Here is a 57,671-nt window from a genome sequence, read left to right as displayed (position 1 = left end):
CTAGATTTGTAATGTACTAAAACGATAACTAATAAAGCCATCAAAATAACCCATTGCGGTTCTAAAACCAGTGTCAACATAAAAAGTACTATGGTTATAAAACCAGTCCAAACATACCAAGACGGCAATCCCTCCCTAAACAAAACAATAATAAAGATACTGTAGATCATAGCACTCCCCGGATCGGGTTGTGGCAATATGAGCATGACCGGCAAAAAGACTATAGCCAATGCCTGTACTTGTCTATTAACATCTTTTAAATTTATCTGTGTGTCGCTTAAATATTTGGCCAATGCCAATGAAGTTGCCGCTTTTGCAAACTCGGAGGGCTGCAATGTAAAGCTCCCAATTGCATACCAACAACGCTGACCTGCAATTGTTTTACCGAAAGCAAACAAACCTACAAGGGACAGTAGAGAAATTACAAATATGATACTGGCATATTTTTCATAAAATTTGCCGTCAATATATAATAGAATAAAAATCAAAGGAACTGATAGAGCAATAAATATGGCTTGCTTTTCATATGTCCCATCCGTAGAAGACAATGAAGACGAGTATATATTTAACCAACCTAAAAATACAAGTACTGTATAGATAATGATACATACCCAATCAATATTGCTCGATAAACTTTGATTTTTCATTTAATATGAATAGATTATGTTTTGGCTTTGGTTGTGTCAATTTTTTTTGCTGCTGCTTTTGCTTTACTTTGTGTAATAGAATCCTTAATTCTTAATTCTTTTTTCACTTCTTCCGAAAGCCCACCCAATAATGCATAGCGGCTCTGCAAACTTATGTTTAATACTCTGGTTTCTAAATCAGTTCTTGTGATTTTTTTTCTCAAATATTTTTCAATCATCAAACTCGCGATTGGTCCTGCAATTGTGGCTCCATAACCTCCATTTTCAACTAAAACAGCTATGGCAATTTTCGGATTGTCTTTTGGAGCAAAAGCAACAAAAATAGAATGGTCTTTTAGTTGCACTCTTTTGCCGTCAATTTTGGCAAAATTTTCGGCAGTTCCTGTTTTTCCGCATATATCAATTCCTTCCACGCGCAATCCATAGGCAGTACCTCTATTGTACACATCAAATAATCCGCTAATCATGGGAGGGAAATATTTTTTGTCAATAGTAGTAACGTGTTTTGTTGTAAACTTGGTATCAATTTTCTCTCCTTTTATCTTTTTAATAATATGAGGAGTATAATAATATCCTTCATTAGCTACCGTTGCCATCATATTGGCCAATTGAATAGGTGTCATCAATACTTCCCCTTGACCGATGGCATTGGAAATAATTGTTTTTCCACTATAGCCCCAACCAGGGTACATTCTTTTATAAGTTTTGGAAGTAGGTATCTTTCCTTTTCTACCCGTTGGTAAATCATAACCCATAAATTGACCTAATCCAAAACTCTTAATATGATTGCTCCATACATCCACGGCATAAGGTGTCTTTTTGTATTTGCCAATAGTTCTCAAATACACATTCGAAAAATAAGCATTACAAGATTTATAAATCCCAACATGAAGATTCAAAACGCCGCCGCCGCAATGGCATTTTTGAAATCTACCTGGAGCATAATAAAAACCATGACTACAAACAAAAGTGGTTTCTTCATCCATAACTCCTTCTTGTAATCCAACCAGACCTGTCATAATTTTAAAGGGAGATCCAGGAGGATATTCAGCTAATAACCCTCTATCGTAAAGCGGTTTAGCAATAGAATCATGATATAATTTCGTGTAATTTTTAGATCGCTGTCTTCCTACCAAAATCCCAGGATCATAGGAAGGAGCAGTAACAAGCGCTAAAATCTCACCTGTTTTTGGCTCAATAGCAACAATTCCGCCTCGCTTATTGACCATTAATTGTTCTCCATACTTTTGAATCTCGGCATCAATAGTTAGGTTTATATCCTCTCCTTGAACAGCGATTGTATCAAATTTTCCCTCTTTATAGGAACCTATTTCACGATTGAATTTGTCCTTTTGAAAATATTTAACCCCTTTAACACCGCGAAGAATTTTTTCATAACTCTCCTCAACACCTTGCTTACCAATTAAGTCTCCACTTTTATAATAAGGATTTTTTTCAATTAACCCCTCATTTACTTCGACTATGGATCCAAAAACATTGGCCCCGAAATCAACTTCGTAATCACGTAAGGCACGTTTTTGAAAATAGAAACCTTCAAACTTTCTGATTTTTTCCTGAAAAGCGGCGAATTCATTTTTATTCAATTGAGCTAAAAACACTGAAGGTAATCTTGGACTGTAAACTTTGGCTTTTTCTATTTTTTTAATAAAATCTTCCTTTGTAATATTCAATAATTTACAAAACTCAAGCGTATCTGTTTTATTTAATTCCCTCGGAATCACCATGATATCATACGATGGCTGATTAGCCACTAACAACACCCCATTTCTATCATAAATATACCCTCTCTCTGGATAATCATATTTGATTTTAATTGCATTATTTTCAGATTTTAGCTTAAAAGAATCATCAATAATTTGTAAGTAAAAAACACGTATGATTAACAAAGATGCACCAATAATAATTAAAGCTGGTAACAAGACTTTTCTCATCGTTTATTTGGCTTTATTAGGTAAATAAGAATAATACAGATTAAAATAGTAAATAGTGTGCTTAAAAAAGTTCTTAGCAGAACGTCTAAGATGAAAGAAATTTGAAAAGATTCTAATAGAAACAAAGCAACATGATGTGTTGTTACTGCCAATAAAATAAACGTAAATCGTTCTGGAGTTAGAACATCATTTAGTTTGATTGTTTGATATTCATAACTGAGCCCAAATGAAAATTTAAAAAAATAAGGTCTTAAATATGCCAAAAGAACGCATGCAGTTGCATGAACACCTCCTGAATTAGAAAATAAATCCATAATCAACCCTAGAAAAAAACTAGCTATAAGCAGATTGGCTTTGTTCCCGTTTACAGGGTAAAGAATAATAAAAAGTATATAAGGGAATGCACTTACATAACCTCCGAAATTCATATTATTAAAAACTAGAATTTGTAAAGCTAATAAGAGCACAAAACGAAAAATATTCACTAATAACGTGCTATTCATCTTTTTTTCTTTGATTTTCTAAATTTTTAATTTCTTCGCTATTTTCAGATTTTATGATATAAACATGACCTAAATTGGTCATATCATTAAATAATTTCACATCAATTTTATAATAATGGGTTTTATCACCTGGAATCCATACTTTCTCAATTGTTCCAATTCCAATGTTTTCAGGAAATATAACCGATTGCCCACCTGTAACGATAGTATCCCCTTTTCGAATACTTGCTAATCTTGGCACATCTATCAATTGAACAAACCCTGCGTTTTTTCCATCCCAAGTCAGGGTTCCAAAATGATCTGAATGTTTAATCTTGGCGTTAATTTTGGATTCAATATTCAAGATACTAATTACAGTTGAGTAATTTGCTGATACATCATCGATAATACCTACAATTCCCAGACTATTAATAACTCCCATATCTGGCTGAACACCTGATTTTGAGCCAGAATTCAAAGTTAAAAAATTCTCGTAAACATTAAATGAGTTATGAATCACTTTGGAAACAACTATATCTTTAGGAAGAACACCTTTTATGCTGTCTAAATTAGGAATCTTGGCAGAATCTTGAGTTTTAAACAACAAACTTTTTAAATTAGCGTTTTCTCGTGCAAGTTCATCATTTTGTTCTTTTAAGTGTAGGTATTCTTCCACAGAATTTATTCTCTCATAAACACCACCACTCAGAAAATTAGCTGAACTGATAATTTTACTTCTATGAAAAGAATGAGACTGTATGGTAAGGGATAACGAAATACCCAAAAGCAGCAAAAACAGCAATCGATTACTGTTTTTTATAATAAATGAAAATATTTGCTGCATTGTATAAAATTAAAAATTTAAAAAATGAAATTTAAAAAAATCCAAATTCCAAATCATGTATTATTTCAATTGGAATTTGGGATTTCTTTTTATTATTTTATAAGGATATTTTTAAACTTTGTAATATTTTTAAGAGCCATTCCAGTTCCTCTTACTACTGCTCTCAATGGATCTTCGGCAATATAAACCGGCAAATCTGTTTTTTGGGAGATTCTTTTGTCAAGCCCTCTCAACATAGATCCACCACCTGCAAGATAGATACCCGTATTATAAATATCGGCTGCTAACTCTGGAGGAGTTTGTGATAATGTTTCCATAACCGCATCTTCAATTCGTTGAATCGATTTGTCTAAAGCTTTTGCAATTTCTCTATAAGAAACCTCAACCTGTTTTGGTTTACCCGTCAACAAATCTCTTCCTTGAACTGACATATCTTCAGGAGGAGTTTCTAAATCTTCAATAGCTGCACCAATTTGAATTTTTATTTTTTCAGCAGTACTTTCTCCAACAAATAAGTTGTGTTGTGTACGCATATAGTAAACAATATCATTGGTAAAAACATCACCTGCAATTTTTACAGATTTGTCACAAACAATTCCGCCTAATGCAATAACTGCAATTTCGGTTGTTCCACCACCTATGTCAACAATCATATTCCCTTTTGGCTGCATGATATCAATTCCGATACCAATTGCTGCTGCCATAGGCTCATGTATCAAATAAACTTCCTTACCGTTTACCCTTTCGCATGACTCTTTAACCGCTCTCATCTCCACTTCAGTAATTCCGGAAGGAATACATACCACCATTCTCAAAGCTGGGGTAAACATCTTTTTTTTCAATGCCGGTATGCTTTTGATAAACATACTGATCATTTTTTCGGAAGCATCGAAATCAGCAATTACACCATCTTTCAAAGGTCGAATCGTTTTGATATTTTCATGCGTCTTTCCTTGCATCATATTGGCTTCTTTACCAACTGCAATAATTTTGCCTGATATTCTATCACGCGCAACTATAGACGGGCTGTCAATTACGACTTTGTCATTGTGAATGATTAAAGTGTTTGCTGTACCAAGGTCAATTGCAATATCCTCGGTCATGAAATCAAAAAATCCCATATGCTTTTTAGGGGTTAAAAAGTTATAAATAAATTACGCACAAAGTTAAACAAATTAATGTTTAAAATGACGTGTTCCTGTAAATACCATCGCAAGATTATTTTCATTGCAATAATTAATGCTCAATTCGTCTTTAATTGATCCTCCTGGTTGAATCACGGCTGTTATTCCAGCTTTCTTTGCAATTTCAACACAATCTGGAAAAGGGAAAAAAGCATCACTTGCCATTGAAGCACCTTCCAAACTAAATCCAAAAACTTTTGCTTTTTCAATAGCTTGTAATAATGCATCTACTCTAGATGTTTGTCCTGTTCCAGAAGAAATCAAAGTTCCGTTTTTGGCAAAAACAATTGTATTTGATTTAGTATTCTTACACACTTTAGAGGCGAAAATCAAATCTTCAATTTCTTGCGCTGTTGGTGCTGTTGTTGTAACGGTTTTTAAATCAGCTTTAGTATCAGTAATGTTATTTCTTTCTTGAATCAACAACCCATTCAAACACGTTCTTACCTGTTTTTGAGGCAATTCGACATCATTTTGAATTAATATAATTCTGTTTTTCTTTTCCTGTAAAATAGCAATTGCTTCGGCATCATAAGATGGAGCGATAACTACCTCACAAAACAACTTGTTAATTTCATTGGCAGTAGCCACATCAATTGTTGTATTAGCAATCAAAACACCTCCAAAAGCAGAAGTAGGATCACAAGCCAAAGCCACATTGTAAGCCTCAGAAATAGTTTCTCTTGTAGCCAATCCACAAGCGTTGTTGTGTTTTAAAATTGCAAATGTTGGTCCGTCAGTTTTGAATTCGTGAATTAAATTCACAGCTGCATCAACATCTAATAAATTGTTATATGATAATTCTTTACCGTGAACTTTGGTAAACATAGCGTCGAAATCTCCGAAGAAAAATCCTTTCTGGTGTGGATTTTCACCATATCGCAATACTTGTCCGTTTTCTATACTTGCTTTATAGATTGTCTCGTCAGTATTGAAATAATTAAAAATAGCTCCATCATAATGAGACGAAACATGAAAAGCTTTGGTTGCCAATAATTTTCTGTCTGCCAATGTTGTAGCTCCATTTTGAGTAGTAATCATATCCAAAAACATGCTGTATTGATCCATTGACGAAACGATTACAGTGTCATTAAAGTTTTTTGCGGCAGCACGAATCAATGAAATACCACCAATATCAATTTTTTCGATAATATCTTCTTCGCTTGCTCCTGAAGCAACTGTTTTTTCAAATGGGTATAAATCAACAATTACCAAATCAATTTGTGGAATGTTATATTCCTGCATTTGTTGTACATCACTTTCATTGTCTTGACGGTTTAGAATTCCTCCAAAAACCTTTGGATGCAATGTTTTTACACGTCCTCCTAAAATAGAAGGATAAGAAGTAACATCTTCAACAGGGATTACAGGTATTCCTAAATTTTTAATGAATTCCTCGGTTCCTCCTGTAGAATAAAAAACCACATTTTGCTCATGCAATTTTCTTACAATTGGTTCAAGACCTTCTTTTGAAAAGACCGAAATTAATGCTGATTGGATTGTTTTTGTTGTGTTCATTGAGTAGTTATAATTTTAAAGTGCAAAAATAGTTTTTTTTAAGAATATAATTCAATAAAAAAATGTAACAATCTCTTAAAATAACACACCTATTGTTTAATGTATTAATTTTAGGTTTTCGAATTAATAATATAAATTTTTACAGTAACACAAATTTTAAAGAGATGCTAGTTTACCTACGATTATTAAAAGAGAGTTTTGGTTTTGCCATGAATGCTTTACGCAGTAATAAATTAAGAACATTACTTTCTTTATTGGGGGTTACTATTGGTATATTCTCAATTATAGCAGTACTTGCTGCTGTAGATTCTTTAGACAGAAAAATTTCAAAAGAATTAAGCAGTCTCGATAAAAACACTATTTATTTATTGAAATTTTCATTTGGCCCTTCAGATATCCCACAATGGAAAAGAGAACAATTCCCCAATGTAAAATACACTGAGTATGTTTACCTAAAAAACACAATGACCCATACGGAACAATTGGGATACCAAATATTCACCAAAAGTGAAAACATAAAATACGAAGCCAACACAGTAAGTGATGTAAACATTGTTCCTGTTTCCCATGAGTTTATTGATATCCAGGGGTTAGAATTTGAAAAAGGAAGATATTACAATGAATCAGAGGCCAACTCAGGATCTCCAGTAATTGTAATTGGAAACGATATCGCAAAATCTCTTTTTGAAGACTCAGAACCATTAGGAAAAAATGTTCGATTGTATGGACAAAAATTCACGGTAATAGGTGTTTTAAAAAAGGAAGGCTCTTCATTTGGTGACAGTAATGATAATGCAGCTTTTATTCCAGTAAATTTTGTTCGCAGATTGTATGGTGACAACAATCCAAACTTAACAAACGTAATCATATTCAAGCCCGAAAAAGGTGTTGATATGGAAGAATATAAAAGTGAAATCTCCCAAAAACTTAGAAATTTCAGAGGCTTGAAAGCTGGAGAAATCGATAATTTTTTCATTAACGTTTTTGGAGGTTTTCTAGAATTAATCGACAACATTATCGGCCAAATGAATATGGTAGGATGGATTATCAGTGGCTTTTCATTATTGGTAGGAGGATTCGGTATTGCCAATATTATGTTTGTATCCGTAAAAGAAAGAACCAACCTCATCGGAATCCAAAAATCATTGGGCGCCAAGAATCGTTTTATATTATTTCAATTTTTATTCGAAGCTATAATACTTTCTGTACTAGGAGGGATAATTGGATTATTTATGGTTTGGATAATCGCTATGATTCTGACCAATGCGTTAGAATTTGAATTTGTATTAGGACTTGGGAATATTATTTTAGGAACAGGTTTAGCGGCTCTAATTGGTCTGATTTCTGGAATTCTTCCAGCCATTAGCGCCTCCAAATTAGATCCTGTGGAAGCCATCAGAACCGGAATGTAGTCTGTTATGTTTTTGTTATTTAATTGTAAATTTTGAAGACTAGAAATAATTAGGTATTTTTGGTAAGCAGATCTATTTAATAAAAAAAAACAAATAAATGAGCTTTATCCTAAAACCTGTTGATACTGTTGAGTCTATTAGTAGAGAAGATTTTAAAAAAAACTATTTAGATAAAAGAAAGCCATTAATTATAAAAGGTTTAACCAAGGATTGGCCTGCAAGAGAAAAATGGTCAACCGATTATTTCAAGGAAATCGCGGGAGATATTGAAGTAAAACTAGTAGATAATTCCAAAGCTGATCCAACCAAAGTAATTAACGCCTCTATTGCCAGTATGAAATTTGGTGAATATTTGGATTTAATAAAAAGAGAACCTACTGAGTTGCGTATTTTTTTCTTAAACCTTTTCAAACACAAACCCGACTTACTTAATGATGTAAAAGTTCCCAAAGAATTGATGGGCGGATTTATCGAAAGCATGCCAGCAATGTTTTTTGGAGGGTCCAAGGCGATCACATTTTTACATTATGACATCGACTTACCTCATCTTTTCCACACTCATTTTGGAGGAAGAAAACACATCATATTATTTGACAATAAATGGAAAAAAAGACTCTATTGCATCCCGAACACCACTTATGCTTTAGAAGATTATGATGTTGCCAATCCAGATTTTGAAAAATTTCCTGCATTAAAAGGAGTAGAAGGGTATGAAGTTTTCCTAGAACACGGAGATACCTTATTTATGCCAACTGGAATGTGGCACTGGATGCGCTACATTGACGGTTCATTCTCCCTAACACTTCGTGCATGGGACAAATCCATAACCAGAAAAATGGCCAGCGTTTGGAGTTTATTCATGCATGGTGCTGTAGACAGTGCCATAAAAGTAACCTTCAAAGGCCGTTATGCAAAATGGAGAGAAAAACTAGTGTTTAAAATAGCCGAAAAAGAACTAAAAAGAGGCAGACCTAAAAATTAGTTATAAAAAAAGCTCATTTAAGCAAAATTACACAACCTTATAAAGAACGTTTTTTAACTTATATTTCCTTTTAATACAAATTGACAAACTACTTTCATTTATAACTTATAGGCTTATATGTTTAAAATAAAAAGCTGTTTATAATTTAGAATATAGCGTTATAAAATAAAAAAATCCCGATTGCTCGGGATTTTCATTTATCTAATATCATTGTTTTGAATCAAATCGATGTATAAGTTAATCTTATCCTTCAATTCTTTTCTAGGCGTAATAAAATCCAAGAAACCATGTTCGAGTAAGAACTCGGCAGTTTGAAATCCTTCCGGCAAATCTTTACCTGTTGTATCTCTTACCACACGTGGACCAGCAAAACCGATCAAGGCTCCTGGCTCAGAAATATTGATATCTCCCAACATTGCATAAGAAGCAGTTGTTCCTCCAGTAGTCGGATCTGTACAAAGTGAAATATAAGGTAATTTAGCTTCGGCTAGTTGAGCCAATTTCACTGATGTTTTTGCCAATTGCATTAAAGAATAAGCAGCTTCCATCATTCTGGCACCACCAGATTTGGATATCATTACAAAAGGCAATCTATTCTTGATCGCATGATCAATTCCTCTTGCAATTTTTTCTCCAACAACCGCTCCCATAGATCCACCGATAAAGGCAAAATCCATACAGCAAATTACAACTTCTTTCCCTTTGGATTTTCCAACTCCAGTACGAACCGCATCTTTAAGCTGGGTTTTGTCCATAACTTCTTTTAAGCGATCTGCATATTTTTTGGTGTCAACAAAATTCAGAGGATCTTTAGAAGTCATGTTTTTGTCTAATTCAACAAACTCATTATTGTCGAACAAAATATCAAAATAAGCTTCACTCCCAATTCTAACATGGAAACCATCTTCGGGACTTACAAATAAATTACGAGCCAATTCTTCAGCATCAATAATTTTTCCTGTAGGTGATTTGTACCAAAGTCCTTTTGGGATGTCCATTTTGTCTTCGGTAGCCGTAGTGATTCCTTTTTCTTTTCTTTTAAACCAAGCCATTTATATAGTATTCAGTGTTCAGTAATCAAGTATTCAGTGTTAGCAATCAGCTTTAGTGTTCAATTATCAGTGTTTGAAAACTGGACACTAAAACTGAAAACTGATCACTTTTTATAGTGTATTCACATTGTTTAAGTCAGCAAATGCTTGCTCCAGTCTTGAGATGAAAGTTACTTCACCTTCACGCAACCATTTTCTTGGATCATAGTATTTTTTGTTTGGAGCATCATCCCCTGTTGGGTTACCAATTTGAGTTTTAAGATACTCAATATTGTTCACCATAAAGTCACGAATACCTTCAGTAAATGCAAATTGTAAGTCAGTATCAATATTCATTTTTACAACTCCGTAGCTAATTCCCTCTCTGATTTCTTCCAATGTAGAACCTGATCCACCGTGGAAAACAAAATCAACAGGATTGTGTCCAGTTTTGAATTTTTCCTGAACGTAATCTTGAGAATTTTTTAAGATTTTTGGAGTCAATTTTACGTTTCCTGGTTTGTAAACACCGTGTACGTTTCCAAAAGAAGCAGCAATTGTGAATCTTGGGCTAACTTTTGATAATTCTTCGTAAGCATAAGACACTTCAGAAGGCTGAGTGTATAATTTTGAGCTATCTACATCAGAGTTGTCAACACCGTCTTCTTCTCCACCAGTGATTCCAAGTTCGATTTCCAGAGTCATCCCCATTTTGCTCATTCTCTCTAAATAACCTTTACAGATTTCGATGTTCTCTTCAATTGGTTCTTCAGACAAATCAATCATGTGAGAAGAAAACAAAGGCTTTCCAGTTGCTGCAAAATGCTCTTCTGATGCATCCAACAATCCGTCAATCCATGGTAATAATTTTTTAGCACAGTGGTCAGTGTGCAAAATAACTGTTGCACCGTAAGCTTCTGCTAATGTATGAATGTGTTTTGCTCCAGCAATACCACCTGCGATAGCGGCTTTTTCTCCAGCATTTGAAAGTCCTTTTCCTGCATTAAATTGTGCTCCACCATTTGAAAATTGGATAATAACTGGTGCGTTAAGCTTTGCAGCAGTTTCCAGTACTCCATTAATAGTATCAGATCCAATAACATTTACAGCAGGAAGTGCAAATCCTTTTTCTTTTGCATAGTTGAAAATCTCTTGTACTTGATCGCCTGTAGCCACTCCGGGTTTAATATTGTGTGCCATTGTAATTTTCTTTTAATTGTTTTTTTTAGTTTTTAGATTATAATTTGCAAAAATAAGAATTAATTAGCACTTAGAAAGGGTAATTGATACCAAAATTAAACACCGAATTCGCAAAATTATATTGAGTGAACCATCTTTCGTTAATTTCTAAAGCAGGATTGTATGTTTTGAATCCCATATCGACTCTAACTGCAAAAAAACCTAAATCATATCGTATACCAAATCCTGTTCCTAAAGCTATTTCTTTTAAATCTTCTATCGAGTCAAATTTTGCAGGTTCATAGGTTACAGCATCAAAAACATTCCAAATATTGCCGGCATCTGCAAAAAGAGCTCCATTCCATTTTCCCGCAATTAGAAATCGGTATTCCCCACTGATTGCTATTTTCATATTGGCTTCGTTAAAGTCACTAGAGAAAGTACTACTACCAGGCCCCAAATCATACGGTTGCCAAGCTCTGTTATCATTAGCTCCACCAGCATAATAACTCTTTGTAAATGGAATAGAATTAGAATTACCGTACGGAATAGCAATGCCAAAGAAAGCTCTCATCGCAAATACATTGGCCTTATTGACATTCCAATGTTTAATAAAATCAAATTCCGTTTTTATATATTCAGAATATTCCAAATTAAAAATTTCATAATTCCCATTTTCATTTTTAGGAGTGTTGCTTACATTTGAAATCAAAGACAGTATTGTTCCCGCAGATTCTATCTTGGTTCTAAAAGAATAAAAGGTATTATCTTGTAAATCTTTTTTACTTGTTTTGGTAAAATTAAAATTGGTTGCCAAAATAAAATCATTATCTGTAAGCCTTATTCTTTGCTGCTCAATATTACTTACATCTTGAAATTCTTGATCATCTGGCCTCAAAGCGGTTTGCAGCGTTAAAACGTCTTTTGTAAAACCAGTAGTTCCACTTTCGATAATCAAATTATTGTTTGTGTCTACATTGAGAGGATCGGTATTGTATATTTTTCCAATATCATTTAAAGCATCATAGGAACTATCATAGACGTTAAAATAATTCTCGGGATTCAGATTACGGACAAACTGAAAATTCAACAAATCAAACCTAGTTGTGGTGTTTTTTTTAGGTGTCCAATTATATGAAAAGGATCCTGTGAAATTTTCTTTATCCAATCCAATATTGGTTTGCTTGGAAAGACCTAAACTAAACACTGTGGAAGGAATCATACTTTTCGGAATTATTTTTTCTGTTTTAAAAGGAAATAGAATCCGAGGAAAATTTAGTTTGGCATCCACCCCATATTCTGATACATTAAAAAAACTATCATTTGAATCTGCAATATCATTTGAAGCACCAATATTTCCTCTGGCAGAAAGCTCAAGAGTCTCAGCCCCATTAAAAACATTTCTAACTGTTTCTGTTATACTACCCGTAATTCCAAAGTCTTCAATATTCGAATGAGTAACATCCAAAGTATATCCGAAACTGTATTTTTTTCGAGGCGTTAAATAAATTTTAGCAATCAAAGACTGCCCTAATGTATCTCTCTTATCAACCACATATTGTATAGTTGGATAATTGAATATCCTTAAATTATTCAAATACCGAGTAGTTAAAACCGTTTTATCATCATTAAAGAAGCTTCCTTTGGAAAGAAAAACAGCATCTGTTATAGCGTGAGGACTATACTTGATTTTTTCAAATCCATACAGATTTATGTTATTATGCGTCACACTGTCTTTAATTGCCAAATTTTGTCTTTCCGGCTTATAATCGGTATAGATTTTAATTTCGCTGATTTTGTATAGCTTAAACGGCTCTGTCTTGGTCGAATCATTCTCCTGATAGGAATAATTTCCAACGTTTAATACTACACTAGCCTTGTCTTTTTTATTTATCGTATCAATATCAAAAGTGACGTAATTAGCCTGAAAACGGTAGGCTCCATGATTTCTGAAAAGAGTCGTTATTCGATTTTTTTCATTTTCAAAATCTTCAGTTTTATACTGTTTTCCTGGGACAATAAGCGATTTAGAAGTTTTATAAATAGAATCCAAAACAGGAGTTTGAATTGCCGTTCTTAAAGAATCAATAATATAGGGATTCCCTGTTGTTAAATAATATTTTAATTGAGCATTTTTGGGAGCCAAAGAGTCTCGCTTATAAGTTGCTTCTACATCAAAATAACCATTTTTGAAATAATAATTTTTAAGTCGTGCCAGTGATTTTTTAGCCTTTATGGTATCCAAAATCACGGGGGCTTCCCCAGTTTCTTTTAAAAAATTATGAATCCCAAGATACCAAAAAGATTTACGGAGTCCTTCAATTTGTTTAGCCGAAAGCCATCTTACTTCCCTATCGTATTTCTTTTTATTGTTTAAATACTTTAAATTAAATGTAGAATCAGGGTTTGGGTTGGCCAAATTATACAAATTCAACAAAAAACGATACCCAACTATAGGCACTTTACTATTTGGCTGCTGATATAATTGATCATAAATAGATTGATTTCTCAGTATTTTTCCGTTTTCAAAAATTTCATTTTTGACAAGAAGTTGTTTTCTGGCTGGAACCCTCTTTTCCGAATTACAAGCATATAAAAAAATACTAATTAGGATAAATAATGATACTTTTGCACCATTCATTTTTTTCTTCAAAAGTATGGATTGCCCAAGATACCCAGCAAACCGCTTTTTTGTTTTAAAGGAAGAAAAAAATTTATTCATGAGGGGACTCGTATTATAGAATATTTAATTCAAAAGTACATTTTTTTATGCTTAGTAAAAATCAAATAAAGCTTATATCTAGTTTGCAACAAAAAAAACATCGTTTTGCAAATCGATTGTTTTTTGCCGAGGGTGTAAAAGTAATTCAAGAATTAGTAAAATCAAATTTTGAATTGGAACATCTTTACACAACCAATGATGACTTTCACGACGTAACGCCTGATAAAAGAAGCATTATTTCGGAAAATGAATTAAATAAAATTAGTGCTTTATCCACCCCAAATACTTGTTTGGCGGTATTCAAAATCCCTTCAGAAAGTAAAATAATTGAGTCTGGACTAATTCTTGCCCTTGACTCTATCCGTGATCCCGGTAATTTGGGCACAATCCTCAGACTTTGTGACTGGTTTGGAATCCAGCAACTGATTTGTTCAAAAGGGACTGTTGACATTTACAATCCTAAAGTCGTTCAGGCCACAATGGGTTCAATTGCCAGAGTAAATGTCAATTATATAGACCTCGATACCTTTATAGCAAAAACAAAATTACCTGTTTTTGGGACATTCATGGACAGTGAAAACATTTACAAAACAACTTTGCCTCAAGAAGGCATTATTGTTATGGGAAATGAAGCTAATGGAATTTCTCAAAACATAGAAAAATTGGTTACCAAAAGACTTACCATTCCACGTTTTGGAAATCTTCAAATCACTGAAAGTCTCAATGTGGCTACCGCTACTGCCATTATCCTAAGCGAATTCAGAAGGCAAAACTAAACCTTACTTTTCTCTAATGAAAGGTAAAGTTAATCAAAAAGCCTCTCGATTTCATAGCCTCAATGTTACTTGTCCATGGGCTGTTAGGATCTTTGTCACGTATCAATTCATCAGAGAATCCAAATTGTCCACGAATCGATGGAGAAAATATAAAGTATTCCGAGAAAATATCAATTCCAAAACCTAGCTCATAGTTGGTTGTCCAAGTTTTTACTCTAAACCGTTCTTCCAGATTGTCATCTAATGATTTTGCATTACTAGACAAATTTAAATTTGCAGAAACTCCTCCCAATAAATAAGGACGGACATTCCCTGTTCGAAGGGAAGAAAATTTCAACAATAATGGAAAATTGAGATAAGTGCTATTTACATCCCTAACAGCATCGCTTGGGCTATCAAAACCAACTGTTGGAGGATAACGCAGCGTTCTGTTGGCATAATAAAGTCCTGGCTCAAAACGCAAATCCAAATATTCCATCAATCTTAAATTGGTCACTAATCCAACATTAAACCCCATATTCGAGTCCGTTTGAATATCTGATGAATACCTAGGGTCGGTTTCCATTTCTTTGTAATCAATTTTAAAATCATAAGAGTTAAATCCTAAAAAAAAACCAAAATAGATTTTTTTCTTTTGCCAATTTTCTAGATTTATAATGGGATCCTTACTGAAAATACTCTTTGAATTTTGTGCACTCCCTTTTATAGCAATAGTCAATAGAATTAATACAATTATTTTTTTCATAGGGGCTAATATTTGTTTTTAAAGGAGTATAATGTCGCCATTCTTCTTTCCTTCTTTGCAATATGGAATCATGGCGATTTCATATTTCCGTTCAATATTCTCAGTATTATTTTTTAGAAGCCGAGTAAATAGTTGCAACTCCAAACGTTTGCGGCATTGCTTCCACATTTATAAACCCCGTTTTTCTTAAAATATTGTTTAATGCTTCCCCATAAGGAAAGGAAGCGGCAGATTCGGACAGATAGCCATACGCAACATTATCTTTTGAAAATAGTTTACCTATCAATGGTAAAATATTTTTGGAATAAAAATTATACCCTTGTTTATAAGGTGTTTTCTCAGGTACTGAAGTTTCCAAAATAACAAAAATCCCACCTGGCTTTAACACTCTTAAAATTTCAGCCAACCCTTTTTCGAGGTGTTCAAAATTCCGAACTCCGAATGCCACTGTTATGGCATCAAAAAAATGATCTTCAAAAGGCATATTCTCAGAATCTCCCAAGACCATTTCTATAGTTTGGGACAATTTTTTTTCTTCAATTTTTTTCACTCCTATCTCCAACATACCGGCAGAAATATCCAATCCGACAATTTTTTTTGCTCGAGTTTGTGCCATCAAGATAGCAAGATCCCCTGTTCCTGTTGCAATATCCAATATTTTTTCAGGATTGGTCTTGGCAACCAATTGCAATACTTTTTTCCTCCATTTAACATCGATACCAAACGATATAACTCGATTAAGGCTGTCATAGTTCCCCGAAATGGTATCAAACATTTTGGCAACTTGATCTTTTTTACTAAGCGAAGAGTCTTTATAGGGTGTGATTTCTTTTGGCATTTTTTTAATTTGTACAAATATAAACAAACTGTATAAACTATAAATGGGTTTTTTATTTTGGTTAAAATTTTATTTGGAGATTCATTTTTGTGCCAAATATCAGATTTAAAATAAAAATGAAAATAATTGAAATATCACCAAAAGTGGGTATTGTGGAAACTGTTTTTATTGTTGATGTTTGTACTTTAAAATTTAAATATTTTTTTTAAATGGTTAGACGGGAATTAATGACCCAAATCAAGTGGATGCTTCTTGCGCTATTTATCTCATTTGTTCTTGTATTATTTTTTGAAGGTACCGTCAGTAATGGCAGTATTATTTTAAAAGCGCAAAATACGTTCTTAGGATTAAATTTGTTTTTGGAAATTTTAATTTTCTTTGCCTTTAGTACCTTTGTGGTATTTGGTACTAAAGGCTTTTTTGAGTTGTACTCTCAAAGATTATCAAATTATATTGTCTTCGTATCGGGGGTAATATTGATATTTGTGATTTGTATATTATGTTATCAAATCTTAGTACAAGAATGAGTCATCCCGCTAATCATTAAAAAAAGCATCCTAAATATTTAGGATGCTTTTTTGATTTTAGGAAATATTATCTCAGAAACATAACAACAAAATTTTACACCTTGACAAACGTTTGGTAGGTATATGCGAATTGATGTTTCTCATCTGTTGGATTAAATTCTGTTTGAATTTCTTTCCAATCTTCGGAATTGATTTCCGGAAAAAAAGCATCCGCATCAAAGCTATGATGCACTCTTGTGATTTCAAGTTGATCTGCAAATGGGAGTCCCAAATTATATATTTCTCCTCCTCCTATAATAAATGAAGTTTCGTTTTCTGGGCAAATTGCAATTGCTTTTTCAATACTATCCACCACAATACAACCTTCCGGATTATAGTTTTTATTTCGCGTGATAACAACATGCGTCCTATTAGGGAGTGGCTTTGGAAAACTCTCAAACGTCTTTCTTCCCATTATTATATGATGCCCTGTAGTCAAGGATTTAAATCTTTTGAAATCATTGGGTAGATGCCAAACTAGCTCGTTATTTTTCCCAAGGGCATTATTTTCTGCCACAGCAGCAATCATAATAATCATACGTATTGGTCTTATTAAGAATTATTTTCTTCAATTTTTGATTTCAATTGCTCTATTTTCTTTTGCTGTAAAGCTACTAGTCGGTCAATTTGATCTCTCTCCCAATTTTTATTCATGAAGCGATCTGTTATAAAAACTTTTATAAAATGCAAAACAAAAAAGAACAACCACAAAGTAATCCCCCAAATACACCAATGTATATTTAATCCCGTTTCAAAAAAATAAGCTATTGCAATCAAAAAAATACTGAACAACATCAAGAAAACAAAATGATAATACAATCTTTTCTTTTGTTTTATTCGGTTTCGTGCATACTCATATTGTTCGTGTAATTCTTTTTCCATGACTTAAAATTTTGCTCATAAAGATAAAATTTATTTTCAAAAAGTCTCCATTATGATTATTGAATATTTAAAGAGAAAACGTTTTCTTTTTTTTAAATTAAAATTTAAACGATTCAATTTACTTTTAAAAGCAAAAAAGAGAATGGTTTTTTGCTTTTATGCTAAAAATAAGGTGGTTTGTGCAAACTTAAAAATATTTCATTTACTTTGTTATAACTTTAAAAATGAAATAGTTATGTCAATAAAAAAACAATTCGTAAAAACTAAGCCCGTTTGTAAGGTCACCTTTTCTGTAGATGCAAAAGAGGCTAATCAAGTATCTGTAATTGGTGATTTTAATGATTGGAAAGTAGATGAAGGAGCCTTGAGTAAATTAAAAAATGGAACTTTTAAAGGAACTTTTGACTTAAATAAAGATTCAGCATACGAGTTCAAATATGTGATTGACGGGGCTTATGTAAATGAGCCAGAAGCCGATTCATTCAAGTGGAATGATTTCGCAGGAACCGAAAATAGTGTATTAGTAGTATAACAATCAAAAAAAAATCCGCTTAAAGCGGATTTTTTAATTTTATACAGCTACACTTCCCTTGATTAGGGCATGTGGCTCATATCCTTCTAGTGTAAAATCATCAAAATCAAAATCGAAGATGTTTTTCACATTTGGATTCAAAATCATTTTCGGCAATGGTTTCGGGTCACGGGTAAGTTGTAACTCAAGTTGCTCAAAATGGTTATTGTATATGTGTGCATCACCAAATGTGTGAATAAATTCACCTACTTCAAGGTCACAAACTTGGGCGATCATCATAGTTAACAATGCATAAGAAGCTATATTAAAAGGAACTCCCAAAAAGACGTCAGCGCTACGTTGATACAATTGACAGGAAAGCTTTCCTTTTGTCTCTCCTTTGGATTCGTCTGGAGAAGCTACATAAAACTGAAAAAATGCATGACAAGGCGGCAATGCGGCTTTATTATTTGCTACATTTTCTTCAAATGACTTTGTTGTATCTGGCAAAACCGAAGGATTCCAAGCCGAAATTAACATTCTTCGGCTGTTTGGATTTGTTTTTAATTCAACTATAAGCTGGCTAATTTGGTCAATTTCCTCACTATTCCAATTACGCCATTGGTGACCATAAACAGGACCTAAATCACCATTACTATCCGCCCAGGCATCCCATATTTTGACTCCGTTCTCTTGAAGATATTTGACATTGGTATCCCCTTTAAGAAACCAAAGCAATTCATATATAATCGATTTTAAGTGTAACTTTTTGGTGGTTACCATTGGAAAACCTTCACTTAAATCAAATCGCATTTGATAACCAAATACGCTTTTTGTCCCTGTTCCGGTGCGATCTCCTTTTTGACAACCATTATGCATAATATGTTGTACTAAGTCTAAGTATTGCTTCATTTTTTTGTGGATTTGGTTAATCGTGGATTGCTTATTCGATTTACCGATAAACTAATTCACAGTTAAACATTACGATTCTCTCTTGGAAATTTCATCACGAATTTTGGCCGCTTTTTCATAATCTTCATGCTCCACAGCTTGTTCCAGCAATTCATTTAATTCCTGCAAAGTATGGTTAGAATAAGTACTGCCCGATTCATTGCTTTCTGTATTTCCGAAAGTTTCAGGATTAGAAAGAATATCGTCCATTTCATTAGGCGTATCCGTTTCAAGAGGATTTGCTTTCAAGAAAATACCAGCTTTATCCAAAATATTTTTATAGGTAAAAATAGGAGCATTAAATCGAATTGCCAAAGCAATGGCATCCGAAGTTCTTGCATCAATTATTTCTTCGATTTTGTCTCTTTCGCAAATAATGCTGGAATAAAAAACACCATCTACTAGTTTGTGGATAATCACTTGTTTTACCACAATATCAAATCGCTCTGCAAAATTCTTAAACAAATCATGAGTCAAAGGGCGTGGCGGCTTAATTTCTTTCTCCAAAGCAATTGCAATAGACTGAGCCTCGAATGCTCCAATAACGATAGGCAATTTTCTTTCCCCATCAACCTCATTTAAGATTAACGCGTAAGCGCCATTTTGAGTTTGACTGTATGAAATTCCTTTTATAGATAATTTAACTAAGCTCATGTTGGTATAATGGGAAGCACTAAGTACTCTAATTAATTATGTCTTTTTTCGTGTTTTAAATAATGTGCAATTTTAATCAAAATATATGGAACAAAAAAGCTACCTAAAGCAAAGATACGATTATCTTATTTTTAGGTAGCTAATTATAGTAGAAATTAAATATCTATGATTGTTGCTCTTTGAAAGCTTTGAATTTTGTTATTAATTGTGGTACAATTTCGAACGCATCTCCCACAATTCCATAGTCCGCAACTTTAAAGAAAGGTGCTTCTGGATCACTATTGATAACCACTTTTACTTTAGAAGAGTTGATACCCGCGATATGCTGAATAGCTCCAGAGATTCCAATAGCAATATATAAATTGGTAGCAACTGGTTTTCCTGTTTGACCAACGTGTTCTCCGTGAGGTCTCCACCCTAAATCAGATACTGGTTTTGAACAAGCAGTTGCAGCTCCAAGAACTGATGCTAATTCTTCAACCATTCCCCAGTTTTCTGGCCCTTTAAGACCACGTCCTGCAGAAACTACGATATCAGCATCGGCAATAGAAACTTTTCCTGAAACTTTTTCAACAGATGTTACTTTTACTCCAAAATCAGTATCTCCGATAGTTGGATTAAAATCTTCTTCGGTTAATGATGAAGCACTTTCAAAAATACCATAAGAATTCTTACCGATAGATAATACTTTTACATCAGTATTGATTTCTGTAATATTGAAAGCCTTGTTTGAAAAAGCATTTCTTTTTACTTGAAATGGCGAAGTGCTCACTGGCAAACCAACAACATTTGAAGCATAACCAGCCTCTAATGCTACAGCTACCAATGAAGCTAAGTAAATACTATCTGTTGTAGAAGACAATAAAACTACTTTTGTCGCTTCTTTCTGTGCCGCTTGTTTGATAACATCAGCATAAGCTTTGGCAGTAAAACCAGCTAATTTATCGTTGCTTACTTTTAAAACCTTGTCTACTCCGTATTTTGACAATTCAGAAACATCTCCTGCATTTACAGTAACCGCCGTAACGGTTGTTCCTAATGATTCGGCTACTTTTTTGGCATAAGAAGCCAATTCTAATGCTACTTTTTTAAATTTTCCTTCTGCAGATTCTGCATATATTAATATTGACATATTTTTTTGTTTAAAAGTTTAAAGTTTAAGGTTTAAAGTTTTGCAACTGAAAACTGCGACTGAAAACTGATTACTAGATTACTTTAGCTTCGTTGTGCAATAAATTAATTAATTCATCCAAATTATCAGCTGAAATTAATTTAACTGCCGATTTTGGAGCTGGTTTTTCAAATTTTACCGCTTTAGTATTTATTGCAGCGTCAACTGGTTCAAGAATTGTTAATGCTTTAGTTCTAGCAGTCATAATTCCTCTCATATTCGGGATACGTAAATCCTTCTCTTCTACTATTCCTTTTTGACCTCCAATGATAACAGGCAATGAAGTGCTTACTGTTTCTTTTCCTCCATCTATTTCACGAACAGCAGTTACATTAGAACCTTCAACAGTGATACCTGTACATGAGTTCAAAAAGTTATATCCTAAAATCCCAGCGATCATTCCAGGAACCATTCCGCCATTATAGTCCAATGATTCTTTTCCGGCAATCACAACATCATAACCTCCGTTTTTAATTACTTCAGCCAATTGTTTTGCCACAAAAAAACCATCTGTAGGGTTTGCATTAACACGAATGGCTTCATTAGCGCCTATCGCCAATGCTTTTCTTAAAGTAGGTTCTGTATCTGGTCCTCCAACATTCACTACGGTAACTGTAGCACCTTGTTGCTCTTGGAACCAAATAGCTCTGGTTAGACCAAATTCGTCATTTGGATTAATTACATATTGAACCCCATTGGTATCAAACTCAGCGTCTCCGTTAGTGAAGTTGATTTTTGAAGTAGTATCAGGAACGTGGCTGATGCAAACTAATATTTTCATAATAATATATATTAAATTTTTTTTTTTCTTTGACAAATTTAAAATAATAAATCGAATAATATACTATGCATGCATAATATTTTTTGCAACTATTACGATTTCGCAAATCACAATAGCGTAACAAAGGTTTTAATCAGAATTATTATAAATAACTGGGGTTATTTTGTGATTTAAGCAAACTATTTGGATCTTGGCATTCAACTACACCTTATCCTGATTCTACAAATTTCCAATTAAGCAACAATTCCCTAGCCCGGATAGTAGCGACATCCTTCTTGTGGCCTCGTCTCGTCCCTAAAGACGAGACGAGGCCACAAGAAGATAAAGCGAATAGCCGGAAACAGCTCCTAAAAAAAACAATAGTATAAAACCTTGTTATTTTAAAGTGATTTATGCTTTTAAGTAATTTAAAATAATTATTTTTGCGTTTCTAAAATTACACACAGACTATATAATATGAGAACTATACAATTTAGAGAGGCCATTTGTGAAGCGATGAGTGAAGAAATGCGTCGAGATGAGTCCATATACTTAATGGGTGAAGAGGTAGCAGAGTACAATGGTGCCTACAAAGCATCTAAAGGAATGCTTGCCGAATTTGGTGAAAAAAGAGTAATTGACACGCCAATCGCCGAGCTTGGTTTTACTGGAATTGCAGTTGGATCTGCGATGAATGGATGTCGCCCGATTGTTGAGTATATGACTTTCAACTTTTGTTTGGTTGGAATTGATCAAATTATAAATAATGCAGCCAAAATGCGTCAGATGACCGGCGGGCAATTTAATGTGCCAATCGTTTTTCGTGGGCCTACTGCTTCGGCAGGACAATTGGGAGCTACTCACTCTCAAGCAATCGAGAACTGGTTTGCCAATACTCCAGGACTTAAAGTTGTGGTTCCATCGAATGTTTATGACGCCAAAGGTTTATTGAAATCGGCTATTCGTGATAATGACCCAGTTATTTTCATGGAATCAGAACAAATGTACGGCGACAAAGGCGAAGTTCCAGATGGCGAATACACTATTCCAATTGGAGTTGCCGATATCAAACGTGAAGGAACAGATGTAACTATTGTTTCTTTCGGAAAAATCATCAAAGAAGCTTATATCGCTGCTGATGAATTGGCTAAAGAAGGTATTTCATGTGAAATTATTGACTTGAGAACTGTTCGTCCAATGGATAAGGATGCAATTTTAACTTCGGTTAAAAAAACAAACCGTTTGGTGATTCTTGAGGAAGCTTGGCCATTTGCAAGTGTATCTTCTGAGATCGCTTACTTGGTTCAAGAACAAGCTTTTGACTTCCTTGATGCTCCGATTCAACGTATTACAACTGCTGATACTCCAGCGCCATATTCTCCAGTATTATTGAAAGAATGGTTGCCAAATGCTTCAGACGTCGTAAAAGCGGTTAAGAAAGTATTATACAAATAATCGAATATAACTATTTGAAAAGCTTCATCAATACTCCAATTTGATGAAGCTTTTTTTTATATATCATGAAGAAAATCCTAACGGTTATTGTCTTGTTTTTATTTGCAGCCGCAATCCCAATTTTTGCTCAAACAAAAGTGAGCGGAATTGTTGTTGACAAATCCAAACAGCCTATTCCTTTCGCTAATGTTGTTTTCAAGCATACCAGCACTGGTACTGTGACCAACGAAGACGGAAGGTTTTATATGGAATCCCCAAATACCTACACTACCCTAGTAATAAGTTCCGTTGGTTATTCGGAAAAAGAAATTACCCTTACCAAATCGGTCAATTATAATTTTACAATTGTATTAAGCGAACAGGAAAGCTTGAAAGAAGTAGTTGTCTATACCGGTAAAACCTCCAAAAAGAACAATCCTGCACTTGATATTCTGAGAAAAATTTGGGAGAAGAAGCGAAAAAATGGCCTGTATCAATTTGACCAATACCAAATGGAGAAATATGAAAAAGTAGAATTTGATATTAATTCTATTGACAGTGCCTACAAAAAACAAAAAATTTTCAAAGGCATGGAATTCATTTTCAACCATGTTGACACTTCAAAGATAACTGGAAAAACCTATTTACCCATTTTCATAAACGAAGCATTGGTAGATGTATACGGTGATAACAAAATACCTAAAGTAAAAGAAATTACAAAAGCCAATAAAACATCGGGTTTTGAAGGAAACCAGCAAATTTTATCATTCATAAAGGACTTGTATTCAGATTATAATATCTACAATAATTACATTGCCTTATTTGACAAAACCTTTACCAGTCCTCTTTCCACAACTGGAATTGACGTTTATAATTATGTATTGAGAGACAGCGCCTATATTGACAAAAAATGGTGCTACAATATTGTTTTTTATCCAAGACGAAAAAACGAGCTGACTTTCAAAGGAGACTTTTGGGTTAATGACACCACATTTGCCATTAAAAAAATAAATATGGCCGTTACCAAAAGTGCCAATATTAACTGGGTAAAGGATATTTATGTCGAACAGGAATTTGAAGTCTTGAACGACTCCGTTTTTCTATTGACCAAAGACTATTTGATGTCTGATTTTGCCGTCAACAAAAAAGAGAAATCAAAAGGTGTCTACGGAAAAAGAACGACTTATTATCAAAACCACAAATTCAATATCGAGAAACCCGCAAAATTCTACAAAGAAGAAGTGAATTTTATCGACAATGAAGTGTATAAAAAGAGTAATGAATATTGGGAACAAAATCGTTTCGAAAAATTAACCAAAGACGAAGAAGGCGTTTATAAAATGCTCGATACACTGAAAACAGTCAAGGCATTTAAGCGACTCACTGACGTGGTAACAATACTCGCCAGTGGCTACATAAATTATGAAGGATTTGATTTTGGCCCTATTTTTTCCTCCGTTGGATACAATGAGGTCGAGGGTTTCAGAATCCAATTGGGAGGTCGAACCTATTTTGGCCCAAACGACCCTTGGCGAGTACAGGCCTTTACAGCCTATGGATTTGACGACAATAAGTTCAAATATGGATTTGCTGGAAAATGGATGATCGAAAAGAAAAACCGCATCATAATTTCTGGTGGAAACAGGCGTGATATTGAACAGCTTGGAGCCAGTCTGACCACCACCAATGATATTTTGGCAAGAAATTTTGGTTCTACTGCCTTTTTTACCACAGGATCCAATGGAAAATTAACCAATATAGGATTAACCAATGTCTACATTGCAATGGAACCTGTAAAGAACCTAACATTTCAGTCTGGGGTAACCTACAAAACACTAGAATCAGCCTCACCAGTTTTTAGTCTGGATTATTATACCACTTTGCCATCAGCTGCAAACCCAGCCGGTATTGTAAAAAGCACCACTACCCAATCGGAATTCAACATTCAAGCGGAGTACACGCCCAATCGAAGAACAATTGCCTATGGAGTCGAAAGAAGCATAGCCAACAGCCCGTACACCACGCTGTTTGCTAAATACAGCCAAGGATATAAAGGGATTTTTAACAGTGATTTTAATTATAAAAAAATCGAAATATACTATAAACAACCTATCATCATTGGCCCGCTTGGGCGCACAAATTTGATTTTGGAACTTGGAAAAACTTTTGGGACTATTCCTTTGGGACTGTTGAGCATAGTACCTGGTAACCAGACATTTTTTACTATTGAGAACACATTCAGCAATCTTAATTATTACGAATTTATCACTGATAAATATGCTACATTCCAATGGAATCACGATTTCAACGGAAGATTGTTTGCCAGAGTACCTTTTATGCGAAAACTCAACTGGAGGGAATTTGTAGGAATAAAAGCCGCTTACGGAACCGTTTCGGACGCCAATAGAGCCATAAATGCTTCGGGGCTAGAATATGTAGCCCCAGAGAATGTATATTGGGAATACAACGCTGGAATTGGAAACATCTTCAAAGTATTTCGCTTGGATTTTGCTTGGAGAGGTAGTTATCTCGACACCCCAAACACCAATAGATTTACCGTAAAAGGATCATTTGGTTTTTATTTTTAGGAGATTTAACCAGCACACGAGGCTGAAAGCCGAACTGGCGAAGCAATCCATTACAAGCTTACTCAAAAACTGCTATTTTTGTAAAAAAGTAAAAAGAAATTCCGTTGGGCGCTTTTCTACTTTCACAAAAATTAGCAGTTTTTTTCATAAGGCTTTTAATTTTCATCTGGACTAAAAAAACCAATCATGCAACAAGCAATCGACCATCTTTTTCAAAAAGATTCCATATTCAAACACATTATAGATACTTACGGATTACCTACAATCCCAAAGAGACCTCAAGGATTTGAGACTTTGGTATTGTTAATTCTAGAACAACAAGTTTCGATAGATTCGGCGAAAGCCACATTTACAAAAATCAAAGCACACACAACTTGTAATCCCGAAACGATGTCCGTTTTACCTGACGAAGAGTTTAGAACTTTGGGAGTTAGTCGCCAAAAAACGAATTATATAAAAATATTAGCACAAGCTGTCCTAAATAAAGAGCTGGATATTGAAGCTTTAGCTACAAAATCAGCGCAACAAGTTCGAGAAGAACTAATCAAATTAAAAGGAATCGGAAATTGGACTATCGATATTTACCTTATGTTTTGCCTTCAAGAACCTGATTTAATTCCATTAGGCGACATTGCGGTAGTGAATACAATTAAAGAATTGCTTGATATTCATGACAAACAAGAAATGGAAATTCACACGGAACAATGGAGTCCATACCGGTCTTATGCAACATTTTTACTTTGGCATTATTATCTAAAAAAGCGCAAACGGACAATAGTTTACTAAAAACACATTTTAACGAAAACGTTATAGTTATATATTGTGTTTTTTTATTGCTAAAAAGTATAGTTTGCTTACTTTTGCAGTCGTTAATAAATTAAGAAAAGATAAAAGAATAATGACTGCAGACAAATTAAAAACTTTTGATGTATTAATCGAGATACCAAGAGGAAGTAGAAATAAATACGAGTATGATTTTGCCATAAAAAGAATGCGTTTTGATAGAATGTTATTCTCTTCTATGATGTACCCAGCTGATTATGGTTTCATTCCTGAAACTTTAGCTTTGGATGGTGACCCATTAGACGTTTTGGTATTGGTAAACGAGCCTACTTTCCCTGGCTGTGTAATGGAAGTAAAACCTATTGGAGTATTCCACATGGCAGATGATAAAGGACCAGACGAAAAAGTAATCTGTGTACCAGTTTCAGATCCAATTTGGAATTCATTAGAAAACCTTTCTGATATCAATCCACACTTATTGAAAGAAATCGAGCATTTCTTCCAAGTATACAAAGACCTTGAAAACAAACAAGTAGACGTTGAAGGCTGGGGTGATGTGAACGAAGCGTATGCCATTATTAAAGAATGCACAGAGCGTTTTGATCAAATAGAGAATAAACCAGAAGGATTATTTAGTATTAAATAATTTTCACCCTCATATTTTATAAAAAAAGCAATACTCTTCAAAGAGTGTTGCTTTTTTTGTTTAAATTGCTATCGATTACATTTTTTTTATTAACAAACCAAAAAGAATATTTATGAATTCAATTATGATTTATGTGCCAATTATTATGGCAATAATAGGGCTTATTTTTATGGCTATCAAAAGATCTTGGGTTTTAAAACAGGATCCTGGAGACGGCAAAATGAAAGAGATATCAGATTACATATATGAGGGAGCTTTGGCCTTCTTAAAGGCAGAATACCGATTATTGGCTGTCTTTGTACTCATCGCAAGTGTTGTATTGGCAAGTATCACTTTTATTCCAGGAGTTAAAACAAATATATTAATAGTGGTTGCATTTGTGTTCGGAGCATTTTTCTCTGCATTAGCAGGAAATATGGGGATGAAAATCGCAACAAAAACCAATGTAAGAACTACACAAGCTGCTCGTACGAGCTTATCACAAGCTTTGAAAGTTTCTTTTGGCGGCGGAACTGTAATGGGATTAGGCGTAGCCGGTTTAGCTGTTTTAGGGTTGACCGGTTTTTTTATTCTTTTTTTTAGAATATTCATGAACGGAGAATGGACTTCTACTGAAGATATGACCGTTGTTTTAGAAACATTGGCTGGTTTCTCTCTTGGAGCTGAATCTATTGCTTTGTTCGCCCGTGTCGGCGGAGGAATCTATACCAAAGCAGCAGATGTAGGTGCCGATTTAGTTGGTAAAGTAGAAGCTGGAATTCCAGAAGATGACCCAAGAAATCCAGCTACAATTGCAGATAACGTTGGAGATAATGTTGGAGATGTTGCAGGAATGGGAGCCGATTTATTCGGATCGTATGTTGCAACCGTTCTAGCGGCAATGGTACTTGGAAATTATGTTATCAAAGATATGGGTGGAAACATTCAAGATGCTTTTGGCGGAATAGGTCCTATTTTATTACCTATGGCAATTGCAGGTTTTGGAATTTTGTTTTCAATCATTGGAACAATGCTAGTTAAAATTACTGATGAAAATGCCAAAGAAGCTCAAGTTCAAAAAGCATTAAACATTGGAAACTGGGTTTCTATTGTTTTAACCGCTATTTCTTGCTACTTCTTAGTACAATATATGTTACCCGAAACGATGAGTATGAGTTTCTTTGGTGAAGGATCAATGGATATTTCGTCGATGCGTGTATTTTATGCTACCCTTATTGGATTAGTTGTTGGTGGAGCTATTTCATCGGTAACTGAATATTATACAGGATTAGGAACAAAACCAGTTATGGCGATTGTTCAAAAATCAAGTACTGGCGCAGGAACCAACGTAATTGCAGGTCTTGCTACAGGAATGATTTCTACTTTCCCAACTGTATTATTGTTTGCGGCAGCAATTTGGTCTTCATACGCTTTAGCAGGATTTTATGGAGTAGCATTAGCGGCTTCAGCAATGATGGCAACTACAGCAATGCAATTAGCTATTGATGCCTTTGGACCTATATCTGACAATGCAGGTGGAATTGCCGAAATGAGCGAATTACCAAAAGAAGTTCGTACCAGAACCGATATTTTGGACTCAGTAGGAAATACAACTGCTGCAACTGGAAAAGGTTTTGCTATTGCTTCAGCAGCTTTAACTTCATTGGCATTATTTGCAGCCTATGTAACTTTTACCGGAATTGACGGAATTAATATTTTCAAAGCACCTGTTTTAGCTATGCTTTTTGTTGGTGGAATGATACCCGTGGTCTTCTCTGCTTTAGCGATGAATTCAGTAGGAAAAGCGGCGATGGACATGGTGTACGAAGTACGTCGTCAGTTCAAAGAAATACCGGGAATTATGGAAGGAACAGGAAAACCGGAATATGCAAAATGTGTTGACATTTCGACTAAAGCAGCTTTACGCGAAATGATGTTGCCAGGTATTTTAACGATTGGTTTCCCAATTGCAATTGTACTTTTAGGAAAATTAGTGTACGGTGACAACAATCAATTAATCGCTGAAATGTTAGGTGGTTATATGGCTGGAGTTACTGTTTCTGGAGTACTTTGGGCAGTTTTCCAAAACAATGCAGGAGGAGCTTGGGATAATGCCAAAAAATCATTTGAAGCAGGAGTCATGATTAATGGCGAAATGACGTACAAAGGTTCTGATGCACATAAAGCAGCCGTTACGGGAGATACTGTTGGAGATCCATTCAAAGATACTTCTGGACCATCAATGAACATCTTGATTAAATTAACTTGTTTGATTGGACTAGTAATGGCTCCAATTTTAGGAAACGGAAGCAGCACTATTGACGCAAAAGGAGCTTGTTGTGAAAAGAAAGAAATCATGATGGAAAAATGCGCTATGCATGAAGGGAAAATGATGATGGGAAAATGCGACATGTCCAAATGTGCTAAAATGACCAAAGAGGAATGTGCCAAAATGTGTGACAGTCTAAAATGCACTCCTGAGCAAAAAGAAATGTGTTTGTCTCATTATGACAAAGACGGAAAATTTGTTGAACCAAAAGGAAAAACATGTTGTGCCAAAAAAGTTCAAATCAAAAAAGAAGTCAAAGTTCAACTCATAAACAAAGACGGAAAAGCAAAAGCAACTGTAACAACTTCAGAAAATGGCGATGAAAATGTGCAAGTTTTTGAAGGTTCACTAGAAGAAGTTAAAGCAAAAGTAGAAGCTTTACAATAACAACATCTGACTATAATAAAAAATGCCTCGCAAATCGTGAGGCATTTTTTTATCTAAATAAATTAAAAGGCTTTTTTTAAAACAACCCATTCAACTCGGCATCAATTCTATTAATGATATTCCCCAAGTCTTCTGGATTATCCACAAAATTAATGTTATCTACATCGATAATCATAATTTTCCCTTTGCTGTATGTATGTACCCAAGCTTCATAACGTTCGTTAAGTCGGCTTAAATAATCAATAGAAATAGTATTTTCGTATTCACGACCACGTTTGTGAATTTGTCCCACTAAGTTGGGAATAGAACTTCTTAAATAGATTAACAAATCAGGTGGTTTGACTAGAGATTCCATTAATTCAAAAAGAGAAGAATAATTCTCAAAATCACGATTTGTCATCAATCCCATAGCATAAAGATTGGGCGCAAAAATATGAGCATCTTCATAAATGGTTCTGTCCTGAATTATTTTTTTACCGCTTTCTCGAATTTGCATCACTTGTCGAAAACGACTATTTAGGAAATAAATCTGCAAATTAAAAGACCAACGTTCCATTTGATGGTAAAAATCATCCAGATAAGGATTATCAACTACTTCCTCAAAATGGGGTTCCCATTTAAAATGTTTGGCTAACAAACGTGTTAATGTTGTTTTTCCTGAGCCTATGTTTCCTGCTATAGCTATGTGCATTATAGTGTTGAGATTTTAGATTTGGTAATTTTCAAAGTTGTAAAAATAGCTAAAATTAGTATTAGCAACTGTATCCGAACAATGATTTTTCAAAATAATAATCCTCATGTTAACAAAACTATGAATTCAGTAGAACCTCTTTTGTAAAGTCCTTTTATCCTAAAAGTAACAGCCCTTTTTTTGAACAAAAGACAACAAAAAATTTATGCACTAAACCCATAAAATTAAAAAGCAGGCTGTCTCAACTTATACAGCCTGCTTTTCATCTTAAAATTTTTAGTATTATGACTTAACTAGTTTTCCTTTTTTATCTATAGGAATGCCCGTTTTCACAATTGATTTTGGTTGCAAATCATCCAATACATTTAAAGCTTCTTCAACATAAATATCTTTTGACAAGCTTTCATGCCATCTTTCTCTCTTTTCTTTCAGTAATGAATCTTTACTTGCTCCCTCCAATTCATAAGGTAAAGAAGTGAATTTTAAATTATTTTTATAATCCGCAATTGGTTTAAACTTTTTAGCCGTTTCTTCTATTTGCTTTTGGGCTACTTTAAATTTATCAATATTTAAGCTGTAATCATTTTCGGCACTTCTGCTATCAATCCATTTAGCGTTCTCTTCAATTAATTTAAATTGAACATTATTTTCGATTCTCTTTTTACTATTGGCAATTGCCTGATCAAATTTTGAAGTATTATTCCAAACTGAATAAGGTGCCGAATCAATTCTATCCCACGGCAGTGCATGTGCTTCATCACGCTCTCCCATTTTTAAATAAGCATAACGATCTGGCATCACCACATCACTGCTTACTCCTTCTAATTGAGTTGAACCGCCATTAATTCTGTAAAATTTTTGAATAGTAGTTTTTAAAGCCCCAAAATCACCAAAGGCAGTATTCTTCACATATTGATTCAGGTCAATTACTCTTTGGACTGTTCCTTTTCCGTATGTTTGTTTACTTCCAATTATAATTCCACGTTTATAGTCCTGAATAGCAGCAGCCAATATCTCTGAAGCCGAAGCCGAAAATTCATTTACCATAATTACCAATGGACCGTCCCACTCTATTTTTTTATCGGTATCATATAAAATTTCTTTTTTCTCACTTGCCGTTTTTATTTGAACAATTGGTCCTTCTTCAATAAACAAACCTGCAATATCAACAACTGTAGACAAAGAGCCTCCTCCGTCATCACGTACATCAAGAACAATACCGTTAACTCCCGCTTTTTTCAAACGGTCGACCTCTAAAGCAACATCCTTACCAGCATCTCTTCTATCTTTATTTTCAAAATCGATATAAAATTTAGGCAAATAAATAACCCCGTATTTCAAACCGTTTTTTTCGACAACACTTGATTTTACATACGTTTCTTCAATCTCTATAACATCTCTTATGATTGAAATAATACGTATAGTTCCATCTGTTTTTTTAACAGTAAGTCGAACTTCAGATCCTTTAGCTCCTTTGATTTTTTTAACAACTTCAGACAAACGCATTCCTATTACATCAACAGCAACGCCATTTGACTGAGCAACTTTCATTATTAAGTCTCCTTTTTCCAATTGCTTTCCTCTCCAAGCCGGACCTCCGGAAATAAGTTCTGTAATCTCTATGTAATCATTTTTCTTTTGCAGTTGGGCACCAATTCCTTCGAATTTTCCACTCATGCTCGTATCAAAACGCTCTTTATCTTCGGGTGCAAAATAAGTTGTATGCGGGTCGAATTGAGACATAATAGAATTGATATACAACGTAAACCAATCGTCTCTTTTTAATTCATACATAAATCCAAAAGAATCATTTAATGATTTTAATGAACTGTCTCTCGTTTCTTTTTCCAATACTGCATATGACTTTATAACATAGGCAGGATTTTTTGTTTTTTTATCTTCTTCTAATTTTTGCTTATCCGTAAATGACGAAAGGGTAGATAATTTAATTTGTTTTCTCCATTTTTCTTTCAGCTCTTTTGTGTTTTTTGCAAACGGAACTTTATCATAATCTACATTAAAATTTTCTTCAATTTTATAATCAAAGGGACTACTTAATATCTCTTTGTATATTTTACTTCCTTCTTCCATACGAAGCATCAAACGGTCGTAAGTAAGATTAAAGAAAGTCAGATCTCTATTGGTCAACTGATCGTCCAACTCCAATTCATATTTCGAAAACTCATTGATATCCGACTGCAGAAAAAAACGTTTGGAGGGATCTAAAGCTTCTATATAATCTTTATAGACTCCTTTTGAAAAATCATTATCTATTGTTGCCGGATCGTAATGCCCTTTCTCAATTACAAACGTCAATAATTCTAATAACAGCTTATCTTTATCTGGATCTATTGATTTTTCCGAATTAGTTGTAAAGGCAAATAAAGTAACCGAAAGGCAAATTATCGCTATGAGTATTCTATATTTTTTTTTCATAAATACATATATTTTTTTAATCATCCGATAGCAAGTGTACTCATCACAAAAATTTAAATATTCCTCTAAACATTAAAATCTACACCAACTATTCCGATTCACAGATATTGTTTTGCTAAAGATATAAATTAGTTTTTTGAAGTTAAACAAATCAATGACCTGAAAGGCTGTTTATTCCATTATTTAACATTTACTATTTTAATTCATAAAAAAAACGCTTCAAAATTGAAGCGTTTCTAATTACTATGATATCTTTTAAAATTTATGATTTAACTAACTTTTTTTTATCTCCAGGAATACTGGTTTTCACAATTGACTTTGATTGTAAATCATCCAAAACATTCAAGGCTTCTTCAACGTAAATATCTTTTGCTAAACTCTCGTGCCATCTTTCTCTTTTTTCTTTTAGAACAGGATCTTTGCTCATTCCGTCTAATTCATGCGGTAATGAAGTGAACTTCAAATTGTTTTTATAATCAACAATTGGCTTGAACTTTTTGGCCGTTTCCTCAATTTGATTTTGAGCCACTTTAAATTTATCTATGTTCAAACTATATGTATTTTCATTACTTCTGCTGTCAATCCATTTGGCATTTTCCTCAATCAGTTTAAATTGAACATTATTCTCAATTCTCTTTTTACTGTTGGCAATAGCCTGATCAAATTTTGAAGTATTATTCCAAACTGTAAAAGGAGCTGGATCAATTTTATCCCACGGCATTGCATTTTCTTCATCACGCTCTCCCATTTTCAAATAAGCATAACGATCCGGCATAACCACATCACTACTTACTCCTTCTAATTGGGTCGAACCTCCATTAATTCTGTAAAATTTTTGGGTAGTCGTTTTCAACGCACCTAAATCCCCCGCAGAACTATTACGAACAAACTGATTCAAGTCAATTACATTTTGAACTGTTCCTTTACCATAAGTTTGTTTGCTTCCAATGATGATTCCTCTTTTATAATCCTGAATTGCTGCCGCCAAAATCTCTGAAGCAGAAGCTGAAAATTCATTCACCATAATTACCAATGGTCCGTCCCATTCAATTTTTTTATCGGTATCGTACAAAATTTCTTTTTTCTTACCCGCCGATTTTATTTGAACAATTGGCCCTTGCTCAATAAACAAACCTGCAATATCCACAACAGTTGACAAAGATCCACCACCATCATCACGAACATCAAGAACAATACCTTTCACTCCCGCTTTTTTCAAACGATCCACTTCTAGAGCAATATCTTTACCGGCATCTCTTCCGTCTTTGTTTTCAAAATCGATATAAAATTTAGGCAAATAAATAACACCGTATTTCAAACCGTTTTTATCAACTATACTTGATTTCGCATAGGTTTCTTCAATCTCTACAATATCTCTTATGATAGAAATCACCTGAATAGTTCCATCTACTTTTTTCACGGTAAGACGAACTTCAGAACCTTTTGGGCCTTTAATTTTCTTAACAACATCGTCCAAACGCATTCCTACAACATCAACCGGAACGCCATTCCCTTGAGCCACTTTCATCACTAAATCTCCAGCTTCCAATTGCTTTCCTCTCCAAGCCGGCCCACCAGATATTAATTCTGAAATTTCAGTGTAATCATTTTTCTTTTGCAATCTGGCACCAATTCCCTCAAGCTTACCACTCATACTCACATCAAATCTTTCTTTTTCTTCAGGAGCAAAATAAGTCGTGTGCGGGTCAAAACGGGACATAATTGAGTTAATATACAATGTAAACCAATCATCTCTTTTCAAATCATTCATAAATCCAAAAGATTCATTCAATGAATTCAAAGAACTTTCCCTTGTTTCTTTTTCTAATACTTCAGCCGATTTGGCAACATAGTTAGGGTCTTTTACTTTTTTAGCCTCTTCAGTTTTTTGCTTGTCCTCAATAGAAGTACCGGTAGAAAACGCCACTTGTGTCCCTCCTTTTTTCTCTATTTCCATTTTCTGCTTATCAGTAAAAGATGATAATGTAGACAGCTTTATTTGTTTTCTCCATCTTTCTTTCAATTCAGTAGTATTTTTGGCATAAGGAGCTTTGTCATAATCCACATTAAAATCCTCATCAATGCTGTAGTCAAAAGGTTTTGCTAAAATATCTTTATATATCTTTTTGCTTTCTTCCATACGAAGCATCAAACGATCATAAGTAAGATTGAAGAAAGTCAAATCTTTATTAATCAACTGATCATCCAATTCCAATTCGAATTTGGAAAACTCATTAATATCCGATTGCAGGAAGAAACGTTTAGACGGATCTAATGCAGCTATATAATCTTTGTAAACCCCTTTTGAGAAATTATCATCTACAACTGCAGGATTATAATGTCCTTTTTCAATTACAAATGACAACAACTCCAAAAGCAGTTTATCTCTTTCTGGATCAATCGCTTTTTTTGAATTAATATTAAAGGCAAATAAGGTCGCCGAAAGGCATACCACAGCTATGAGTATTTTATAATTCCTTTTCATAAAGCTAATAATAGAATTCATCAATTTTTTTAAACTAAGTTACATTAAAAACCATGCCACCTACCAATTCTGCTGCATAATTTTTTGTTAAAGATAAAAAACAGATTTTTTTTGAGTTATAAAAATACTCTCAAAAAAATATTTTATTTGTTCGCAATATAAGATTTTGTGTTAGTACATTTGTTTACAAATACAATTTTTATCAAAAAATTATTCTTTTTAACAGCAATTAAATGAAAAATGAAAGGCCTTTAATACTTATTACAAATGATGATGGCATATCTGCTCCTGGAATAAGAGCTTTAATTGAAGTCATGTCAACAATAGGCGACATTATTGTTGTTGCTCCAGACAAACCACAAAGCGCAATGGGTCATGCCATTACTATAAACAATACCTTACATCTGAATAAAATTTCTAAAGATACCGATGCAATCATCGAATACAGCTGTTCTGGAACACCTGTGGATTGTGTAAAAATAGGCGTGCACGAAATCCTGAAACGAAAACCGGATCTTTGTGTATCGGGCATTAATCATGGTTCCAACTCCTCTATAAATGTCATCTATTCCGGAACGATGAGTGCCGCCGTTGAGGCCGGAATCGAAGGCATACAAGCCATCGGTTTTTCCTTATTGGATTATGATTGGAATGCCGATTTTGAACAAGTCAAATCCTATATCAAAACAATTACCCTCGAAGTTTTGAAAAATAAACTTCCAGAAGGTGTTATTTTGAATGTAAACTTCCCAAAATTAAAAGAAAAAGAAATTAAAGGAATCAAAATTTGCCGTCAAGCGAATGCGCTTTGGATGGAAAAATTTGACAAACGACAAACCCCGCAAGGCAAAGATTATTACTGGCTTACTGGTGAATTTGTCAATCAAGACAAAGGCGAAGATACCGATGAATGGGCTTTGCAAAATGGGTTTATTTCTATAGTTCCTGTACAATTTGACCTTACAGCACATCACGCAATACAAAACTTAACCAAAAGAGATTGGAATGCATAAAACAGATTTACTCATCGGATTTATAATAGGAATTTTAGCTTCCCTCTTGGGAATGTTCCTCTACCTCACGCTTATCGTTCATACTGATTTTATTTCAGGAATTCAATCTATGAAAGCCGAAGGACATCTAGGAAAATTAGTAACTCTTGGCTCCATACTGGATTTAATCGCCTTCGGAGTTTTACTAAAAATGAATAAAGAAATTATGGCAAGAGGTGTCGTTTTGGTAGTTATAATGCTCACTATTGTTACTTTGTTTCTTTAAAAATAGCCTCTAAGTTACTGAGGTTCTAAGATTCTAAGTTTTTTTGAAAATCTCTGCTTTAATCTTAGAATCTTAGTACCTTAGAATCTCAGCAACTACTAAAAAATACACAAAAATGAAATACTATATTATTGCAGGAGAAGCTTCTGGAGACTTACACGGTTCCAATTTGATGAAAGCGCTCTATGAAGAAGACCCGAATGCCGACATCCGTTTTTGGGGTGGCGATTTGATGCATAATGTAGGCGGAACTTTGGTAAAACACTATCGCGAACTCGCTTTTATGGGGTTTATCGAGGTTGCGTTTAACTTGAAAACGATTTTAAATAATATCACCATTTGCAAAAATGACATTTCGCAATTCAAACCAGATGTAATTATTTACATCGATTATCCCGGTTTCAATATGCGAATTGCCAAATGGGCCAAACAAGTCGGCTATAAAAACCATTACTATATTTCTCCACAAATTTGGGCTTGGAAAGAAAACCGAATCACGGCCATCAAGCACGACATTGACAAAATGTACGTGATTTTGCCTTTCGAAAAAGATTTCTACGAAGTCAAACATAAATTCCCAGTTGAATTTGTTGGTCACCCACTGATTGATGCCATTCACAACCAATCGGGTGTTGACGCAAATACTTTCAGAACCGAAAACCAATTGTCCGAAAAACCAATTATCGCCATTTTACCCGGAAGCCGAAAACAGGAAATCAGTAAAATGCTGTCGGTAATGTTAAGCGTTGTCAAGGATTTTCCCGATTATCAATTTGTGATTGCAGGGGCGCCAAGCCAGGAACTATCATTTTACCAGCAATTCATTTCTGGCGAAAACATAAAATTTATTTCCAACAAAACCTATGCTTTATTACGCAACGCCACCGCAGCACTGGTAACCTCAGGAACGGCCACACTCGAAACCGCTCTTTTCAAAGTTCCCGAAGTCGTTTGCTACAAAGGCAGCTGGGCTTCCTATCAAATCGCAAAACGCATCATCACCCTAAAATACATTTCGCTCGTAAACCTAATCATGGACAGAGAAGTCGTAACCGAATTAATTCAGGACGATTGCTCAACCAAACGCATCCGAGAAGAATTAACTAAAATCCTAGAACCTAATTACCGCAAAACGCTGCTTGAAAACTATGATTTACTGGAAGAAAAACTAGGCGGAATAGGCGCCAGCAAGAAAACAGCTCACTTAATTGTTGATTCCATAAAGTAATTTTAAAATAAGTTGGGCGTGCCACCATAAAGAAAAAGAGCCAAATCATCGTTGCGGTGATTCGGCTCCTTTCCTTTATACTGTCGGGCTATCCGAGCTACTTCGGTAGCTTGCTCCTATCCCTCACGCAAGACAAGGGACTATCCTAAAAGAGCATTTTTACAAAAGAACACATTTCTTACAAAAAATTTGTACTTTGGTAATATGAAAGTATTACAATTCCCATTAGCAAGAATTTCATTAGCCTTTATTGCTGGAGTACTCGCAATCTATTTCCTAAAACCAATTCCTCCTGCAATATTTGCTTTTTTGACGATAACGGTTATTATTTTTTTCAGTGCGTATTATTCAAGCCAAAAAAACACCAAAATTCAAATACATTTCGGAATTGCTGTCTATCTCCTAGCCTTTTCTATTGGTGCCACCACACAAACCGTCCACACCGATTCCAATCGACCAGATAACTACACTCGTTACAAAAATATTTTTGAGAAGAACCATACTTTTACGCTGACATTAAGGGAAAAGTTAAAAAGTACGGCTTTCAATGAACGCTATATTGCTTTGCTAAATTCGGTTGATCAAGAAAAAGCATCGGGCCGAATTCTGCTCAATATCCGTAAAGACAGCTTGACACATCCTTTTATTATTGGAAATCAACTAAAAATCAATGCTCCTTTAATTAAAAACACTACTCAAAAAAATCCAAATCAATTTGATTATTCTAAATACCTCGAAAACAAACAAATCTATGGCCAGCTCTATGCTGACTCAAATGAAATTCAGCTCAATTCAGAAATAACAAAAGACATTTGGCATCATGCTTCGCAGTTCAGAACTCGGATCATTCAAAATTTAGAAAAAAATAAATTCAGCAATAAAGAACTAAACGTTGCCGTCGCATTAATTATGGGGCAACAACAAGAAATTGACCCCGAAATTATACAAGACTATCAATATGCGGGAGCTGTACATATTTTATCCGTTTCGGGATTACATATTGGGTTTATACTGTTGTTTATCACTTTTGTACTGAAACCTTTTCCTAACACAAAAAAAGGAGCTTTCATCAAATTACTGATTATACTTGCCAGTTTAATGCTTTTTGGGATTCTGGCCGGGCTTGCGCCGTCGGTAGTCCGCTCTGTAGTAATGTTTTCCTTTGTTGCGATTGGACAATATTTGAGAAGAAGTGTAAACATCTATCACACTTTATTGGTATCTATTTTGCTTATTTTACTGTTTCAGCCTTCCTTTTTATTCGATGTTGGTTTTCAGCTGAGTTATGCAGCGCTGTTTTTTATCGTTTGGCTGCAGCCTTTATTGGCAAATATCTGGAAACCAAAAAACAAAATCGGGAACTACTTTTGGGATATTTTAACCGTTTCATTTGCTGCACAGCTTGGCACGTTGCCACTAAGCATTTATTATTTTCATCAATTTCCGGGATTGTTCTTCATTACAAATATAATCGTGATTCCGTTTCTGGGTTTCATAATGAGCTTGGGTGTTTTGGTAATGCTTTTGGCAGCATTCGGCTGGGTTCCATATTATCTGGCAAAAATACTGGAATTAAGCATTTTTTATTTGAACAAAATAATTAGCTTCATCGCCTCATTGGAACAATTCATTATCAAAGACATTCCATTAAACACACCACTATTAATCAGCAGTTATTTTGTAATTATAACTGCTGCCATTGCACTTCAACAGAAACACTTTAAAAACTTAGTTTGGGTATTAATCGCCATTATAACCTTTCAAATATCAACTATTGCCACAAAATGGAAAGTCCAAAATCAAACCGAATTTATCGTACTGAACACTTCAAAAAACACAGGTATTATTGAACGAAATGGATACAATGTTAAACTATTTGCCAATGACAGTTTGATAAAAAACGCCAAAACCAATAAAGTTCTATCTTCCTATCTCACGGCCAACTTTAGTACACTGAAAGAAAAACATAAATTAACAAATCTTATCTATTTTAAAGGAAATAAAATACTGCTGATCGACAGCTCTAAGGCGTATCCCAAAAACGTACAACCTGATATTTTAATCCTTACGCAATCACCAAAAATCAATTTTGACAGATTACTGCAAGCCATGAAACCAAAAATTGTAATAGCCGATGCTTCCAATTATAAATCGTTTCAAAAAAAATGGGAAGCAAGTTGTAATCAACAAAAAATCCCTTTCCATGCAACTGCAGAAAAGGGATTCTTTAAAATTAATTAATGGAAAATTTATGCTTTTTTAGACTTAGTTTTTGATTTTGGCTCTGGTGTCATTTTGGCATTTTTCACAAAGGGCTCAGCAACGGCTAACCACGCAGTTGGACCACCAGCTACATAACCTGTATTACCCAAGCCTTCGAAATTAACTTTCCCTTCTTTATTTACAGATGCTTTTGCAAAATACACGGTTGGAAATCCCTGTATACCAAATGCTTGCTGCAACTCGTTGTTTTGTTTTTTTATCTCTTCGGTTTGAGCAGTTCTTCTTGGATAATCCAATTCCACAAGAATAACGCTTTCTTTGGCCCATTTGCTGAATTCAGGAGTTTTGAGCACTTCTTTTTGCAAACGAATACACCAGCCACACCAATCACTTCCGGTAAAAAATAACAACAATGGTTTTTTTTCTTTATTCGAAACTTTAATGGCTTCTTTTACATCTGTGTACCATTTTAACTCTTGAGCTTGAGTCGAAACAGCTCCAATTAAAAATAATGTTATCAAAAATACTTTTTTCATTTGTCGTGTTTATTAATTTTTGAGTAAAATAGAGTTGTACAAAAACTAAAATCTTCTTTCGCTTATTCTCTAAATTGATTTCTTATCTACAAATTTAAACAAAAATAATACCAAAAATTGTCGGCTACTTTACTTCTTGCATTAATTTTTTGACCAATGGAGAAATAAGAATCAAAACTACACCAGCAATCAAAGCATAAATGGCTAATTGTTGATATCCATCGGCATACACATTTAACTTTTCAAGATTACTGGCATTCTCTGAAGCCTCAGCAATATTGGCACCCAATAATCCAGCAAAATACTGGCCGTAAGCGCTTGCCAGAAACCACATACCCATTATTACCGCTTGCGTTTTCAAAGGTGAAAGTTTTGTCATGGCAGACATACCAATTGGTGACAAACAAAGTTCTCCAAAAGTAATGATAAACCAACCAAAAGTAAACAAACCTAATGATGTTCTACCACCGGCATCGGCAAAGAATTTAGTGTAATAAAATATCCAGAAACCACCTGCCAAAAACAAAAATGCCAAACCAAATTTAATAACCGTATTGGGTTCAATTTTTCTTTTGGCCATCCATAACCAAACCAATCCCACTAAAGCAGCAAACCCGATTACGAAAAAAGAATTCGCAGAATTGTTAACTCCATTTGGACTTAAAGGCACGTCAAGAATGGTATTGTTTAAATTATTTACCGCAAAAAGACTCAAAGAACCTCCACTCTGTTCAAAAAATGCCCAAAAGAAAATAGAGAATATGATAAAAATCAAAGCCGCAAACAACTTTTTATTTTCAGCTGCAGAAAAGTTTTTCATCTCATAAAGCAAATATAAAATCGAAGCTGGCCCAATGAACATCATGAAATAATCGGTATAAACGGTATTGGCTACCATAATGATAATTAAGGGAATAATTAACAAGGAACCTACATATGTCAATAACTCCATTTTTTTTCTCTTGGTTTTCTCAATTTCCAATAATGGCGAAATCCCAATATCCCCAAGCTTTTTTTGAGTTTGTGTGAATGTCAAAAGACTTATAATCATTACAATTGCGGCAAATCCGAAACCAACATTCCAACGTAAATGTTCTGGAATGAGTGATTGCCACATTGAACCCTCGGCAACTGCTATACAAATATATCCTCCAATTAATGCTCCCAGATTTACTCCCATATAAAAGAATGAAAAACCGGCATCTCTTCTCGGATCACCCTCTTGGTATAGTTGTCCAACCATAGATGAAATATTTGGCTTGAAAAATCCAGTTCCCACAATGGTAAATCCAATACCTATAAAAAAGAAGTTTTTGGGATCTATCGAAAGAATGACACTTCCAATTATCATTAAAATCCCCCCCCAAAATAAAGATTTCCGCAAACCTAGAATCTTGTCGGCAAATAAACCTCCAATAAATGTAAAAGCATAAACCCAGGCTTGTGTGGCGCCATACTGCAAATTGGCCACTCTCTCGTTCATACCCAACTGCCCTACCATAAATACAACCAACATTCCACGCATTCCGTAGAAACAAAAACGCTCCCACATCTCACTGAAGAACAAATACCACAACTGCTTAGGATACTTTCCCTTAAAATTTCGAATCTCCTCTATTGATAAATTTTCTGTCATTTTTATATATAATTTAATTCATTCCTTTTTCTTTCATCACCGCATTTAACCTCTTTAAAATTAATAATCCTAAAGCGGTTGCAAAAAGCAATAATAAAGCATTTACTATGAAAAAATTAGCTTTGTTTTCATAATCGTACCACATACTCGCCAAAACTCCGGAAAGCTTGTTTCCGATAGAAATCGACAAAAAGAAACCTCCCATCATTAAAGCCGTCAAACGGGGTGGACTTAATTTAGACACTATCGAAAGTCCCATCGGAGACAAACACAATTCGCCAATAGTAATAACACCATATGTCCCTACTAACCACCAAGGTGAAACTTTTACAGCTCCGTTACTGCCAAAATAAACGGCAAGCACCATGACTAAACACGACAAAGAAGAGATGAATAAACCTAAAACTATTTTAGAAGGCGTACTCGGTTCTTTGCCTTTTTTTCGCATAAAGGCAAAAAAGCCAACCACAAATGGCGTTAAAACAATAATCCAGCCCGGATTTATAGATTGAAATAATTCCGTGTTAATCAAAGATACTTTTTGATTGGAATTACTTTCAATCTCAGCTCTCTGTTTCTCGGAAATATTGGTAAAATAAACATCTTTCCCCTGAACTTTTACCGGCTCATTATTATCATCTTTCACCGCTTTAAATTGAGCATCGTATTTTTGGACTTCCTTAGTGGCAAAATCTTTTTCTTCTACTAAATAGATAGAAGCCAAAGTTTTTTCTGTCGTTCCGGTAACTTGTCTGTCCGTATAATAATTTGCCCAACGGGTTAATGCCGTTCCGTTCTGTTTAAAAACAGCCCAAAACAACATTCCCACAGCAAAAATTGCCAACAAAGCACCAAGTGGACGTTTGTCTTCCTTATTGGCTTTCACATACAAACTAATGTAAAAAATAATCACAGGAACACAGGCAAAAATAAAGGCATCTGTAGAATCGCTTTTAAAAATATTTCCAGGAATTAGCCACCCTATAGCTCCACAAACTATAGCCGGTAAAAACACTACGCCTAAAATTCGACCTAAGGAAATATCTCCTTCCTGAACAGGTTTCATCACATTAGCACTTTCCAGATGCTTACGCCCTATAGAAAAAATAACCAATCCCAGTAACATTCCAATCCCTGCAGTAAAGAAAGCGGCACCCCAACCATATTGGTTTCGCATAAAAGCGGCAATAATGTTGCAAGCAAAAGCACCAAGATTGATTCCCATATAGAAAATATTGTAGCCCGCATCTTTGTTCGCTTTATACTCTTCGGTCGAATATAAATTCCCGACCAGCGTAGAAATACTTGGCTTAAAAAATCCGTTACCAATGATGATAAGCGCCATGGAGATATAAAACATAGTCACATCATGAAAACTCAATCCGATGTAACCCAGCGCCATTAAAAATCCGCCCAGATAGATCGCTCTGAAATAGCCTAAAAATCGATCGGCAAGGTATCCTCCTAAAAATGGAGTTAGATACGTTAAGGCGATATAAGTTCCAAAAATATCATCGGCATTCTTATCCGAAAAAGCCAATCCACCAGTAGCGGCCGGGTCAATCATATAGAGAACGAAAATTCCAATAATGAGGTAATAACCAAAACGTTCCCACATTTCTGTAAAAAAGAGGAAGGCCAGTCCTTTAGGATGTTTGCTTTTCATATCTGTAAAATTTATTTGTTATTGGTCATAATGCCATCGACTTTTTATTTATTGATGCCTGCTTTCACAAACTTTCAGTTAATATCGATTTCATGTAGATACTATTTAAATTTTAAAAATCTAAACGATTTCATAGGAATAATGCTGAGACAACTTTCGATATAAATTTAAACTAAAAATACCTACTTGAAAACCAAGTAGGTATTTATAAATTGTTTAGGAAGACTATCGAATACCGTGCATCATTTTTTTCAAAAATGGAGTTAGTGCAAATAAAATAACTGCAGCAATACCAGTCAATACCACAAACACCATGAAGAATTCGAAAAGATTATGAATTTCAAAACCAGCAAAAATAGGGTTATGATCCATAATTTGATTGGTATCTAATAATTGAACTTGTTCTGGAGTAAGAGTTACTTTTTTATCTAATACTGCCTGCAAATCAATTCCAAGTTCTTTTGCTTTATTAAATTTATCTCCTGTAGCGGGTAATATAGAACCCAACGTTCCTGCTAGTGCATAACCAGATGCATTCGATAAGAAAAATACTCCATACAATAAAGAAGAGAATCGTTTTGGTGATAATTTACCTACCAATGATAAACCGATTGGAGATAAACACAACTCAGCACAAGTATTCAACAAATACAATAGAATTAACCATTTAATAGCTAACAATCCTGAAGTTCCAAGATCTTTTACTTGAGTAGCAATCATGAAGAAACTCACTGCGATTAACAATAATCCTAAAGCCAATTTCACAGGAGAAATAGGTTCTTTGTCATTTGCTCTTAATTTATCCCATAACATACTGAACGGAACGGCTAAAGCAACAACAAATAATCCGTTGAAAATTTGCACCATCGAAGCCGGCATTGGCCATCCAAAAAAGTTTCTGTCGGTTTGATTATCTGCAATAAAAGTCAATGATGAACCCGCTTGTTCAAAAGCCGCCCAAAAGAATATAATAAAGAATGAAATAATATAAATTACAATTATTCGATCTCTTTCTATTTTTGTCAACGAACTGTCAGACAAAATTAACCCTGCCAATGTAATACCACTAGCATAAATAATTGGGTAAATAATCGTTTTTACAACATTTGTTCCGTCAACTGAGAAATGGAATAATAAAAATAATCCAACAAAAGCAACTACTGAAAGCATTAACGCTTTAGAACTAAAAACAGCACTTTGAGCCTCTCCTTCTTCGTAATCTGAAGATTCATTTTTAGAAGGCAATCCTCCTAATGGTTTCCCTTCTGGAGTAACCACATATTTATTTTTCAAGAAATAGAATACCAGCGTTCCTATAAGCATAGCAATCGCAGCGGCAAGAAATCCCCATTTGAATGCGTGAATATCTCTTATTCCTCCGGTACTTTTTACATCTCCTAATAATGGGCAAATAAATTGGCCTAAGAATGCTCCCAGGTTGATTCCCATGTAGAAAATAGTAAAAGCGGTATCTAGTTTTGTTTTTTCCTGTTTAGGATACAAACTTCCCACCATACTGGAAATATTCGGTTTGAAAAATCCATTTCCGAAAATGATGATTCCTAATCCCGAATACATTATGGTGGTAGCCAAACCAAGATTTTCTCCAAAAACACTGGCACTGGTAAATAATAATAATTGTCCAACAGCCATCATCAATCCACCAAGCATAATGCAATTTCTATTTCCAAAAAAACGATCAGAAATAAAACCTCCAAGCATCGGAGTCAAATAACAAAGACCTAGAAAACCTCCATAAATTAAAGAAGCATCTTCTTCTTTCATCATTAAGGAATTTACAAGAAAAAGAACCAATAAAGTCCGCATTCCATAGAAATTGAAACGTTCCCACATTTCGGTTCCGAATAACACCCAAAGTCCTTTTGGATGTGCTGTTTTCGATTGAGTTTCTGTCATTTTTTTAGTTTTGGTTTGATTTGGTAATTATGATTTGGGTTATAGATTCTCTTTTATAAAGTTAGTCATTTTGTTATACAACTGGATTCTGGTTTTTCCTCCGTAAATTCCGTGGTTTTTATCCGGATATATTTGAGAGTCAAATTGTTTATTGGCTTGAATTAAAGCCTCCATCATTTGCATAGAATTTTGTACATGTACATTATCGTCTGCAGAACCATGAATTAAAAGGAACTTTCCTTTTAGTTTACTTACATGATTAATAGGTGAATTATTATCATATCCACTTGCATTTTCTTGTGGAGTTTGCATGTATCTTTCGGTATAAATGCTATCGTAAAAACGCCAGTTGGTTACCGGTGCCACTGCAATTGCCATTTTAAAGACATCGGCTCCTTGAAAAATACAATTAGACGCCATAAATCCACCATAAGACCAGCCAAAAATACCAATTCTTGAAGCATCTACATATGCATAAGAACCGATTACTTTAGCAGCATCAATTTGATCTTCTACTTCATATTTTCCTAATTCTTTTTGAGTTACTTTCTTAAAATCGGCACCTTTAAAACCAGTTCCTCTTCCGTCAACACAAGCAACAATGTATCCTTGTTGTGCTAACATCATAAACCAATAATCGTTACCATTTATCCATTGATTTGCTACTTGTTGTGAACCAGGTCCAGAGTATTGAAACATAAAAACAGGATACTTTTTGTTAGGATCAAAATCTTTTGGTTTAATCATCCAAGCATTAAGTTCGTTTCCTTTAGCCGTTTTTAAAACAAAAAACTCTTTAGACGGCAAGTTATACCCTCCTAATTTTGTTGCTAGAGCTTGATTGTTTTCGATAACCTGAATTTCTTTCCCGGTTTTTGACTCACTCAAAGTATAGGTAGTAGGTTGAGATGCGCTTGAGAAAGTATTAATGAAGAATTGGAAATTAGGGCTAAAAGTCCCTGCATTTGTTCCAGTATTTTTAGACAAACGCACTTTGTTTTTTCCGTCAAGTGCAATTCTATAAACATCACGATTGATTGACCCGTTTTCTGTGGACTGATAAAAAACAGTTTTTGTTTTTTCGTCAAAACCATAATATGAAGTAACCTCCCAGTTTCCTTTTGTAACCTGATTTTTTAATTTTCCGGTTTTGTCATAAAGATAAATGTGGTTGAAACCATCTTTTTCGCTTGTCCAAATAAAGCTGTTATCTTTTAGAAATGTCAAATTATCAGTTACATCAACATACGCTTTATCTTTTTCATTCAAAACCACTTTTGCAACAGCAGTTGTCCCATCTACAAATAACAAGTCCAAATTATCTTGGTGGCGATTCAAAACCTGAGCTGACAAAATATTATTATCATTTGTCCATTTCAATCTTGCAATATAAAAATCATTATAGTTACTTAAATCAACTTTTTTAACCGCATTGCTAGCTGCATCGTATATATGCAATGAAACTACAGAGTTTTTTTCTCCCGCTTTAGGATATTTAAAAGTTTCTACTGTTGGGTATAAACTTTTTTGAAAGACCGACATTGAGAATTCAGGAACCTGACTTTCGTCAAAACGTATATAAGCTAATTTTTTACTGTCTCCACTCCAATCGAAAGCACGAACAAAAGCAAATTCTTCTTCATAAACCCAATCCGTAATTCCATTAATTACAGCATTCTTTTTTCCATCAGTAGTAACTGCAGTTGATTTTTTTGAAGCTACATCATAAACATATAAATTGTTTTCTTTGGCGTAAGCAATCTTAGTCCCATCAGGAGAAAATGTTGGCTCTTGAACCTGAAAATCAAAAAGCTTAGTTAAGGTTTTGGCAGCAATATCATATAAAAAATAATCTGCTGTAAAAGAGTGGCGGAAAATTTTGTTTGAATGACAAGCAATTAATATCTTTTTTTCTGAAGCATCAAACTTATAACTATCAATTCCGTCTGCTAGTTCCTTAAAATTTTTAGTATCAATTAGGTTTGACACTTTCTTTAATGTTGCAAAATCATAAAGATCGATTTGCATACTTTTAGTAGCTTTATCAGAATTTAAAACTGTGTATTGATTGGTATTTTTCAATGACTCCAATGCATCCATCCCTTTGGCACGAAAAGCTCCTGTAAAAATTTCATCAATGGTTATTTTTTGTTGTCCAAAAACCGTAACACACAAAAAGAAAAGTAACGCAGTAATTTTATTCGAATTCATATAATAGGTAATATTTGTTTTCTTTTGGAATATGCAATTGCATATCATAATTTGTATTTGTCCCAATTTTATGCCATGCTCATTTCACGATATAGATAGAGTCATAAAAGCGACAATTTTAGTGAAAATTTTATAAATAAAACACTTTTAGCTTGTTAAATGTTATAAAAAAATATTTTTAACAATTTTAATGAATATTATTCCAATAATAAAACAAACCACAATAATTCTCCATCTTAATTTTGTAGTATTTAAAAATTTATGATAAAAACAAAACTTGTGATTATATTGCCCCCTTTCAATTTTAAATCTCAAAAGTTAATTCGCTAAATAAATGAATCGAATTCAAAATAGAGCTCCATTTTGAAAAAAGCAATAAAACGGAATGCTTATCTTTGCAGCAATAAAGCTATAATTTACACCTATGAACAACGCTATTGCTGGATTTTCTAAACTATCCAAAGAAGAAAAAATAAACTGGATTGCCAATCACTATTTTTCAACTCCAAGTGAAGCTATAGCACTTCTAAAAAATTACTGGAATTCGGATGAAAAAATCCAAAAACTGCACGATGAATTCATAGAAAATACAATTTCAAATTTTTACATTCCATTGGGCGTTGCACCCAATTTTCTGATTAATGGAAAATACAGCACGATTCCAATGGCTATTGAAGAAAGTTCCGTTGTTGCAGCGGCTTCCAAAGCGGCAAAATTCTGGTCAACACGAGGCGGATTCAAAACAACAGTTATCAGTACAGAGAAAATTGGTCAGGTTCATTTTATATATAAAGGAGACAAATCCAAATTAGCTTTATTTTTTGGACAATTAAAACCCAATTTGTTTGAAGTCACTGAACACTTAACCAAAAACATGCAAAAAAGAGGCGGTGGTATTTTGGACATCATTCTAAAAGACAAAACTGATTTACTCTCAAATTACCATCAACTCCATGCTACTTTTGAGACCGTAGACAGTATGGGAGCGAATTTCATCAACTCATGTTTGGAGCAATTCGCCCAAACATTGAAAGAAGAAGCACAAACTTTTGAAATGTTTACTGAAGAAGAGAAAAACATACAAATCGTTATGAGTATTCTTTCCAACTATGTTCCCGATTGTATCGTTCGTGCAGAAGTTTCATGTCCTATAGAAGATTTAGCTGAAAAACACATTGAACATCCAAACGAATTTGCCTCTAAATTTATTCAAGCTGTACAAATAGCTGAAGTGGAACCATATCGCGCCGTAACTCACAACAAAGGAATTATGAACGGAATTGACGCAGTTGTTCTCGCAACCGGAAATGACTTTAGAGCCGTCGAAGCAGGAATTCACGCTTACGCTTCCAAAAATGGACAATATTCCAGTTTGTCCCATGCCAAAATTGAAAATGGCATTTTTAGTTTTTGGCTGGAAATTCCGTTGGCCCTAGGAACCGTTGGCGGATTAACATCGCTTCATCCTTTGGTAAAATTATCTTTGGAAATGCTTGAAAAACCATCAGCCAAAGAATTAATGCAAATTGTCGCTGTAGCAGGATTGGCACAAAACTTTGCCGCATTACGATCACTAACCACAACAGGGATTCAGGAAGGACATATGAAAATGCATTTGAACAACATCTTGAATCAGTTTGAAGCCAATGATGAAGAACGTCATTTGATTAAAAAACACTTTAAGCATCACGTTGTATCCCATAGTGCAGTAGTTAATTTTATTGAAAATTTAAGAAAATAATTACCCTTAACCTTTGTCAAAGTTTTAAACTTTGACAAAGGTGTTTGAGTTAATAAAACAATGAAAAAAACATTTTACAGCAACGGAAAACTTTTGATAACAGGAGAATATTTGGTTCTTGATGGAGCAAAAGCATTGGCCTTACCTACAAAATTTGGACAAAACTTGATTGTGGAGAAAACTGACAACCAAGAAATCAAATGGAAAAGTTTTGATGCTGACGGAAGTGTTTGGTTTGAAGATACCATTCCATTTTCGGTAATTATTTCTACCACTCCTTTTGAAAAAGAATCTGTAAAAAACACTCTAATTACTATTTTAAGAGAAGCGTATAAGTTGAATTCAGATGCGATTTTAAACTCGGAAGGCTATACCGTTTCAACACAATTGAGTTTTTCAAAAAAATGGGGACTGGGAACCTCTTCAACTTTAATAAATAACATTGCCCAATGGTTTGAAATAAATGCCTTCACGTTACTTAAAAACAGTTTTGGAGGTAGTGGGTATGATATTGCCTGTGCGCAAAATGACTGTCCGATTCTATATCATCTCGAACAAGGACAGCCAATTATCGATAAAGTAAAATTCCAACCAACATTTACTCAAAATCTATACTTTGTTTATCTTAACCAAAAGCAAAACAGTAAAAATGCCATTGCTGCCTATAAAGAGAAAAAAAACAATTTAGAAGAAGCAAAAGAAATTATCAGCCAACTAACTGAAACGGTTACAAGTGCAAAAGACGAAAACACTTTTGCGAAAGCGTTAGAAAAACACGAAAAAGAACTAAGCTCAATTCTTAAAACAAAAACGGTTAAAGAATCCTTGTTTTCTGATTTTGACGGAACCGTAAAAAGTCTTGGAGCATGGGGTGGCGATTTTGTATTGGTCATTGCGAAAGAAAATCCTAGCCCTTACTTTAAATCCAAAGGATTTGAAACCATCATTCCTTATAGCGAAATGATATTATAAATTTTAATCAAAATCAGTTTTAGAAACCCAGTTCGGGATTCGAATTGAAAAGTCAAAAAAACAAAAAACCCGATACTTGCAGTTTATAAGTATCGGGTTTTTATGTTAGAAAATTACTGTTTAGTAATTAAAATCTTTTCTGTTATCTTTTATATCAGCATCATCTTTTAAAGCTGGCAATACTCTGTTTACTTCAGAAGCACTTTGCGCTTTTAATTTAGCAACATTATCAGTATAACTTTTTAAAGCTGGTGCTTTAACAGTGCTTATATTTTTTACTACATAAACTCCAGTAACACCTTCAATTGGAGCTGATAATTTATTTGCGGCCAAAGCAAATGCATTTCCTACCACTTTTGGCTCTTGACCAACACCACCTGTTAAAACTGGATTTTCCAAAGTAACATCAGTAGCTTGTTGTACAGTTGTACCTGTAGCTTTTGCGATAGCTTCCAATGAACTTCCGTTCATTTTAGCTTTTAATATTTCTGCTTTTTTCTTGTTTTTAAGAATTGACTCCACGTAAGGTCTAGCTTGATCAACAGGAATTAAACCTGAATTATCAATAGCTTTCACTTTAGCAATTACGTGCCCTATATTAGCTACTTCAAATCTTTTAACAGCTCCCTCTTTAGTGTCTTTTTCAAAAGCCCATCTAACGATAGTTCTTTGATTTCCTAAAGGACCAAAATTCTCGTCCATCGCTTTTACTGAAACCGCTGGTGAAACCGTAAGAGTCATATCTTTTGCCACTTTATTAAAATCTTTATCAGCAGCATCCATTTCGAATTTTGTAGCTTGCGTAAATGCTTTGTCAGAAGTAGCTTCTGAAGCTTCAATTTTTTGAGCTACAGTTGCCAAACGAATTCCATCTTGTTTATCAGTTACTTTAATAATATGGTAACCAAATTGAGTTTCTACCAATCCTACTTTCCCGATACCATTATTGAAAACAAAGTCATTAAACGGTTTTACCATTGCGTTTTGAGCAAAATAACCTAAATCTCCTCCTTGTTGAGCAGAAGAATCATCCGAACTAGTGAAAGCTAACATTAAGAAACTATCTGGATTTGCAGTTACTTGAGCTAAAATTTCTTCCGCTTTAGTTTTAGCTTCTTCTTTAGTTCTTTTCTCTCTTTTTGCAGGAACTTGAGTTCCTTCATAACTAATAAGAATATGACTTGCTTTTGCATTTACACTAGCTTTTCTACCTAAAGATTTTGAAATACAGTAGTATTTTCCAAAAACATAAGGTCCATAAACTTCTCCTGGAGCTAAGTTGTACAATTTGTCAGCATCAACTGCAGGCAAATCTTTTTTAGCAACATAAGAAGAATCATAAGGCACATCAGAATTTGAATTTACAAATTCAATCACATTTTTAGTGTTTTTAAAACCAGCTAAAGTATCATTTTTACCAGTTGCTTGATTGTAAACTACACTTCCTGACAATAATGAATTAACTTTAGTTTTAACTTCATTTACATCTGCTGCAGATGCTTTGTCTTCAATTAAAACATATTCTATTTTACGAGTCTCTTCAGATTTGAATTTTTTTGGACTCGCTTTCATGAACTCCAAAATCTCTGCATCAGTAACTTTTACGTCACTGTCTTTAATAGTAGAAAACAAACCAGCAACATAAGCGAAGCTTACTTTGTTAGCTCCCATTTCGTAATTGAATTTTCCTTCACTTTCGGTTGTGTAAATACCCGCTTTAATTAAGGTATTATAGATTTGAAATTTAGCATTCAATTCCGCATCTTTTTCTCTCTCTTTCAAAAATTGAGCTTGCTCAGGATTTGCTTTGAAATATTCTTTAAATTTAGCAATATCAAACATTCCTGCTCCATTCAAAAACATTGGATTTTTCCCGATGTTTTGATCAGCTTTAAGCACGTCAATAATATGTTTCTCACCAACTCTTAATCCTAATTTATCAAATTCGGCAGAAAGCAAAGCAATAGTCACTTCTTGATCCCACACTTGTCTAGACGCCTCTGTAGAAGAAACACCTTGTCCGCTTTTTTCAACATTACTAACTTTTATTCTAAAATCCTCAAATGAGATATCTTTCCCATTGATGCTTCCAACATCTTTTGAACTTGACCCAAAACTACCGTTTGAAAAAAGATCCTGTATGATAAATGAAAATAATGCTAGAGCGATAACTCCAATCATTATAGCGGAATGTTGTCTAATTTTTGATAAAACTGCCATTGTATATTATTGTTTATTTTAAAATTTTGTTTGCGAAAATACAATTATCTAATTAATAATTATAGAACTACTGTTTTTTTTTTGTTTTTTTTTAAATTAAAAAAAGAATCTCAGTCTTTGATAGTCATTTTAACCAATTCAATCTTCTTATTCGTGGCTTCATCGATGACAAAATGATAGTTCTCTATGGTAATCTCATCCCCTTTTTGAGGAATTCCCTTAGTAAAATTTACAATGAATCCTCCAAGTGTGCCATAAGAATCACTTTCAGGAATAGCCAATTTATAGGTATGATTCAAATACTCTACATCCAAACGGGCAGAGAATAAAAAAGCGCCATCCTCAAGCTCTTTTTCTACCAATTCTTCCTCCAAATCATGTTCGTCTTCTATTTCCCCAAAAAGCTCTTCCACTATATCTTCGATGGTTAGAATTCCAGATGTCCCTCCATATTCATCCAACACAACCGCCATGCTTTTTCTTTTTTTGGTCAGCAGACTCATAGCATCTTTTACATAAATAGCTTCTGGGATAAACTCAACCGGAATAACAATTTCTTTTATACTTGAAGGTTTTTTAAACAAATCAAAAGAATGAACATATCCAATGATATCGTCCAATGAATTTTGATAAATCACCATTTTAGAATAACCAGTATCAATAAACAATTCTTTTAGATTTTCCAAAGATTCCTTTATATCCACTGCCGCTATTTCTGTTCTTGGCGTCATTACATCACGGGCTTTTACTCCCGAAAAATCTAATGCATTACGAAACATCTGTATTTCTGAATCAACTTCTTCATGATCTTCAACCGTACTCATTTGCTCGTTGATATAGTTCCCCAATTCCACTTTACTAAAATAAAGTTGCACTTGATCACCTTCCGTTTTAAAAAATCTTTTCAAAACAAAATCTGAAATCCAAATTAAAAAAGTAGAAATAAAATAGAATAATTTATAAAAGAAAAAGGCTGGAATAGCCAAAAACTTAATCAATGAATTGGCATAAATCTGAAAAAAAACTTTCGGCAGAAACTCAGCTGTCATTACAACAACACTAGCTGAAATCACCGTTTGAATCAAAAGACCGGTAAAACCGGAGAAATGTAAATCAAAAAGTAGTAGCCTACTCATTAACATTTTCCCCATAAAAAAACCATATACCACAAATGCAACATTGTAACCAATAAGCATTGCAGCAATGAACTTTGAGGGTTTTTCAATAAGTTTGGTCAGAATTTTGGAAAGAAAACCATCTTGTTTTTTTTCTAATTCCAAATAAATTTTATTTGAAGAGACAAAGGCCGTCTCCATTCCTGAAAAAAAAGCACATAGTATTAAACACAATATTATGATACCTATTTCCATAAACACTTAAGGTTGTTTGTTTCTGTCTTCAAATTTTTTGGCAAATCTTCTTCTAAAGAAAAACATAAAAATGGCAAGTCCAGCAATAATAAAACTCAAAAAAGGAGTTTCGGCAGTATTCCATTTTGTATATCCATCGTAAAGAAAATAAATTCCAAAAGCTAAGTAAAGGTATGAAGTGTATTTTAAGAAATTCATGTTGTTTGTATTTTTTATTATTCAGAAGATTCAATTTCTCCTTCTATTCGTTGGGAATTCACTACTTTAAAATCTTTGCTAAAATCAATTCCCTGTCCAGTAGAACCTCCTTTGGCATCAGTCAATTTAAATTTTTTCTCTGTATAAAACCATTGGTTTTTTTGATCAAAATATAACTGTTCCGTTTCGAGCATTTGCCCCTCTTCTGAAGTGATTTTTACTTTTCCCTGTAAATCAATTATACTGGTTTGTTTATACGAAATTGCATAATTAGACTTAATAAAAGTTCTTTTGCCTTTATCATCAAAAATTGTCACATCAACTCCTTTTGGAAATTCTGTAAATGCAAAATCAACATTGGCATAATCATACATTTTTGGACTCACCAATATGGATTTTATTTTTCCGGAATCTGTGTATTTCAAATTCACAAAATCGGCATCACCACTGGGAACAAACTCCGAATAATCATTTTTCTGAACTTCTTTAAAATTACTTTCACACCCCAAAACCATACCAGCTACAATAATAAGCAGTAAAAGAAACAGGATATTTTTTTTAAAGGGAGCCATAAATTAGGATATCAATTAGGAAAACAGATTTCATTGACTACGAATTAGTCAATTTTTCTTTGTCCAAACCATTTGTCATTAAGCGAAAAACTCATTGCAAAAGTAAAATAATCTTCTTGAACCAATCCTTTTGCCGTTGTTCCTCTTTTTCCATATTCCAAACCGATATTGATATTGGAAACACCCCCAGGAACTGGCAAACCAAAACCTAGAGTCACACCTCTATCATCAATCTCTTCTGAATTGATAATAGTCCCAGTTTTTGTGTATTTCAAACCAGCTCTATAGACCACTTTCTGATAATACTTTGAAAAAACATTATAATTAGGAATATAATACCCCCCCAAACTATAACTGGAATATTTACCATACGTGGCATTGCTTGATGTATTGTAATCATTGGCAAGTTTTCCAATATTTTGAAAAACCATTTGCGTTCCTATCATCCATTTCTTGGTTTGACCAGCACCAAAACCAAAAGACATTTTTTCTGGAATTGTCAAATCTGTTCTAATCTCCCTTGCATCTACCGCATCGATAACACCAATATCATAATTAGAATTATAATTTACGGTAGAAATTGTTCTAGTATTGGTAGAGGACAATTTACTTTGTGGAGTATAGGTAAAACTACTGTATAAATTTGTTTTTTTATAAATTTTGTGTTTATACATAGCTCCAAAATTAGTGGTAAAGCCACTCAAATCTGCCTTGTTTTCCTCATAAGTCCCTATTAAAACTCCAGAAATATACTCTAAATTTGAGTTATTAATTCTTCCGAAATTATACTGCACATCCGCGCCTAACACTAAATTGGGAACAATTGTATATCCCAATGAAAAAAAAGCTTTATTTAAACCACCTGTTCCTTTCAAAACATTATTTACCCCATCAGGTTCTGAACTTGTCGATTGAATATTGTATCCTACCGAAGTATATGGCAGCAATCCAAATCCAACACCCATTTTTCCTAATGGCAAAGCAACCGCCAAATAATCTAATGTTGTTCTTTGTGCGCTTTCTTTATTAGAATCTGTTTTCAGACTGGTAGCGGTATAATTTCCTCCCATTGTGAAAGTGGTAAACTTTAAACTGGCAAAACTTGCCGGATTCAGAATATTAATATGGAGACTGTCCTGCTCTATATTCAAACCTCCCATGGAACGATTTTCAAGATTCCCTTTAAATCTGGATTCACCTATTCCGAAAAAAGAGTAAGGAGAAGCAGATCCACTTTGAGCATTAGACATTAGTGAAAAAAAGAAACATGCAATAACAATAATTTTTTTAATCATTTTCTATTTTATATTGAAAAATTTGGTTCAAACTCTCTAATAGAAAATTTGAATTGGCAAATATGGTATTTTTTAATCGTTTAGCCAAAAATTCTGTGTCTCCACCCGTTAAAATTATTATAAAATTTGGATATTTTGATTGATATTCATCGACAAAACCATTAATCTCATAGACCAATCCATTTACAACTCCAGAATGAATTGCCTCAGTAGTTGAATCTCCAACGAAATACCTCGGACTCTGTAGTGTCAACAAAGGTAATTTTTCGGTGAAGTTGTGCAAAGATTCGTATCGTAAACGTAACCCTGGAGAAATAGCTCCACCATGATACACATCATTTTCATCCACAAAATCGTAGGTCACACAAGTTCCAGCATCTATAATTAATCGATTTTGACCTTGAAACTGCAAAGTTGCACCGGCAGCCAATACCATCCTATCTATCCCTAAAGTTTTTGGAGTAGCATAATTATTGGCAAAAGGAAAATTATCTTCAGGGGAAACAAACCAGACATCAAGTTCATTTTGAAATCGCAAAAACGAATTTTTATCTACATCACCAACAGAAGCCACAACCAAATGCGTGACTTTTTTGTGTTTTTTTAAAACTTCCTCAATTTTTTCCTGAATTTCTTCTTTAGGAAAAACAAAAACCTCCTTCATCTTATCCCTCTCAAAAACAGCACCTTTAATTCTTGTATTCCCTACATCAATAGTTAAAACCATAGTCTCTTTTTTAAAAATGCTAAGGTACGAATAGATTTTTTTTAAAAAATGTATTGTTTAATTTAAAAAAGATTCTATATTTGCACCCGCAAACAAGTTCACTGAACTCCTATATAAATAGCGACAAAGTAAATTAATAAGCACGGTACCTTAGCTCAGATGGTAGAGCAATGGACTGAAAATCCATGTGTCCCTGGTTCGATCCCTGGAGGTACCACGAAACCCACTCTGCAGAGTGGGTTTTTTGTTTTTTACATCTTCCAAAAAAAGCAAAATTTTCATTTATTTAATTGATAATAAAAGAATTAACTTCAAA

46 protein-coding genes and 1 tRNA gene (1 of these 47 running past the window's edge) are annotated in these 57,671 nt (G+C 34.0%); 16 read left to right on the top strand and 31 right to left on the bottom strand.

Annotated features, from left to right (window positions below):
• The 6 genes from rodA to purH all read right to left on the bottom strand — a co-directional run.
• A protein-coding gene (gene rodA, locus B0E44_RS09420) for a rod shape-determining protein RodA (protein ID WP_077373527.1) crosses the window boundary here: on the bottom strand, positions 1 to 647 show its 5' portion. Its footprint begins 589 nt before the window's first position; the window shows 647 of its 1,236 coding nt (coding positions 1-647); its start codon is at positions 645 to 647; its stop codon lies beyond the left edge, outside the window.
• 14 nt (positions 648 to 661) lie between these two features.
• On the bottom strand, positions 662 to 2,599 hold the full coding sequence (mrdA, locus tag B0E44_RS09415) for a penicillin-binding protein 2 (RefSeq protein ID WP_077373524.1): 1,938 nt from the start codon (positions 2,597 to 2,599) through the stop codon (positions 662 to 664).
• Complete coding sequence (mreD, locus tag B0E44_RS09410; RefSeq protein WP_077373521.1) at positions 2,596 to 3,102, bottom strand: rod shape-determining protein MreD; 507 nt, start codon at positions 3,100 to 3,102, stop codon at positions 2,596 to 2,598. Before mreD ends, mrdA begins: the two co-directional genes overlap by 4 nt.
• Positions 3,095 to 3,925 (bottom strand): rod shape-determining protein MreC, encoded by an 831-nt coding sequence (gene mreC / locus B0E44_RS09405; protein ID WP_077373518.1) that lies wholly within the window; start codon positions 3,923 to 3,925, stop codon positions 3,095 to 3,097. Before mreC ends, mreD begins: the two co-directional genes overlap by 8 nt.
• Positions 3,926 to 4,017: 92 nt before the next feature.
• A complete protein-coding gene (locus tag B0E44_RS09400) occupies positions 4,018 to 5,046 on the bottom strand; it encodes a rod shape-determining protein (RefSeq protein ID WP_077373516.1) in 1,029 nt (342 codons plus the stop codon).
• Between the two features lie 54 nt (positions 5,047 to 5,100).
• The gene (purH, locus tag B0E44_RS09395; RefSeq protein ID WP_077373513.1) at positions 5,101 to 6,627 is read right to left on the bottom strand and encodes a bifunctional phosphoribosylaminoimidazolecarboxamide formyltransferase/IMP cyclohydrolase; all 1,527 of its coding nucleotides are present in this window, start codon (positions 6,625 to 6,627) and stop codon (positions 5,101 to 5,103) included.
• 164 nt (positions 6,628 to 6,791) lie between these two features.
• On the opposite strand from purH, the gene B0E44_RS09390 reads away from it, so the two are divergent.
• Complete coding sequence (locus B0E44_RS09390; RefSeq protein ID WP_077373510.1) at positions 6,792 to 8,039, top strand: ABC transporter permease; 1,248 nt, start codon at positions 6,792 to 6,794, stop codon at positions 8,037 to 8,039.
• A gap of 97 nt (positions 8,040 to 8,136) precedes the next feature.
• Entirely contained in the window at positions 8,137 to 9,021 is an 885-nt protein-coding gene (locus B0E44_RS09385; protein WP_077373507.1) for a cupin-like domain-containing protein, read from the top strand.
• 197 nt (positions 9,022 to 9,218) lie between these two features.
• Here B0E44_RS09385 and accD read toward each other — a convergent pair whose 3' ends face one another.
• The 3 genes from accD to B0E44_RS09370 all read right to left on the bottom strand — a co-directional run bounded on the left by accD (position 9,219) and on the right by B0E44_RS09370 (position 13,953).
• Positions 9,219 to 10,073 (bottom strand): acetyl-CoA carboxylase, carboxyltransferase subunit beta, encoded by an 855-nt coding sequence (accD, locus tag B0E44_RS09380; protein ID WP_077373504.1) that lies wholly within the window; start codon positions 10,071 to 10,073, stop codon positions 9,219 to 9,221.
• A gap of 111 nt (positions 10,074 to 10,184) precedes the next feature.
• On the bottom strand, positions 10,185 to 11,252 hold the full coding sequence (gene fbaA, locus B0E44_RS09375) for a class II fructose-bisphosphate aldolase (protein WP_077373502.1): 1,068 nt from the start codon (positions 11,250 to 11,252) through the stop codon (positions 10,185 to 10,187).
• A gap of 70 nt (positions 11,253 to 11,322) precedes the next feature.
• Complete coding sequence (locus B0E44_RS09370; RefSeq protein WP_371594752.1) at positions 11,323 to 13,953, bottom strand: BamA/TamA family outer membrane protein; 2,631 nt, start codon at positions 13,951 to 13,953, stop codon at positions 11,323 to 11,325.
• A 47-nt stretch (positions 13,954 to 14,000) separates the two neighbouring features.
• Here B0E44_RS09370 and B0E44_RS09365 point away from each other — a divergent pair, with 47 nt between their 5' ends.
• Complete coding sequence (locus B0E44_RS09365; RefSeq protein WP_077373499.1) at positions 14,001 to 14,729, top strand: RNA methyltransferase; 729 nt, start codon at positions 14,001 to 14,003, stop codon at positions 14,727 to 14,729.
• 13 nt (positions 14,730 to 14,742) lie between these two features.
• Here B0E44_RS09365 and B0E44_RS09360 read toward each other — a convergent pair whose 3' ends face one another.
• The 4 genes from B0E44_RS09360 to B0E44_RS09340 form a co-directional block, all read right to left on the bottom strand.
• On the bottom strand, positions 14,743 to 15,474 hold the full coding sequence (locus tag B0E44_RS09360) for a porin family protein (protein WP_077373496.1): 732 nt from the start codon (positions 15,472 to 15,474) through the stop codon (positions 14,743 to 14,745).
• 106 nt (positions 15,475 to 15,580) lie between these two features.
• Positions 15,581 to 16,312, bottom strand: a complete 732-nt coding sequence (gene ubiE / locus B0E44_RS09355; RefSeq protein WP_077373493.1) for a bifunctional demethylmenaquinone methyltransferase/2-methoxy-6-polyprenyl-1,4-benzoquinol methylase UbiE — start codon at positions 16,310 to 16,312, stop codon at positions 15,581 to 15,583.
• Between the two features lie 621 nt (positions 16,313 to 16,933).
• Positions 16,934 to 17,416 (bottom strand): dihydrofolate reductase, encoded by a 483-nt coding sequence (locus B0E44_RS09345; protein ID WP_077373490.1) that lies wholly within the window; start codon positions 17,414 to 17,416, stop codon positions 16,934 to 16,936.
• A 14-nt stretch (positions 17,417 to 17,430) separates the two neighbouring features.
• Positions 17,431 to 17,760, bottom strand: coding sequence for a 2TM domain-containing protein (locus tag B0E44_RS09340; protein ID WP_077373487.1), 330 nt, complete (start codon positions 17,758 to 17,760; stop codon positions 17,431 to 17,433).
• Between the two features lie 235 nt (positions 17,761 to 17,995).
• Between B0E44_RS09340 and B0E44_RS09335 the strand changes: the two genes are divergently transcribed.
• Positions 17,996 to 18,292, top strand: coding sequence for an isoamylase early set domain-containing protein (locus B0E44_RS09335; protein ID WP_077373649.1), 297 nt, complete (start codon positions 17,996 to 17,998; stop codon positions 18,290 to 18,292).
• A 39-nt stretch (positions 18,293 to 18,331) separates the two neighbouring features.
• On the opposite strand, the gene B0E44_RS09330 is transcribed toward B0E44_RS09335, so the two are convergent.
• From B0E44_RS09330 to B0E44_RS09315, 4 genes are all read right to left on the bottom strand, one after another.
• The gene (locus B0E44_RS09330; protein ID WP_077373484.1) at positions 18,332 to 19,183 is read right to left on the bottom strand and encodes a thymidylate synthase; all 852 of its coding nucleotides are present in this window, start codon (positions 19,181 to 19,183) and stop codon (positions 18,332 to 18,334) included.
• A 69-nt stretch (positions 19,184 to 19,252) separates the two neighbouring features.
• Positions 19,253 to 19,876, bottom strand: a complete 624-nt coding sequence (locus B0E44_RS09325; RefSeq protein ID WP_077373481.1) for a bifunctional nuclease family protein — start codon at positions 19,874 to 19,876, stop codon at positions 19,253 to 19,255.
• A 163-nt stretch (positions 19,877 to 20,039) separates the two neighbouring features.
• Entirely contained in the window at positions 20,040 to 21,008 is a 969-nt protein-coding gene (locus tag B0E44_RS09320) for an electron transfer flavoprotein subunit alpha/FixB family protein (protein WP_077373478.1), read from the bottom strand.
• Positions 21,009 to 21,081: 73 nt separating this feature from the next.
• Positions 21,082 to 21,828, bottom strand: coding sequence for an electron transfer flavoprotein subunit beta/FixA family protein (locus B0E44_RS09315; RefSeq protein WP_077373475.1), 747 nt, complete (start codon positions 21,826 to 21,828; stop codon positions 21,082 to 21,084).
• 456 nt (positions 21,829 to 22,284) lie between these two features.
• On the opposite strand from B0E44_RS09315, the gene B0E44_RS09310 reads away from it, so the two are divergent.
• The 5 genes from B0E44_RS09310 to B0E44_RS09290 all read left to right on the top strand — a co-directional run bounded on the left by B0E44_RS09310 (position 22,285) and on the right by B0E44_RS09290 (position 29,953).
• Entirely contained in the window at positions 22,285 to 23,262 is a 978-nt protein-coding gene (locus B0E44_RS09310; RefSeq protein ID WP_077373472.1) for a pyruvate dehydrogenase complex E1 component subunit beta, read from the top strand.
• A 65-nt stretch (positions 23,263 to 23,327) separates the two neighbouring features.
• Positions 23,328 to 25,829, top strand: a complete 2,502-nt coding sequence (locus tag B0E44_RS09305) for a DUF5686 and carboxypeptidase-like regulatory domain-containing protein (protein WP_077373469.1) — start codon at positions 23,328 to 23,330, stop codon at positions 25,827 to 25,829.
• A 186-nt stretch (positions 25,830 to 26,015) separates the two neighbouring features.
• Positions 26,016 to 26,615 carry a DNA-3-methyladenine glycosylase gene (locus B0E44_RS09300; RefSeq protein ID WP_077373466.1) on the top strand — a complete coding sequence of 200 codons (600 nt, stop codon included), beginning with the start codon at positions 26,016 to 26,018 and terminating at the stop codon, positions 26,613 to 26,615.
• Positions 26,616 to 26,727: 112 nt separating this feature from the next.
• A complete protein-coding gene (locus tag B0E44_RS09295; protein ID WP_077373463.1) occupies positions 26,728 to 27,258 on the top strand; it encodes an inorganic diphosphatase in 531 nt (176 codons plus the stop codon).
• A 112-nt stretch (positions 27,259 to 27,370) separates the two neighbouring features.
• Complete coding sequence (locus B0E44_RS09290; RefSeq protein ID WP_077373460.1) at positions 27,371 to 29,953, top strand: sodium-translocating pyrophosphatase; 2,583 nt, start codon at positions 27,371 to 27,373, stop codon at positions 29,951 to 29,953.
• Between the two features lie 76 nt (positions 29,954 to 30,029).
• Here B0E44_RS09290 and B0E44_RS09285 read toward each other — a convergent pair whose 3' ends face one another.
• The 3 genes from B0E44_RS09285 to B0E44_RS09275 form a co-directional block, all read right to left on the bottom strand.
• Positions 30,030 to 30,644, bottom strand: a complete 615-nt coding sequence (locus B0E44_RS09285; protein ID WP_077373457.1) for a deoxynucleoside kinase — start codon at positions 30,642 to 30,644, stop codon at positions 30,030 to 30,032.
• A 282-nt stretch (positions 30,645 to 30,926) separates the two neighbouring features.
• A complete protein-coding gene (locus B0E44_RS09280; RefSeq protein ID WP_077373646.1) occupies positions 30,927 to 33,080 on the bottom strand; it encodes a carboxy terminal-processing peptidase in 2,154 nt (717 codons plus the stop codon).
• A gap of 262 nt (positions 33,081 to 33,342) precedes the next feature.
• Positions 33,343 to 35,586, bottom strand: coding sequence for a carboxy terminal-processing peptidase (locus tag B0E44_RS09275; RefSeq protein ID WP_077373454.1), 2,244 nt, complete (start codon positions 35,584 to 35,586; stop codon positions 33,343 to 33,345).
• Between the two features lie 212 nt (positions 35,587 to 35,798).
• On the opposite strand from B0E44_RS09275, the gene surE reads away from it, so the two are divergent.
• The 4 genes from surE (at position 35,799) to B0E44_RS09255 (ending at position 40,312) form a co-directional block, all read left to right on the top strand.
• Positions 35,799 to 36,578, top strand: coding sequence for a 5'/3'-nucleotidase SurE (surE, locus tag B0E44_RS09270; RefSeq protein WP_077373451.1), 780 nt, complete (start codon positions 35,799 to 35,801; stop codon positions 36,576 to 36,578).
• Positions 36,571 to 36,843 (top strand): hypothetical protein, encoded by a 273-nt coding sequence (locus tag B0E44_RS09265; RefSeq protein WP_077373448.1) that lies wholly within the window; start codon positions 36,571 to 36,573, stop codon positions 36,841 to 36,843. Before surE ends, B0E44_RS09265 begins: the two co-directional genes overlap by 8 nt.
• A gap of 115 nt (positions 36,844 to 36,958) precedes the next feature.
• The gene (gene lpxB, locus B0E44_RS09260) at positions 36,959 to 38,071 is read left to right on the top strand and encodes a lipid-A-disaccharide synthase (RefSeq protein WP_077373445.1); all 1,113 of its coding nucleotides are present in this window, start codon (positions 36,959 to 36,961) and stop codon (positions 38,069 to 38,071) included.
• 204 nt (positions 38,072 to 38,275) lie between these two features.
• Complete coding sequence (locus tag B0E44_RS09255; protein WP_077373442.1) at positions 38,276 to 40,312, top strand: ComEC/Rec2 family competence protein; 2,037 nt, start codon at positions 38,276 to 38,278, stop codon at positions 40,310 to 40,312.
• Between the two features lie 8 nt (positions 40,313 to 40,320).
• On the opposite strand, the gene B0E44_RS09250 is transcribed toward B0E44_RS09255, so the two are convergent.
• The 5 genes from B0E44_RS09250 to B0E44_RS09230 form a co-directional block, all read right to left on the bottom strand.
• Positions 40,321 to 40,830 carry a thioredoxin fold domain-containing protein gene (locus tag B0E44_RS09250; protein ID WP_077373440.1) on the bottom strand — a complete coding sequence of 170 codons (510 nt, stop codon included), beginning with the start codon at positions 40,828 to 40,830 and terminating at the stop codon, positions 40,321 to 40,323.
• Between the two features lie 124 nt (positions 40,831 to 40,954).
• A complete protein-coding gene (locus B0E44_RS09245) occupies positions 40,955 to 42,466 on the bottom strand; it encodes a peptide MFS transporter (protein ID WP_077373437.1) in 1,512 nt (503 codons plus the stop codon).
• A 13-nt stretch (positions 42,467 to 42,479) separates the two neighbouring features.
• Positions 42,480 to 44,132: a peptide MFS transporter gene (locus tag B0E44_RS09240; RefSeq protein WP_077373434.1), complete on the bottom strand. Its 1,653-nt coding sequence runs from the start codon at positions 44,130 to 44,132 to the stop codon at positions 42,480 to 42,482.
• Between the two features lie 225 nt (positions 44,133 to 44,357).
• Positions 44,358 to 46,049 carry a peptide MFS transporter gene (locus B0E44_RS09235; RefSeq protein ID WP_077373431.1) on the bottom strand — a complete coding sequence of 564 codons (1,692 nt, stop codon included), beginning with the start codon at positions 46,047 to 46,049 and terminating at the stop codon, positions 44,358 to 44,360.
• 39 nt (positions 46,050 to 46,088) lie between these two features.
• Positions 46,089 to 48,260: a S9 family peptidase gene (locus B0E44_RS09230; protein ID WP_077373428.1), complete on the bottom strand. Its 2,172-nt coding sequence runs from the start codon at positions 48,258 to 48,260 to the stop codon at positions 46,089 to 46,091.
• Between the two features lie 424 nt (positions 48,261 to 48,684).
• Here B0E44_RS09230 and B0E44_RS09225 point away from each other — a divergent pair, with 424 nt between their 5' ends.
• Together B0E44_RS09225 and B0E44_RS09220 are read left to right on the top strand one after the other, a co-directional pair.
• Positions 48,685 to 50,001, top strand: a complete 1,317-nt coding sequence (locus tag B0E44_RS09225; protein ID WP_077373425.1) for a hydroxymethylglutaryl-CoA reductase, degradative — start codon at positions 48,685 to 48,687, stop codon at positions 49,999 to 50,001.
• Positions 50,002 to 50,061: 60 nt separating this feature from the next.
• A complete protein-coding gene (locus tag B0E44_RS09220; protein ID WP_077373422.1) occupies positions 50,062 to 50,973 on the top strand; it encodes a GYDIA family GHMP kinase in 912 nt (303 codons plus the stop codon).
• A gap of 120 nt (positions 50,974 to 51,093) precedes the next feature.
• On the opposite strand, the gene B0E44_RS09215 is transcribed toward B0E44_RS09220, so the two are convergent.
• The 6 genes from B0E44_RS09215 to B0E44_RS09190 all read right to left on the bottom strand — a co-directional run bounded on the left by B0E44_RS09215 (position 51,094) and on the right by B0E44_RS09190 (position 57,355).
• Positions 51,094 to 53,193 carry a peptidylprolyl isomerase gene (locus B0E44_RS09215; RefSeq protein WP_077373419.1) on the bottom strand — a complete coding sequence of 700 codons (2,100 nt, stop codon included), beginning with the start codon at positions 53,191 to 53,193 and terminating at the stop codon, positions 51,094 to 51,096.
• A gap of 110 nt (positions 53,194 to 53,303) precedes the next feature.
• Positions 53,304 to 54,563 (bottom strand): hemolysin family protein, encoded by a 1,260-nt coding sequence (locus tag B0E44_RS09210; RefSeq protein WP_077373416.1) that lies wholly within the window; start codon positions 54,561 to 54,563, stop codon positions 53,304 to 53,306.
• Between the two features lie 6 nt (positions 54,564 to 54,569).
• Positions 54,570 to 54,761 (bottom strand): hypothetical protein, encoded by a 192-nt coding sequence (locus B0E44_RS09205; protein ID WP_077373414.1) that lies wholly within the window; start codon positions 54,759 to 54,761, stop codon positions 54,570 to 54,572.
• 17 nt (positions 54,762 to 54,778) lie between these two features.
• Positions 54,779 to 55,333 carry an LPS export ABC transporter periplasmic protein LptC gene (gene lptC / locus B0E44_RS09200; protein WP_077373411.1) on the bottom strand — a complete coding sequence of 185 codons (555 nt, stop codon included), beginning with the start codon at positions 55,331 to 55,333 and terminating at the stop codon, positions 54,779 to 54,781.
• Positions 55,334 to 55,377: 44 nt separating this feature from the next.
• Entirely contained in the window at positions 55,378 to 56,628 is a 1,251-nt protein-coding gene (locus B0E44_RS09195) for a hypothetical protein (RefSeq protein WP_077373408.1), read from the bottom strand.
• Positions 56,621 to 57,355: a type III pantothenate kinase gene (locus tag B0E44_RS09190; protein ID WP_077373405.1), complete on the bottom strand. Its 735-nt coding sequence runs from the start codon at positions 57,353 to 57,355 to the stop codon at positions 56,621 to 56,623. The genes B0E44_RS09195 and B0E44_RS09190 overlap by 8 nt, the downstream gene beginning before the upstream one ends.
• A gap of 144 nt (positions 57,356 to 57,499) precedes the next feature.
• Here B0E44_RS09190 and B0E44_RS09185 point away from each other — a divergent pair.
• Positions 57,500 to 57,572: transfer RNA gene (locus B0E44_RS09185), tRNA-Phe, on the top strand.
• Positions 57,573 to 57,671: the final 99 nt, after the last annotated feature.

This window comes from Flavobacterium sp. A45 (assembly GCF_002001005.1).
Lineage (GTDB): Bacteria > Bacteroidota > Bacteroidia > Flavobacteriales > Flavobacteriaceae > Flavobacterium.
This window is presented reverse-complemented; position numbering and strand designations above follow the sequence as displayed.

Bases quoted from the DNA above. Each gene is read 5' to 3' on its own strand.
- fbaA (WP_077373502.1), bottom strand. From the start codon at position 11,252: ATGGCACACAATATTAAACCCGGAGTGGCTACAGGCGATCAAGTACAA.
- B0E44_RS09400 (WP_077373516.1), bottom strand. From the start codon at position 5,046: ATGGGATTTTTTGATTTCATGACCGAGGATATTGCAATTGACCTTGGT.
- B0E44_RS09280 (WP_077373646.1), bottom strand. From the start codon at position 33,080: ATGAAAAAAAAATATAGAATACTCATAGCGATAATTTGCCTTTCGGTT.
- B0E44_RS09335 (WP_077373649.1), top strand. From the start codon at position 17,996: ATGTCAATAAAAAAACAATTCGTAAAAACTAAGCCCGTTTGTAAGGTC.
- B0E44_RS09365 (WP_077373499.1), top strand. From the start codon at position 14,001: ATGCTTAGTAAAAATCAAATAAAGCTTATATCTAGTTTGCAACAAAAA.
- ubiE (WP_077373493.1), bottom strand. From the start codon at position 16,312: ATGCCAAAAGAAATCACACCCTATAAAGACTCTTCGCTTAGTAAAAAA.
- B0E44_RS09250 (WP_077373440.1), bottom strand. From the start codon at position 40,830: ATGAAAAAAGTATTTTTGATAACATTATTTTTAATTGGAGCTGTTTCG.
- B0E44_RS09305 (WP_077373469.1), top strand. From the start codon at position 23,328: ATGAAGAAAATCCTAACGGTTATTGTCTTGTTTTTATTTGCAGCCGCA.
- lptC (WP_077373411.1), bottom strand. From the start codon at position 55,333: ATGGCTCCCTTTAAAAAAAATATCCTGTTTCTTTTACTGCTTATTATT.
- B0E44_RS09190 (WP_077373405.1), bottom strand. From the start codon at position 57,355: ATGGTTTTAACTATTGATGTAGGGAATACAAGAATTAAAGGTGCTGTT.
- B0E44_RS09195 (WP_077373408.1), bottom strand. From the start codon at position 56,628: ATGATTAAAAAAATTATTGTTATTGCATGTTTCTTTTTTTCACTAATG.
- B0E44_RS09265 (WP_077373448.1), top strand. From the start codon at position 36,571: ATGCATAAAACAGATTTACTCATCGGATTTATAATAGGAATTTTAGCT.
- B0E44_RS09345 (WP_077373490.1), bottom strand. From the start codon at position 17,416: ATGATTATTATGATTGCTGCTGTGGCAGAAAATAATGCCCTTGGGAAA.
- mreC (WP_077373518.1), bottom strand. From the start codon at position 3,925: ATGCAGCAAATATTTTCATTTATTATAAAAAACAGTAATCGATTGCTG.
- surE (WP_077373451.1), top strand. From the start codon at position 35,799: ATGAAAAATGAAAGGCCTTTAATACTTATTACAAATGATGATGGCATA.
- purH (WP_077373513.1), bottom strand. From the start codon at position 6,627: ATGAACACAACAAAAACAATCCAATCAGCATTAATTTCGGTCTTTTCA.
- B0E44_RS09390 (WP_077373510.1), top strand. From the start codon at position 6,792: ATGCTAGTTTACCTACGATTATTAAAAGAGAGTTTTGGTTTTGCCATG.
- B0E44_RS09315 (WP_077373475.1), bottom strand. From the start codon at position 21,828: ATGAAAATATTAGTTTGCATCAGCCACGTTCCTGATACTACTTCAAAA.
- B0E44_RS09295 (WP_077373463.1), top strand. From the start codon at position 26,728: ATGACTGCAGACAAATTAAAAACTTTTGATGTATTAATCGAGATACCA.
- B0E44_RS09225 (WP_077373425.1), top strand. From the start codon at position 48,685: ATGAACAACGCTATTGCTGGATTTTCTAAACTATCCAAAGAAGAAAAA.
- lpxB (WP_077373445.1), top strand. From the start codon at position 36,959: ATGAAATACTATATTATTGCAGGAGAAGCTTCTGGAGACTTACACGGT.
- B0E44_RS09205 (WP_077373414.1), bottom strand. From the start codon at position 54,761: ATGAATTTCTTAAAATACACTTCATACCTTTACTTAGCTTTTGGAATT.
- B0E44_RS09220 (WP_077373422.1), top strand. From the start codon at position 50,062: ATGAAAAAAACATTTTACAGCAACGGAAAACTTTTGATAACAGGAGAA.
- B0E44_RS09360 (WP_077373496.1), bottom strand. From the start codon at position 15,474: ATGAAAAAAATAATTGTATTAATTCTATTGACTATTGCTATAAAAGGG.
- B0E44_RS09275 (WP_077373454.1), bottom strand. From the start codon at position 35,586: ATGAATTCTATTATTAGCTTTATGAAAAGGAATTATAAAATACTCATA.
- B0E44_RS09210 (WP_077373416.1), bottom strand. From the start codon at position 54,563: ATGGAAATAGGTATCATAATATTGTGTTTAATACTATGTGCTTTTTTT.
- B0E44_RS09340 (WP_077373487.1), bottom strand. From the start codon at position 17,760: ATGGAAAAAGAATTACACGAACAATATGAGTATGCACGAAACCGAATA.
- B0E44_RS09385 (WP_077373507.1), top strand. From the start codon at position 8,137: ATGAGCTTTATCCTAAAACCTGTTGATACTGTTGAGTCTATTAGTAGA.
- B0E44_RS09245 (WP_077373437.1), bottom strand. From the start codon at position 42,466: ATGACAGAAAATTTATCAATAGAGGAGATTCGAAATTTTAAGGGAAAG.
- accD (WP_077373504.1), bottom strand. From the start codon at position 10,073: ATGGCTTGGTTTAAAAGAAAAGAAAAAGGAATCACTACGGCTACCGAA.
- B0E44_RS09240 (WP_077373434.1), bottom strand. From the start codon at position 44,132: ATGAAAAGCAAACATCCTAAAGGACTGGCCTTCCTCTTTTTTACAGAA.
- B0E44_RS09370 (WP_371594752.1), bottom strand. From the start codon at position 13,953: ATGAATAAATTTTTTTCTTCCTTTAAAACAAAAAAGCGGTTTGCTGGG.
- B0E44_RS09320 (WP_077373478.1), bottom strand. From the start codon at position 21,008: ATGTCAATATTAATATATGCAGAATCTGCAGAAGGAAAATTTAAAAAA.
- mrdA (WP_077373524.1), bottom strand. From the start codon at position 2,599: ATGAGAAAAGTCTTGTTACCAGCTTTAATTATTATTGGTGCATCTTTG.
- B0E44_RS09285 (WP_077373457.1), bottom strand. From the start codon at position 30,644: ATGCACATAGCTATAGCAGGAAACATAGGCTCAGGAAAAACAACATTA.
- B0E44_RS09325 (WP_077373481.1), bottom strand. From the start codon at position 19,876: ATGAGCTTAGTTAAATTATCTATAAAAGGAATTTCATACAGTCAAACT.
- B0E44_RS09215 (WP_077373419.1), bottom strand. From the start codon at position 53,193: ATGGCAGTTTTATCAAAAATTAGACAACATTCCGCTATAATGATTGGA.
- B0E44_RS09330 (WP_077373484.1), bottom strand. From the start codon at position 19,183: ATGAAGCAATACTTAGACTTAGTACAACATATTATGCATAATGGTTGT.
- mreD (WP_077373521.1), bottom strand. From the start codon at position 3,102: ATGAATAGCACGTTATTAGTGAATATTTTTCGTTTTGTGCTCTTATTA.
- B0E44_RS09230 (WP_077373428.1), bottom strand. From the start codon at position 48,260: ATGAATTCGAATAAAATTACTGCGTTACTTTTCTTTTTGTGTGTTACG.
- B0E44_RS09310 (WP_077373472.1), top strand. From the start codon at position 22,285: ATGAGAACTATACAATTTAGAGAGGCCATTTGTGAAGCGATGAGTGAA.
- B0E44_RS09235 (WP_077373431.1), bottom strand. From the start codon at position 46,049: ATGACAGAAACTCAATCGAAAACAGCACATCCAAAAGGACTTTGGGTG.
- B0E44_RS09300 (WP_077373466.1), top strand. From the start codon at position 26,016: ATGCAACAAGCAATCGACCATCTTTTTCAAAAAGATTCCATATTCAAA.
- B0E44_RS09255 (WP_077373442.1), top strand. From the start codon at position 38,276: ATGAAAGTATTACAATTCCCATTAGCAAGAATTTCATTAGCCTTTATT.
- B0E44_RS09290 (WP_077373460.1), top strand. From the start codon at position 27,371: ATGAATTCAATTATGATTTATGTGCCAATTATTATGGCAATAATAGGG.